Genomic DNA, 55833 nt, shown 5'->3' on the forward strand with positions numbered 1-55833 from the left:
GGGGGAGGCTGGCGCGACGTCCGGCCTCCCTCAACGACAACGGTTCGGCGCCAGACCTGGGGGCACCTCCCAGGCCCTTAAGGCACTGGGGGAGTACATCCCGGCGCGGCCCCGACCCGCCCACCGGCAGGTGGCGACCACCCACGGGCGGGAGTCGCGTACATGCCCGAGCCACCCACCGGCAGGTGGCGAACCGGAGCGGACCCGCAGACGCGTACACCCCGACCCACCCACCGGCAGGTGGCGAACCGCCACCGCCGGAGGCGCTAGCGCCGCCCCACCCCTCCGAACCCCGCCGCCAACGGCATCCGCAACCCCAGTGGCGGCGGAGCCGCCAGTGCGTCCGCGACCGGGCGTGCGAAGTCGCGTCCGAAGAGGGTGCCGAGCACGAAGTCCGAAGCGAGAGCGAGCACTTCGTCCCAGTACTGATGCAGCCCGTGCCCGTCGGAGTGCACCTCGAACCGGCAGATGTCGCGGTTGCTCTTCTTCACCCGCGCCGCCAGCCGGAACGACAACTCGGGATCCGTACGCTCGTCGTTGGTGCCGTGCACGATCATCACCCGCCGCCCCGCCAGCTGCTTCACCGGTTCGGGAGCCGCGGCGACGTCGTCCTCGGGCAGCCAGGGCGCGATCGCCAGCACGGAGTCGACGGCCGGGTGCCCGCCCGCGTGCAGGGCGGCGCGGCCGCCCATGTCCACGCCGACGAGGCAGACCGGTACGTCGCCGTAGCGCCGTACGACCTCGTCCGCCGCCCATGAGGTGTCGCGCGCGAGATGCGCCTCGCTGCCGTTCCAGCCGCGGTACCGGTAGTGCACCACGTGCGCCGCCAGCCCGTGTTGACGCCCGTCGCGCGCGAGACGCCGCCCCAAGGCGCGCGCCGACGACGCGGCGAGCGGGGACGGACGGCGCGTGGAGACCTCGTCACCCCCGGGCAGCAGCAACACCACACCGCCCACGGCGGACGGCTCCGGGCCGATCGCCCTTCCCAGCCGTGGCGTCTGAGCCGACGTCGCTTGCTGTGCCATGACAAAACAGTCTCAGAAGCACTGGTGTACTCCATCTGTCCGCAGGGTCACCGTTACGTATCGACGAACCTCGGCCACGAGAGTTCTACGCGCGTAGGCGTTAGAGTGCGGAAATGACGAGCCAGACCCGCGAAACGCCGACCCCGGACCAGATCCGCCGGGCGCCGAAGGCGCTGCTCCACGACCACCTCGACGGGGGCCTGCGCCCCGGCACCATCGTCGACCTCGCCCGCGCCCAGGGCTACGACAAACTCCCCGAGACCGACCCCGACAAGCTCGGCATCTGGTTCCGCGAGGCGGCCGACTCCGGCTCGCTGGAGCGCTATCTGGAGACCTTCGCCCACACCTGCGCCGTCATGCAGACCAAGGAGGCCCTCAAGCGCGTCGCCGCCGAGTGCGCCGAGGACCTGGCCGAGGACGGCGTCGTCTACGCCGAGGTCCGGTACGCCCCCGAGCAGCACCTGGAAAAGGGCCTCACCCTCGAAGAGGTCGTCGAGGCGGTCAACGAGGGCTTCCGCGAGGGCGAGCGCATCGCCCGCGAGAACGGCCACCGCATCCGCGTCGGCGCCCTCCTCACCGCGATGCGGCACGCCGCCCGCGCCCTGGAGATCGCCGAACTCGCCAACCGCTACCGGGACGAGGGCGTCGTCGGCTTCGACATCGCGGGCGCCGAGGCCGGCTACCCGCCCACCCGGCACCTCGACGCCTTCGAGTACCTCAAGCGCGAGAACAACCACTTCACGATCCACGCCGGCGAGGCCTTCGGCCTGCCCTCGATCTGGCAGGCCCTGCAGTGGTGCGGCGCCGACCGGCTCGGCCACGGCGTGCGCATCATCGACGACATCAAGGTCGCCGAGGACGGCTCGGTGCACCTCGGCCGGCTGGCCGCGTACGTCCGGGACAAGCGCATCCCGCTGGAGATGTGCCCCACCTCCAACCTCCAGACGGGCGCCGCGTCCTCGTACGCCGAGCACCCCATCGGCCTGCTGCGCCGTCTGCACTTCCGCGCGACCGTCAACACGGACAACCGCCTCATGAGCGGCACCAGCATGAGCCGCGAATTCGAGCTCTTGATCGAGGCATTCGGCTACACGCTCGACGACATGCAGTGGTTCACCGTCAATGCGATGAAATCAGCATTCATTCCTTTCGACGAACGACTGGCGATGATCAATGACGTGATCAAGCCCGGATATGCCGAGCTGAAGTCCGAATGGCTGTTCAAGCAGACGGTCTCGACCAGCACTTCTGTGAAAAAGAAGCCCTGATCCTCGAGGCGCCGGGGCGCTGGACGTGACGAATTCCCGGGAAAACCCGCTGTTTGCGGGCGGCACGACACGGTCGTTACGTTTCTGAAACCCAAATGCCCCCGTCACGAGGACGTGAAGATGATGCAGTCTGCCGCCAAGACCCTCGGCGTCGCCGCGCTCGGTGCCGCCTTCGCTGCCGCGGGCGCCGGTGCGGCCAACGCCGCCCCCGGGGTCGCCCCGGACCTGAGCGAGGCTGCGAAGACGCTGCCCGCCAAGGTCGCCACCGACTCCCTCGGCGAGGCACAGGACACGGTCGGGAACGCCGCCGGTCAGGTGGCGGCGTCCACGCTGCCCGCCCCGATCGAGGAGGCCCCTCCGGTGGCCGGCCTCCTCGGCGGCCTGCCGACGACGGGCCTTCCGACGCAGGCCCTGCCGCTGGGCTCCCTGGGCCTCTCCTGACCCGGACACGACGACGGGGTGCACCGACACACTCGGTGCACCCCGTCGCGCTGTCTCCTACCAGGCCGTCGCGCTGTCTCCTACCAGGCCTCGCGGACGCTCTTCTCGCTCGGGAACAGGATCCACAGCGCGATGTAGAGCAGGAACTGAGGACCGGGCAGCAGGCACGAGACTACGAAGATCACTCGCATCGTGGTCGCGGAGGTGCCGAAGCGCCGTGCCAGCGCTGCGCACACTCCGCCGATCATCCGTCCGTTGGTGGGGCGGGCAAGGCGGGTCATCGTGGGCTCCTTCGCGAACCGTGGAGGCGGTTGCCTCATCTGCCTTCCACGCTACGGACGCGAAGCGGGCAAAGCGTCGCTCTGCGGTGCGATCCCGACCCTGGTAATCGTCGGGGTCCTTCCCTGAGAGGCGTCCTCCCGGCGGGCGGCGCCATCGCGCGTGCGCTCGACCCGACGACGGAGCCGGACCCGCGCGGCGGGCACGACGGCGACATGGGCGAGCGCCACGCCCACGGTGTTCAGCAGCAGCGAGTCGACGTCCACGATCTGGCCCGGTACGCCGGTCTGCAGCAGCTCGATGCCCAGCGAGAGGAGCGCGCCGGCCGCGACCGTACGCGCCAAGGAGCCCAGCGGCGACACGGACAGTTTTCCGGCGGCCATGGGCAGCAGCACGCCCAGCGGGGCGAGCAGTAGTAGGCCCTCGCCGATGCGGCGGGCGGCCTGCGTCGGGCCCAGCGCGAGGTCGGCGCGGATGCCGGCGAACGGGTGCAGATTCGCTGCGCTCACCCAGGGGACCTGCAGGGGTCGCAGCGTGAGCCACCCGACGAGGAGAAGGTGTGCGACGAGGAGGATGCCTCCTGCCGCACGAACACGGAACGCGACGTCGCCGTCGCCCGATCCTTGACGCACGCCCCCAATGACGCCGGGGCTCGCGCCCTGGTTCCCCGCCGTGCCTCAGCTCACTCCATTCGGGTGCACGCGGGCCTCCGGCGGGGGGCGCGCCTTCTTCATGCGCCCCACTCGGGGCGCAGCCCATGCGCGACGCACCCGCCGTCGTGGGTTGTGCCGACCCTCCCCCGGTTCGGCGCCAGACCGAGGACGTACATCCCGGCGCGGCAGCGCACCCCACGGGCCGGTCAGGCCTCCGAAACCACCTCAGAAGGCGGCGCCGTGCTCGGGCGGGACCGGACCTCCGGGGTGCACTGATAGCGGCGTACCGGCTCGTCGGTCGGGCCGCCCAGTACCACCGCCCCGTCCTCGTCCGCCGCAGCGGAGTTCGCGTACGTGCAGATGATCTGCGCGAGCGCGTACGCCGACAGATCCTCCGGCCGTGTGCTGAGCCGCAACGTGTCTTCCGGGTCGCCTTCCCGCGGCCCGGACACCGTCATGCCGCGGCGCACATCCGTCGTGTACTTGGCCTGCTTCTCCGGCTCCGACGGGGTCTCCGCCAGTTGGTCGAGCAGTGCCTGCGCCACCTGCACGCGGTCCGTCGCCGCGCTCTTCCCGGAGAGCTGGACGGTCCGGTCGACCGTCACCAACTGCGATGCGCACACCAGGAAGACCTGCACGGGAATGCCACGTGCCGACTGCGTGCCGGTGTCCGTCCCGGTCAGCGCACAGGGCGCCCGCGACGGCGCCGCACCGAAGTCGGTCGGCACCTCGGTCGGCCGGATCCCGCACCCGGCGAGCACGGAGGCCAGCACCACGCCGAGCAGGGAAACGGCCACCGAACCCCGTAGACGCCGCACGTTCACCGCCCACCTCCGTCGGTTCCGGAGGCGTCGTCCGCCGCCCCACCCGACCCCTCGGGCGGGCACTCGGCGGGGCCCTCAGCCGATCCGTCGCCCCGTTCCCGTTCAGCGACTCCCGAGGCATCCCGGGGCACCCGGAACGTGAACACGGCTCCACCCTCCGGCGAGTTCGCGGCGGTGATGTCGCCCCCGTGGATATGGGCGTTCTCCAGCGCGATCGACAGACCGAGACCGCTGCCCTCGGACCGCGGCCGCGACGCGCTCGCCTTGTAGAAGCGATCGAAGACGTGCGGCAGCACATCCTCGGGGATGCCGGGCCCGTGGTCGCGTACCTCGATGGCCACCATCTGGCCGTCCGGGCCCTCGGTCCTGACGGCGACCCGCACCGGCGAGCCGCCGTGCTTGAGGGCGTTCCCGATCAGGTTCGCGAGGATCACGTCCAGCCGCCGCGGATCGAGCCGGGCCACGATGCCGCGCTCGGCGTCGAGCTCGACGGCGTCGAGCCAGGCACGCGCGTCGATGCAGGCGGTGATCTGGTCGGCGACGTCCACGTCGTCGAGCACCAGCCGGGCCGTGCCCGCGTCGAAGCGGGTCACCTCCATCAGGTTCTCCACGAGGTCGCCCAGCCGCCGCGTCTCGCTGACGACCAGCCGTACCGCGGGCTCGATCATCGGATCGACGCTGCCGGTCTCGGCATCGAGCTCCTCCTCGAGCACCTCGGTCACGGCGGTGATCGCGGTCAGCGGTGTACGGAGCTCGTGGGACATGTCCGCGACGAACCGCCGCGACGCCTCCTCGCGCGCACTCATGTCCGCGACACGCTTCTCCAGCGCTTCGGCGGTCCGGTTGAACGTACGGGACAGATCGGCCAGCTCGTCCGTACCGGACACGCGCAGCCGGGTGTCCAGCTTGCCCTCGCCGAGCCGGCGCGCGGCGACCCCGAGCCGGTGCACGGGCTTCAGCACGGTCGTCGCCGCGGCCTGCGCGAGCAGCGCGGAGCCGATCAGCGCAAGCCCGGTGGCGATCCCCAGCGACCAGGCCAGCGAGTTGAGGTCCTTGGCCTCCGGTTCCAGGGACTTGAGCATGTACCCGGTCGGCCCGCCCCCGATCATCGTGGCGCCGCCCACCAGGTACGGGGTGCCGTCGTCCACGATCCGCTGCCAGTACAGGTGGTACGGGTACTTGTTGCGCTCGGTGAGCTCCTGCCGCTCGTTCACGGCATCGCGCAGGGACTTCGGCACGTCCGTGAGCGTGAAGGTGTCCAGGTCGGAGTTGCCGACGATGGTGTTGCCGTCCTCGTCCTCGGCGATGAGCAGCACGCTGAAGTGCTGGCCGCTGTTGGCCATCTGGCCGGCGGCGTGCTGCAGTTCCTCCTGCGTCGGACGGGTGGGCAGGACACCCGCGCGGTTCTGCATCTCCTGCTGGAAGTCGTTCAGCGCGGCGTCCTGGGCACGGGTGAGCACCGCCTCGCGGTTGAGCCAGTACGCTATGCCGCTCGCCGACACGGCGGCGGTCAGCGCGACGAGCCCGAACACGAGGACCACCCGCAGCCGCAGGCTCGTGAAGCGCAGCGCCGAGAAGATCGCCTTGCGCGCCGCGGCCCAGCCGCGGAGCTTGTCGTGCGGTTTCGTCACCGTGCCCGACCACTCGCTTCCGCGCCCGCGCGCCTGGGGGTATCTCCCAGGCCCTTAAGGCACTGGGCGGGCCCGGGGGCCGACGCCCCCGCGTTCCCTGCCTGCCTGGTCACCTTTACATTCTCTGCCCGAACGCGGCCGTTGAGACCGCCTGTTGCTGTGTGCGTCACGAGGCTGGAGGGGCAGAAGTGACCGAAGTGGCCACGACCATCGCTCACGAGGGTGTGTCCAGCCGGTAGCCCACGCCCCGCACCGTGCGGATCAGCGTCGGCGAGGACGGCACGTCCTCGACCTTGGCGCGCAGCCGCTGCACACAGGCGTCGACGAGCCGGGAGTCGCCGAGATAGTCGTGCTCCCAGACCAGGCGCAGGAGTTGCTGGCGCGACAGGGCCTGGCCGGGCCTGCGGCTCAGCTCCAGCAGCAGACGCAGCTCGGTCGGCGTCAGCTGAAGATCCTCGCCGTTCTTGGTGACGGTCATCGCGGCACGGTCGATGACCACGTTCCCGAAGGTCGCGGAGTCGTTCGCCTCCCGCTCGCCGCGGCGCAGCACGGCACGGATCCGGGCGTCGAGCACCCGGCCCTGCACGGGCTTCACGACATAGTCGTCGGCACCGGACTCCAGCCCGACCACCACGTCGATGTCGTCGCTGCGCGCGGTCAGCAGGATGATCGGCAACTGGTCGGTGCGCCGGATGCGCCGGCACACCTCGAACCCGTCGATACCGGGCAGCATCACGTCCAGGACGATCAGGTCCGGCCGCTGCTCGCGCAGCAGCTTCAGACCGTCCTCGCCGGTGGCAGCGGTGGCCACACGGTGCCCCTGGCGCGTCAGCGACAGCTCCAGGGCCGTACGGATGGCGTCGTCGTCCTCGATCAGCAACAGGGAAGGCACGGCGTCATTCTGTCCCATCGCATGGGGCGGTTTCGACAGTTGGAGCGCTCCTGCCCACACGCGCGTACCTCGAACTCCTGTAAAGGATCTTTGACAACGCGCCGGCAGACCCGTGCACGGGACCCCTGTGACAGGCCTGTGACAGTCGGCGGACACCGCCATGAAGTGCTCCCGGCAGAGTTCTTGTCACACGCAAGGCACCGGGGACTCCACGACGGGGGGCGCGAGATGAACACGCTGCACAGCACCACGACAAGCGCAGTTGTCACGCGTCTTCACGAGGTCGGGCGGGGCGCCGGTCAGCACGAGAAGTCCGGTGCTGAAGGGGGTACCTCCCTGCTCGAGCGAAGCCGAGAGCTTGGGGGAGGGCGGGGGTGCGCTCGCGGCACCGGGCGTCAGCACACCGCGTACATGACGGTGGTTGACGCACATGTGGGGGGAAGCTCCAGCGGGGGAGCTCACGGGGGAGCCGCGTACGGGGAGGCCACGGGGGAGCGTCGGGCCAGGTCGGAGACTGTGGATGCCGAAGCGGCGTTTACCGCCTACGTCCAGGAGCGCCGCGCCTCCCTGTACGCGACCGCATACCACCTGACCGGTGACCGGTTCGAGGCCGAGGATCTGCTGCAGAGCGCCCTCTTCTCGACGTACAGGGCCTGGGACAGGATCAGCGACAAGGCCGCGGTCGGGGGCTATCTCCGCCGCACCATGACCAATCTGCACATCAGCGCGTGGCGCCGCCGCAAGCTGAACGAGTACCCGACCGAGGAGCTGCCGGAGACGGCCGGTGACACGGACGCGATGCGCGGCACCGAGCTGCGCGCCGTGCTGTGGCAGGCGCTGGCCCGGCTGCCCGAACTCCAGCGCACCATGCTGGTCCTGCGCTACTACGAGGGCCGTACGGACCCGGAGATCGCGGAGATCCTCGGCATAAGCGTCGGCACGGTGAAGTCGAGCATCTGGCGCTCCCTGCGCAGGCTGCGCGAGGACGACGTCCTGAGCTTCGGCCGTGACGAGGAGGAGTCCTTCGGCGAACTGGTCGCCTGAGGGCCGGGGCGCGGGGGAGCGTCCGCGGGGGACCGCGGGGGACCACGGGGGAGCAGCAACCGGGGGTTGCACGGGGTCACGGGGGACCACGGGGGAGGAAAGAGAAGGTCCGGGCGGTCGGGGGATCCGCGCGGGCCTTCTCCTCGTTTCATCCCTGGGTTCCCCCGTCATCCGGTACCGCGGAGTGCCCGGTCGCGACGGAGTGGACCTGCTTCGTCATGCGCTGCTTGCGTTCCTTCACCGCGGCGAGCATGTCCGCGTGCTTCTCGATGAGCTGTCGCTGAAGACGGGAATCGATGGCGTACCGCTTGTGGACGTAGCCGGTCTCGCTCTTGCAGATCACATCGGCTTCCGCCGTGCGGATCTCCTTCTGTGAAGGGGCCGGGAAGTTCGGCGCGGGCCCGTCCTTCTTCGTCTTCTGGGTACGCCACGTCGGGTCGTCCACGGCCGCGAGCGGATCCGGATAGTTCATCCCGGCCTTGCGCATGCAGGCGCTCCACCGCTGGTCCAGTTCGTTGGTCCCGGGGTCTTCCCTGGTGGCGGCGGACGCCTCGAAGAACAGCTTCTGGACCGCCGTCATGTCCTGGTTGAGACGGTCGGCCCCGGCCTTGCGTATGGCTTCTCCCTGGCAGCCGCCTTCGGGGACGCCGGACGGGGGTTGTGCGGGGGAGCCCTTCCCGGTACCGGCTGCCTGTTCGGAGCCGGTGTAGGCCGCCTGCGCGGCAGGGGTGATCGTCTCCTCGTTCGCTTTGGCCTTCTCCTGGTACGAGACGGCCTGCTGCTTGGTGACGCCGTCGGGCAGGGGCGGCTTGTAGCCGTAGATGCGGACCGACTTCAGGTCTGTCACGCCGTACTTCCGGCCGTTCTGCGGCAGGTTCCCCGGGGGCGGCTGGTACGCGGGCCAGCTCAGGCCGAACTTCTTCATGCAGGAGCGGGCCAGGATGTTGATGGCGTGATCCAGGGCCTGTCGTTCCGCGGTGGTCGGCATGTACGCGTCCAGCGGGTAGTCCTTGGGCGCGTCGGCGGACGAACCGAGGGCCGTGCTCGTGCCGTTGTCCGGCTCCTTCGTCGCCGCCTGCTGTCCGGTGCAGGCCGTGGCGAGGAGCGCTGTGCCGACCGCCAGGGCGGCTGCGCGGTATGCCCTGGTGACGGGGCCGGAGGCCGGTGCGGTGGCGGTCTCCTTGTGCCGTGGCAGTCCAGGGTTGGTCGACTGCGACATGTGTGCCCCCGCGATCATGAGGCGACACCGGGTCGCCGTCCCTCGTCATGTGCGCATCAGGGTGATCATCCGCGATGCGTACCGTCAAGCCTGACGAGCGGGAGGGTGTCCGAACATATGTCTTCCAGCCATGAATGATCATTATTTCGGACATTGAGCGGAACGCGGCCTCCACGCGGTGTCCGTACCTGTGCCAAGGTCACGTACCGCAAGATCTCGAGTGGTCCAGAACCCGCCGCGCAGACCGCCGGCATCTCCCCCCACCGCCCATCCGTCGTCGGTCAGCGCCCGCCTCTGATCGACGCTTCCCCCTGCGCAGCCGCCCGGCGTCGCCCGGTCTCTCATCCCCCCGCGGCAGGCCGGCCGAACGACCGGCCGAGGCCATGAGCCGCCCCACGACTCGCCGTCCCGCACGGGCGGCGGCACCCCGGCAGACCCGGAAAGAAAGGTCAGAAATGAACAGAGGACGCGGTGTCCTGGCAGCCTCGGTGATGGCCGTTGCGGCCGTCTTCGGGGCGGTTACCCCCGCACAGGCCGCCAGTTACGACGGCTCCTGCAACGTGGACGAGGCCTGTCTGTACCGCTACCAGGACTACACGGGCGGCATCTACGACACGCTGTACAGCAAGCAGGAGTACACGGGCACGTACTACGGCACTTCGGTCGCCATCAACAACACGGTGAGCTCGGTAAAGAACCGTGACTCCAACAACAACCTCTGGCTGTACCAGAACGCCTACTGGTCCGGGGACAGCTGGGGCCTGCCTGCCGGTGCCTCCACGAACTTCAGCTCCTCGTTCGACAACGTGCCGTCGTCACACTGCTGGTCCGGGGCGACCGCGGGCTGCCCTGCCGGGTGACGACAGGAGCGTGACAACAGCGCGGGGCTCCGTCCGTAGGCGAAGCCCCGCGCCCGCCTACGCGGCAGCCCCCGCGCCCGCCTACGCGGCAGCCCCCGCGCCCGCCTAAGCGGCAGTGCTCTGCGCCATCACGCCCCGCCCCGCAGCAGCCGCCGCCAGCCGCCCCAGTGCCTCGTCCTTGCCGCATGGGTGGGCGCCCAATGCCGTCTGGCGGGCCACGATGCTGCGCTCGGCACGCATGAGGCGCCAGCCGCGGCGGAGCAGGAACGGGACGGACTTGCGGCCCTCCTTCAGATCCCGCAGCAGCCGCCGCCGGAACGTCGTCGAAGGACGCCCGCGCAGACACAACGCGTCGGCCAGCAGGCCGAGTTCGCGGCATCGCCCCACGATGTCCGCGGCGAAGATGCCCTCGGCGATGAACAGCGGGGTGTGCCCGATGTCGAGCGTGTCCTCGCCCGTCCGCGCGCTCGTCGAGATGTCGTACCGCGGGACTCGCGTCCGACCGGAGCGGCACAGTTCCTCGATCGCGGTGACGGCCGCCTCCGTGTCCCAGGACCCGGGCGAGTCCCAGTCGATGTCCGAACTGCCCGGTACGAGAGGCAGAGTCGGGTCGTCGCCCTCCTTGTAGAAGTCGTCGAGGCAGAGCACGGGCAGCCCGGAGCGGGCGGCGAACGACGACTTTCCTGAGCCGGAGGGGCCGGTGAGCAGCACGACGCGGGTGGCGGGGGCATGGGAAGTCACGAGAGACCAGTGTGCGGCATCCCGCGGCCCGAGCCGGCCCCGCGGGTCGTCTTTGGTGCCCGCACCACGTCTCAACTACGCTTCGTGGCGAATTGATTACTCCAAGGAGGCGGGTGTATCCCATGGCACGACACGCAGTTCCTCGGCACGGGTCCGCAAAACGCGGCCTGATGCGCGCCGGGCTCGCGGTGACTGTCGCAGGTATCGGACTCGGTGCGGGAGGTGCGGCCGCGGCCAGTGCAGCGCCGATGCCGCAGGGCGGCCCGGTCACCCTCGGCAGAATCAACCCCCAGGCGGCGGCGCAGGGGACGAACGTGGCGCTGCACCAGGCGCTGGCCGCCGTCAAGGACGCCAAGCTCAACCCGCTCGCCGGCACGGGCGTGGACCCGCTCGACAACACCGTCGGTACGCAGATCGCGGACTTCAAGCCCGTGTCGACGAAGTCGGTGACGGGTCCGCTGACGCAGGGCGGTTCTCTGCGGACGCTCCCGGTGGCGGGCAACGCGGCGGCGCTGCTGCCGGGCTGACGGCGCCCCCACGGCGGACGGCAGCGAAGGGCCCCGCCTCCCCAGGGACGGAGGGGAGGCGGGGCCGGTCATCAGTACGACGAGCCGGACGGGCCCAGTGACCCCGTCGGGTGCCAGACCGTCTTCGTCTCCAGGAACGCCGTCAGGCGGTGCGTGCCCGGGTCGGCCGTCCAGTCCACGACGTTGTCCACAGGCTGTGGACGGAGAACGCGCTTCAGGTTGTCCGCCGCCGCGATCTCCAGTTCCTTGGCGAGGACCTCGTCGGCGCCCGTCAGGTCGATCGCGTTGACGTCCCGGTGCGCGGCGAGCGGGGTCGCGATCTCGGCCGTCCGGCCCGACAGGATGTTCACCACGCCGCCCGGAAGGTCGGACGTGGCCAGGACCTCCCCGAGCGAGAGCGCCGGGAGCGGGGACTTCTCGCCGGCGATCACCACGGCGGTGTTGCCGGTCGCGATCACCGGGGCGATCACCGACACGAGGCCCAGGAACGACGACTCCTGGGGCGCCACGACGGCCACCACACCCGTCGGCTCGGGCGTCGAGAGGTTGAAGAAGGGGCCCGCCACCGGGTTCCCGCCGCCCACGACCTGGCTGATCTTGTCCGTCCAGCCCGCGTACCAGACCCAGCGGTCGATCGCCGCGTCGACCTGGGCGGCCGCCTTCGACTTGGACAGCCCCTCGGCCTCGGCGACCTCGCGTACGAACTGGTCTCGGCGGCCCTCGAGCATCTCCGCGACCCGGTACAGGATCTGGCCGCGCAGATACGCCGTCTTGCCGGCCCAGCCGCCGAACGCCTTGCGGGCCGCGACGACCGCGTCCCGGGCGTCCTTGCGGGACGACAGGGGTGCGTTGGCGAGCCAGTTGCCCTTTGAGTCGGTCACCTCGTACACCCGGCCGCTCTCGGAACGCGGGAACTTCCCGCCGACGTACAGCTTGTAGGTCTTGAAGACGCTCAGACGCCGCGCGGCGGAGCCGCTAAGTGATACGTGGTCAGACATCGAGGTACGCCTCCAGGCCGTGGCGGCCGCCCTCGCGGCCGAAGCCCGACTCCTTGTAGCCGCCGAACGGCGAGGTCGGGTCGAACTTGTTGAACGTGTTGGCCCAGACGACGCCCGCGCGCAGCCGGTCCGCGACCGCGAGGATGCGGGAGCCCTTCTCGGTCCAGATGCCCGCGGAGAGCCCGTACTGGGTGTTGTTGGCCTTGGCCACGGCCTCTTCGGGCGTACGGAAGGTCAGTACCGAAAGGACCGGGCCGAAGATCTCGTCGCGGGCGATGGTGTGCGCCTGGGTGACGTTCGTGAAGAGCGTCGGCGCGAACCAGTAGCCGGAGGAGGGGAGTTCGCAGGCCGGGGACCAGCGCTCGGCGCCCTCCGCCTCGCCCTGCTCGGCGAGCGCGGTGATCCGGGCCAGCTGCTCGGCGGAGTTGATCGCGCCGATGTCGGTGTTCTTGTCGAGCGGGTCGCCGAGGCGGAGCGTCGACAGCCTGCGCTTCAAGGACTCCAGCAGCTCCTCCTGGATCGACTCCTGTACGAGGAGGCGGGAGCCCGCGCAGCAGACCTGGCCCTGGTTGAAGAAGATGCCGGTGACGATTCCCTCGACGGCCTGGTCGATCGGGGCGTCGTCAAAGACGATGTTCGCGCCCTTGCCGCCGAGTTCGAGGGTGAGCTTCTTGCGGGTGCCCGCGAGCGCCCGGGCGATCTCCTTGCCGACGGCCGTGGAACCCGTGAACGCGACCTTGTCGACGTCCGGGTGCGCGACGAGCGCGGCGCCCGTGTCGCCGTATCCCGGAAGGATGTTGACGACGCCCTTCGGCAGGCCCGCCTGGCGGCAGATGTCCGCGAAGAACAAAGCCGACAGGGGAGTGGTCTCCGCGGGCTTGAGCACGACCGTGTTGCCGGTCGCCAGCGCCGGGGCGATCTTCCACGCGAGCATCAGGAGCGGGAAGTTCCAGGGGATGACCTGGCCGGCGACGCCCAGCGGACGGGGGTTCGGCCCGTAGCCCGCGTAGTCGAGCTTGTCCGCCCAGCCCGCGTAGTAGAAGAAGTGCGCGGCGACCAGCGGGAGGTCCGCGTCGCGCGTCTCCTTGATCGGCTTGCCGTTGTCCAGGGTCTCCAGGACGGCCAGCTCGCGCGACCGCTCCTGGATGATCCGGGCGATGCGGAACAGGTACTTGGCGCGCTCCGAGCCCGGCAGCGCCGACCACTTCTCGAAGGCCTTGCGGGCCGCCTTCACGGCACGGTCGACGTCCGCCTCGCCCGCCTGCGCGACCTCGGAGAGGACCTCCTCGGTGGACGGCGAGACCGTCTTGAACACCTTGCCGTCGGCGGCCTCGGCGAACTCACCGTCGATGAACAGGCCGTAGGAGGCGGCGATGTCGACGACCGAGCGGGACTCGGGAGCGGGCGCGTACTCGAAGAGAGATGACTGCTTGTCCATGGTCATGGGGTCTCAGTCCACCGTCACGTAGTCGGGGCCGGAGTAGCGGCCGGTCGCCAGCTTCTGGCGCTGCATCAGCAGATCGTTCAGCAGCGAGGAGGCGCCGAAGCGGAACCAGTGGTTGTCCAGCCAGTCCTCGCCGGCGGTCTCGTTGACCAGCACCAGGAACTTGATCGCGTCCTTGGAGGTCCGGATGCCGCCCGCGGGCTTCACCCCGACCTGTACCCCGGTGGCGGCGCGGAAGTCGCGTACCGCCTCCAGCATCAGCAGCGTGTTGGCGGGCGTTGCGTTGACCGCGACCTTGCCGGTGGACGTCTTGATGAAGTCCGCGCCCGCGAGCATGCCGATCCAGCTCGCGCGCCGGATGTTGTCGTACGTCGCCAGCTCGCCGGTCTCGAAGATGACCTTCAGACGGGCGTCCGTTCCGCAGGCCTCCTTCACGGCGACGATCTCGTCGTACACCTTCAGATACCGGCCAGAGAGGAAGGCGCCGCGGTCGATGACCATGTCGATCTCGTCGGCACCGGCCGCGACCGCCTCGCGCACGTCGGCCAGTTTCACCCCGAGCGGGGCGCGGCCCGCGGGGAACGCGGTGGCGACCGAGGCGACCTTGACGCCGGAACCGGCCACCGCCTCCTTCGCCGTCGCCACCATGTCCGGATAGACGCAGACGGCCGCGACCTGCGGAGTCGTACGGTCGGTCGGGTCCGGGTGGACCGCCTTGGCGCCGAGCGCCCGGACCTTGCCCGGGGTGTCCGCGCCTTCCAGGGTCGTCAGATCGATCATCGAGATGGCCAGGTCGATGGCGTACGCCTTCGCCGTGGTCTTGATCGAACGAGTGCCAAGCGATGCGGCGCGCGCCTCGAGGCCGACCGCGTCCACGCCGGGCAGCCCGTGCAGGAAGCGGCGCAGCGCGCTGTCGGACGCGGTCACGTCGGCGAGTGCGTGGGCCGGACCGACGGCCGGACCGGTGGTTCCGGGGGGTCCGCCCGCGCTGTCGGCAGGGGAGGCTGGTGCAGTGATGGGCATGGTCACGAGGGGAGCATATCTACGCGCGTAGCAGCTGTATACCCCCATGCGGCTGTCCGCGTCAGGGCCACCGCAGGACAGCGGTCCACACCTCGTCGTGCAGAATCGGCAGCATGACGACCCCCGAGCCTCCGTCTCCCGCGGCTACGCCCCAGTCCCAGGATCGCGTCTACCGGTCCCCCGCCGGGATCGCGGGCGGTGTGATGCTGCTCGCTCTGGGCGCGTGGCTGGGCATCGACGCGCTGGTCAACGGTGGGGCCCGGGTGCGTTGGCTGGCACTCGCGGGGTTGCTGCTCGCGGTGCCGCTGGTCGTCGCGTTCACGGTGCGGCCGGCGGTGTACGCGAACGACGACCGCCTCCGCGTCCGCAACCCTTTCCGTACGATCACGCTGCCCTGGGCGGCGGTCTCGGGTCTGCGCGCGGGCTACTCCAACGAGGTCTTCGACCAGTCCGGCACCAAGTACCAGCTGTGGGCCATCCCGGTCTCGCTGCGCGCCCGCAAGAAGGCGGCGCGGCGCCAGACGCAGGCTGCCGCGGCGGACCCGCAGGGGCGCACGTCTCCGCTGCCGTCCGGTCCCGTGCGCGCTTCCGGAGACCAGGCGATGGACGACCTGCGCCAGCTCGCCGAGGAGCGGGCCTCGGCCGAGGGGGCGCAGGGCGGGCCTGTGGTGCGGTGGGCCTACGAGATCGTGGGGCCCGCGGTGCTGGGAGCGATTCTGTTGGTGGTGTTGCTGGCGGTGGGGTGATGCCCGCCGTGCCTTTCAGCCGCCACCCCTACGGCGCGCTCGGCCACACCAGGGTCATGTACGCGCCCCAGTACGCCGAGCCCAGAACCGCGCAGACCAGTGCCGCAGCCGCCCGGCGCCGGCTGGCGCGGGCGACGGCGAGCGCCAGCGGCAGCAGCAGCGGGAAGCCCGGCAGCAGGAAGCGGGCGCGCGGGAAGTAGACGCCGCCACTGCCGAGCACGATCACCAGCAGCACACCGGTGAAGATCAGCAGCGGGAGCGGCTGCCGGTCCCGCACCGACAGAGTGAACAGCACGACGGATGCGATCAGCGTCAGCGACACCATGACCAGGAACAGCTCGGGCGTCGAGTCGTACACGAAGATCCGGCGCATCCTGCCCAGGGTCTCGATGCCGCCGTCCCACTCGTTGTGCCACAGCCTCTGTACAGCGAAGTAGCCGTCCCAGCGGCCGAGGCGCACGCCCACCCACCCGACGTAGGCCAGCCAGCCGAGTGGTGCCAGGACCGCACCGGCGAGAACGCGCGCGGAGAAGCGCGGGCGGAGCGCGAAGAGGGCCGACAGCGAGACGGCGGCCGCGAGCGCGATACCGGTCGGCCGCGTCAGCCCCGACAGCGCCGCGAGCGAACCCGCCCACACCCAGCGGCCGGTGAGCACCGCGTACAGCGACCAGGCGACGAAGGCCGTGAACAGGGACTCCGTATAGCCCATCCACTGCACGAGCCCGACCGGCAGCGCCGCCCACGCCACCGTCAGCAGCACCCCGACGCGGCTCCCGTGCAGCCGGTTGCCGACCTCGAAGATCCCCCATGCGGCGACGAAGGAGGACAGCACGGCGATGATGAGGCCGACGCTCGCGCGCGGTCCGGGCGTCAGCGCGGCGACGCCCTTCACCAGCAGGGGATACAGCGGGAAGAAGGCGAGGTTGTTCGCGTCGTACTCGGTGCCCAGCTCGCGCTCGTACCCGTGGTCGGCGATCCCCAGGTACCAGACGGAGTCCCAGTCCGAGGCGAGCATCGGCCAGACGTCCTGGCCCAAGCCGCGCGCCCAGACGGTCAGCAGGACGATTCCCGTGGCGCGGACCCCGGCGTACGCGAGCAGCGCGGGGGCCGCGCGCCGCAGGGAGCGGCGCAGACGGGCGCGGAGCCCGGCGGCGGACGGCGGTGCCGGCCGCCGATGCCGGGAGCCCGGAAGCATCCCGCCGGGAGACTTGGCGATCGCTTCGGAGGGCACCGGGGAAGCGGTCGAGGACACTGCGGCAGCTCCAGGGCTCGTTCGTGCGCTACTGGTCAACCGTTGCTCGGTTGACCGGCAGCGCGAAGGAACGCTGCGTCAACTGCCGTGGCTAATCACACTTCGGGGCGACTTCGGTTTGGGATTCGAACCTCGAGGTCTGAACCTGGGGTGTGATCCTGAGGTCTGATCCTGGGGGTCTGATCCTGAGGTCTGATCCTGAGGTCTGATTCAGATGCCCGCGGCCGCCGACAGATCCCTCCTGACGGCGCCGAGCAGCTCCGCGGCCGTCGCCCGCGCCGCGCCCAGGTCGTCCCGGGAACCCACCGGCACGACGACCTCCAGATAGCACTTGAGCTTCGGCTCTGTGCCGCTGGGCCGGACGATGACCCGGGCGCCCTCGAGCGTGTACCGCAGCCCGTCCGTCGGCGGCAGCATCTCCGTGCCCTGTGTCAGATCCTCGGTGCGCGTCACCGCCAGCCCGCCGAGCCGCGTCGGCGGCTGCTCCCGCAGGCGGCGCATGGCCTCCGCGATCATCGACAGGTCCTCGACCCGCACGGACAGCTGGTCGGTCGCGTGCAGCCCGTGCTCGACGGCGAGATCGTCCAGCAGGTCAAGGAGCGTGCGCCCCTGCTCCTTCACCTCGGACGCCAGCTCGGCGACCAGCAGGGCGGCCGTGATGCCGTCCTTGTCGCGCACGCCCTCCGGGTCGACGCAATAGCCGAGCGCCTCCTCGTAGCCGTACCGCAGGCCGTCGACGCGGGCGATCCACTTGAAGCCGGTCAGCGTCTCCTCGTACGGCAGACCGGCCGCCTCGGCGATCCGGCCGAGCAGGGACGAGGACACGATCGACTCGGCGAAGGTACCGCGTGCGCCGCGCCGTACGAGATGTGCGCCGAGCAGCGCGCCCACCTCGTCGCCGCGCAGCATGCGCCACCCGTCGCCGTCGCGCTCGGGCACCGCGACGGCGCAGCGGTCGGCGTCCGGATCGTTGGCGATGACCACGTCGGGCCGGGCCTCGCGCGCCTTCGCGAAGGCGAGGTCCATGGCTCCCGGCTCCTCCGGATTGGGGAAGGCGACCGTCGGGAAGTCCGGATCGGGCTCGGCCTGCTCCTCCACGAGCACGGGCTCGGGGAACCCGGCGCGCGTGAAGGCGGCGACCAGGGTTTCCTTGCCGACGCCGTGCATCGCCGTGTAGACGACGCGCGCGGTCCTCGGCGAACCGGGGGCGGGCACGGCGTCCGTACGGGTGAGATACGCCTCGAGCACGTCGTCCCCGAGCACGTCCCAGCCGCCCTCCGGCCGCGGTACGTCGTCGAGGCCGCCCACCGCTGCGATCGCGGCGGCGATCTCTCCGTCGGCCGGGGGCACGATCTGCGAACCGTCGCCGAGATAGACCTTGTAGCCGTTGTCGCGCGGCGGATTGTGGCTGGCCGTGACCTCCACGCCCGCGACGGCGCCGAGGTGCCGGATCGCGAACGCGAGCACCGGCGTGGGCAGCGGCCTGGGCAGCACGGCGGCGCGCAGCCCGGCGCCCGTCATCACGGCCGCCGTGTCGCGGGCGAAGTCGGCGGACTTGTGGCGGGCGTCGTAGCCGATGACCACGAGGCCGTCGCCCTGACCCTTCGCCCTGAGGTACGCGGCGAGGCCCGCCGCCGCACGGATGACCACGGAGCGGTTCATACGCATCGGTCCCGCGCCCAGCTCGCCGCGGAGGCCCGCGGTGCCGAACTGAAGGGTGCCGCTGAAGCGGGCGGCGAGCTCGTCGAGGGCCTTGCCGTCGATGAGCTCGGCGAGCTCCTCACGGGTTTCCGGGTCCGGGTCCTCGGCGAGCCAGGACTGGGCCCGGGCGATGAGTTCGTCGTGCACGTTCTCTGTTGCCTCTCCGTGTCGAAACGGGGAACCGTTGTGCGGGGCGCCGCGGGCGGCGTACGAGGTGCTGGACCACCACAGTCTGAGGGGGCACCCGCCGTAGTGGGCTGTGCCCACCGCAGTCCGAGGCGCACCGCCGTCGTGGGCTGTGCCCACCCTCCCCCATTGCCTCAAGGGCATGGGCGGTGCCCCCACCGCCTGGGGGCACCTCCCAGCGGTAGCTGGGGGAGGAACGCCTGCCCACAGGACGGCGGCGGCCGTCAGATACGCCCCAGCACCTGCGCCAGCAACGCCCCCATACGAGTCGCCGAGTCGCGCCCCGCCTGGAGTACCTCCTCATGGTTGAGCGGTTCACCTGTCATGCCCGCCGCCAGGTTGGTGACCAGCGAGATGCCGAGCACCTCGGCGCCCGCCTCGCGTGCCGCGATCGCCTCGAGCACGGTGGACATGCCCACAAGGTCCGCGCCGATCGTGCGCGCCATCCGGATCTCGGCCGGCGTCTCGTAGTGGGGCCCGGGGAACTGGGCGTACACGCCCTCCTCGAGCGTCGGGTCGATCTCCTTGCAGAGCGCCCGCAGCCGCGGCGAGTACAGATCCGTCAGGTCCACGAAGTTCGCGCCGACGATCGGCGACGCGGCCGTCAGATTGATGTGGTCGCTGATCAGCACCGGCTGCCCGGGCCGCATGCCCTCGCGCAGTCCACCACAGCCGTTCGTCAGCACGATCGTCTTGCAGCCCGCGGCGACGGCCGTACGCACACCGTGAGCGACGGAGGCGACCCCGCGGCCCTCGTAGAAGTGGGTACGGCCGAGGAAGACGAGTGCCCGCTTCTCGCCGATCCGGTACGAACGGATCGTGCCGCCGTGCCCCTCGACGGCCGGCGGCGGAAAGCCGGGCAGATCGGTGACGGGCAGCTCGTGCTCGGGATCCCCGAGCGCGTCGACGGCCGGCGCCCAGCCGGAGCCCATCACAAGGGCGACGTCGTGGTTGTCGGCGCCCGTCAGCGCGCGGAGGCGCGCGGCGGCGGCGTCGGCGGCGGCGTGCGGGTCGCCCTGGATGTCCGGAGTAACAGAAGCGTTCACGCGATGAGCGTAGCCCGTTGAGCCCTACGCGCGTAGATGCGCGTGCCAAGGAACTGCGATCGTTGCCGTGTCGTTTCCAACGGGCAGGTGACGGGGGATGTCGGCGACGTGCGCTCCACCGGGCCGAGCTCCACCGGAGCCGGCCGATATCGACGCGTCAACCGACCCGACGGGCTCAGCAGGGCCTCTTACGAAGCCCCATGACGTAGTCGTGGGGCGCCCCGGCCGACTCCGCCGCGTCCGCGATCTCCCCGAGATAGCGCGCGGACGGCAGCCCGCCCTCGTATCCGTTGAGGACGTACACCCAGGCGGGTTCCTCGCCGTCCAGCGTGTGCACCCGCACCCGCATACGCCGGTATATGTCGAGCCCCACGCCCTCCCACCGGTCCATGGAGTCCTCGTCCATCGGCGCGATGTCGTACAGCGCGACGAAGACCTGCGAACGCGGTGCCTCGACGATGGTCGCGAGTGCGCCCTCCCAGCCCAGGTGCTCCCCGCCGAAGGTCAGTCGCCAGCCGTTGAGCCAGCCGGTGGCCCGCAGCGGCGAATGCGGGGCGCGGCGGGTCATGAGCCGCGCGTCGAGGTTGCCGGCGTAGGCGGCGTAGAGCGACATGGTCTGAGAGTACGGCAGCGGGCACATTGCGCCCCGTGATGGACGTCATGCCCCATAAACCCCCACGTGGCACACAAAGACGGCCCCCGGGGCGAGGTCGCCCACACGGTGCGGGACAATGGAGTACGTGACTCGGATCGTGATCATCGGTGGCGGACCCGGCGGATACGAGGCGGCCCTGGTGGCCGCCCAGCTCGGCGCGGAGGTGACCGTCGTCGACTGCGACGGCCTGGGCGGTGCGTCGGTGCTGACCGACTGCGTACCGTCCAAGACGTTGATCGCCACGGCCGAGGTCATGACGACCTTCGACTCCTCGTACGAGGAGCTGGGCATCATCGTCGCCGACGACACGCCCCACATCGACACCCCCGCGCGCGTGGTGGGCGTCGACCTCGGCAAGGTCAACCGGCGTGTGAAGCGGCTCGCCCTCGCCCAGTCGCACGACATCACGGCGTCCGTCACGCGTGCGGGCGCGCGCGTGCTGCGCGGCCGCGGCCGCCTGGACGGCGGGCAGTCGATCGACGGCTCCCGCAAGGTGATCGTGCGCGCCGCCGACGGCACGGAGGAGACGCTCATCGCCGACGCCGTGCTGATAGCCACGGGCGGCCACCCGCGCGAGCTGCCCGACGCCCAGCCCGACGGCGAGCGGATCCTGAACTGGACGCAGGTCTACGACCTGGAGGAGCTCCCGGAGGAGCTCATCGTGGTCGGCTCGGGTGTCACGGGCGCCGAGTTCGCCGGTGCCTACCAGGCCCTCGGCTCCCGCGTCACGCTCGTCTCCAGCCGCGACCGCGTGCTGCCGGGCGAGGACCCGGATGCGGCGGCCGTCCTGGAGGACGTGTTCCGGCGCCGTGGCATGAACGTCATGTCGCGCTCGCGCGCCCAGTCCGCCAAGCGCGTGGGCGACCGCGTCGAGGTGACGCTCTCCGACGGACGCGTCATCACCGGTAGTCACTGCCTGATGGCGGTCGGCGCGATCCCCAACACCTCCGGCATGGGCCTCGAGGAGGCCGGGATCAAGCTCAAGGAGTCGGGCCACATCTGGACCGACAGGGTCTCGCGCACCAGCGCCCCCGGCGTGTACGCGGCGGGTGACGTGACGGGCATCTTCGCGCTCGCCTCGGTCGCCGCCATGCAGGGCCGTATCGCGATGTACCACTTCCTGGGCGACGCCGTCGCGCCGCTCAACCTCAAGACGGTCTCGGCGAACGTCTTCACCGACCCCGAGATCGCGACCGTCGGCTACTCGCAGGCCGACGTCGACGCCGGGAAGATCGACGCCCGCGTCGTCAAGCTGCCGCTACTGCGCAACCCGCGCGCGAAGATGCAGGGCATCCGCGACGGCTTCGTCAAGATCTTCTGCCGCCCGGGTACGGGCATCGTGGTCGGCGGTGTGGTCGTATCGCCGCGGGCCTCGGAACTGATCCACCCCATCTCGATCGCCGTCGACAACAATCTGACGGTCGAGCAGATCGCGAACGCCTTCACGGTGTACCCGTCCCTGTCCGGCTCGATCGCCGAGGTAGCACGGCAGCTGCACACCCGGAAGGCCACGGGCGAGGCCTGACGGCGAGACGCGGGCCACTCCCCGTACGGCGGCCGCGCCCCCAACTGCGTGTCGGGCGCGGCCGACTGCTGCTTCATCGGCATCGATTGCCGTCGATCGAGTGCGCCCGACTGACGCCGATCGACCGTGTCTGACCGCCGTCGACTGAGCCTGCCTGATACGGGCACCTAGCGGCAACCGGCCGTATACCACCTTCCATCCCGTCGTGCGAACAACTTCTGTTATTCGGCGCAAACTGCTGAAAGCAGACGGTCGTTGGGGTTACTGTCAGTTTCGTGTTCGCTGCAGAACGTCGCCAATTGATCCTCGAAATGGTGCGGGCCAACGGGGCGGTTTCCCTCCGTGAGCTCGCCCGCGTCGTCCAGACCTCCGAAGTGACCGTACGGCGGGACGTGCGCGCACTGGAGGCAGAAGGACTCCTCGACCGCCGACATGGCGGTGCGGTATTGCCGGGCGGGTTCACGCGAGAGTCCGGCTTTCCGCAGAAATCACATCTCGCGACCGCCGAGAAGACGGCCATCGCCGACCTCGCCGCGAGCTTCGTCGAAGAGGGCGAGGCCATCGTCGTCGGCGCGGGCACGACCACGCAGGAGCTGGCCCGCCGGCTCGCGCGCGTGCCCGGCCTGACCGTCGTCACCAACTCACTCCTGGTGGCGCAGGCCCTGGCGCACGCCAACCGCGTCGAGGTGGTGATGACCGGGGGCACCCTGCGCGGCTCCAACTACGCCCTCGTGGGGTCCGGTGCCGAGCAGTCCCTCCACGGGCTGCGTGTCTCGCGCGCCTTCCTCTCGGGCAGCGGGCTCACCGCCGAACGGGGCCTGTCGACCTCCAACATGCTGTCGGCCAGCGTCGACCGTGCCCTTGTGCAGGCCGCGGCGGAGGTCGTCGTGCTCGCCGACCACACCAAGCTCGGCACCGACACGATGTTCCAGACGGTGCCCACGGATGTGATCACCCGTCTGGTCACGGACGAGCCGCCCGCGCACGACGACCGCGCGGCCACGGAGCTGCAGGCCCTGGCCGACCAGGGAGTGCAGATCGCGGTGGCAGGCTCGTCACAGGGGGCCGACGCCGTTCCGGCGGCTCGGCAACCCCGCCCGCTGCCCGGTCCGCGCCGCGGCCAGCACCAGCTCCCGGGCGCCGGCCCGGGTGCGGCCTTCCGCGGCGCGAGCGCCCTCGGCGGCGAGCAGGCGGCGGCCGGGGCCGGGGATCGGGCCCGGGTGGCGGATCTCCGGCGGCGGTAGCCGGATCGGCAGGTGGGGCGGCAGTCCCACGTCGGTGTCCCCTGTGTCCGTATGCGGTGCGGATACGGGTGAGACGCATACGCCAATGACTACCGAGTGACTAACGCTCGGCGGAGACCTGGGCGGGCTTCAGGCCTCGTAGGGTCAGATTCAGCAAGCGGTCCGCGAGTTGGGGATCGTCGGGGGTCTCCTCCGCCGCCAGGGCAATCGCGTTCGTCAGTTGGAGCAGGTCGGCGATCGACACGTCGCGGCGTACGTCGCCTGCCTCCTGGGCGCGTGCGAGCAAGGCGCTGCCGGCCTCGCGCAGGGGTCGGCTGCAGCGGGCGAGGGCCGAAGTCTCGTCGCGGGAGGCCGACATCAGCGCCCGCGACACTCCGCGGTACTCGCTGGCGTGAGTGATGACCGCACGGAGCCATGTCACGAGCGCGGAGCACGGCTGCGGATCGTCGAGCAGTGCGCGCGAGTGCGCCAGCAGGTCGGTGAGCGCGTCCTCGAAGACCGCGCTCACCAGAGTGTGCCGGTTGGGGAAGTGCCGGTACAGCGTGCCGATGCCGAGCTCCGCGCGGCGCGCGATGTCCTCCAGCGGTGCGTCGGTGCCGTGTTCGGCGAACACCGTCCTGGCCTCGGTCAGCAGGCGCTCGTAGTTGCGGCGCGCGTCCGCCCGGAGAGGGCGCGGGGGAGCCGTCGTCCCCGGCCCCTGAGGCCTCGCGCCCGCCATGGCATCCACCCGCCCTCTCTCGCTGCGTCGACCCGCCCCAACCAGCATGCCACCGGGCACTGTGCCCCAGGAAAACCGCCCCTGTTCGCTGCCGGGAAAAGGGCCGGGCCCGCCGAACGGTTCGCGTTCGGCGGGCCCGGAGGCGTACGGATGCCGGCGTACGGATTCCGGCGTATTCCGGCGTACTGATGCGGGACGTCAGTCCTTGATCTCGCAGATGACGGCGCCGGAGGTGATGGACGCGCCGACCTCGGCGGCCAGGCCCTTGATGGTGCCGGTGCGGTGGGCGTTGAGAGGCTGCTCCATCTTCATGGCCTCGAGGACGACGACCAGGTCGCCTTCCTTGACCTCCTGGCCCTCCTCGACCGCCACCTTCACGATCGTGCCCTGCATCGGCGACGCGAGCGTGTCACCGGAGGCGACCGGGCCGGACTTCTTCGCCGCGCGCCGCTTCGGCTTCGCGCCGGCCGCGAGGCCCGTACGGGCCAGGGACATGCCGAGCGAGGCGGGCAGGGAGACCTCGAGCCGCTTGCCGCCGACCTCGACGACGACGGTCTCGCGGCCCGACTCGTCCTCGGCGTCCGCGTCGGCGGGGGCCGCGAAGGGCTTGATCTCGTTGACGAACTCGGTCTCGATCCAGCGGGTGTGGATCGTGAACGGGTCGGTGGAGCCGGTCAGTTCGGGCGCGAACGCCGGGTCGGTGACCACCGCGCGGTGGAACGGGATGGCGGTGGCCATGCCCTCGACCTGGAACTCGGCCAGCGCGCGGGCGGCGCGCTGCAGCGCCTGCTGCCGGGTGGCGCCGGTGACGATCAGCTTGGCGAGGAGCGAGTCCCACGCCGGGCCGATGACCGAGCCGGACTCCACGCCCGCGTCCAGGCGGACACCGGGGCCGGTGGGCGGCGTGAAGGTGGTGACGGTGCCGGGCGCGGGCAGGAAGTTGCGGCCCGGGTCCTCGCCGTTGATGCGGAACTCGAACGAGTGACCGCGCACCGCCGGGTCGTCGTAGCCGAGCTTCTCGCCGTCGGCGATACGGAACTGCTCGCGGACCAGGTCGATTCCGGTGACCTCCTCGGTGACCGGGTGCTCGACCTGGAGGCGGGTGTTGACCTCCAGGAAGGAGATCGTGCCGTCGTTGCCGACGAGGAACTCGACGGTGCCGGCGCCGACGTAGCCGGCCTCCTTGAGGATGGCCTTGGAGGCGGAGTACAGCTGCCGGTTCTGGTCCTCGCTCAGGAACGGCGCGGGGGCCTCCTCGACGAGCTTCTGGTGGCGGCGCTGCAGGGAGCAGTCACGCGTGGAGACCACGACCACGTTGCCGTGCTGGTCGGCCAGGCACTGGGTCTCGACGTGGCGCGGCTTGTCCAGGTAGCGCTCGACGAAGCACTCGCCGCGGCCGAAGGCGGCCACCGCCTCGCGGACGGCCGAGTCGTACAGCTCGGGGACTTCCTCGAGGGTGCGGGCGACCTTCAGGCCGCGCCCGCCGCCGCCGAAGGCGGCCTTGATCGCGATGGGCAGGCCGTGCTCCTCGGCGAAGGCGACGACCTCGTCCGCCCCGGAGACCGGGTCGGGGGTGCCGGCGACCAGCGGGGCGCCGGCGCGCTGGGCGATGTGCCGGGCGGCGACCTTGTCACCCAGGTCGCGGATGGCCCCCGGCGGCGGGCCGATCCAGATCAGGCCCGCGTCCAGGACCGCCTGGGCGAACTCGGCGTTCTCGGAGAGGAAGCCGTAGCCCGGGTGGATCGCGTCCGCGCCGGAGTCCTTTGCTGCCTGCAGCACCTTGGCGATGTCCAGATAACTGGACGCCGGGGTGTCACCGCCCAGAGCGAACGCTTCATCGGCCGCACGGACATGTACCGCATCCCGGTCCGGATCCGCGTATACGGCCACACTCGCGATCCCCGCATCCCGGCACGCCCGGGCAACGCGGACAGCGATTTCGCCACGGTTGGCGATGAGCACCTTGCGCACGATGGCTCCCTCCTTGAAACAAGCCGAGTTTAGGGACTGCCGACACGGCCTTTCGACCCGTCCCCAATGGTGAGCTTGCCCACACGGAGCGTGATCCGAGGCGCGCCCAACCCGCGAAACCCCATGTCGCACCGCGGTACGCAGGACTCCTGCACGGCACCCTAGCCCTCCTGTGTGGTCAAGGTCTCTGTGAGAGCGTGCCGCGGCGCATCGCGATTCTTTGTGGAGTCCCTACGAATGGCCCAATGAATCTTTGCTCCTTGATGGGCTCTTGTCCCGGGCTTTACCCGTTAGTAGCGTTGGCGACCCATTGGCGTACTAGCGGTAACAGCGTCTGGAAGAGGGGTGGGGCGCCGTGGCGCGCAGAACGGTGGCTTGGGTTGCCTCGATCGTGCTCTTCGTGGAGGCGGGCGGTGTCGCGCTGCTGAACTGGTTCCTCGGCCACGTCGTCGACCGCCAGGACATGTCGCTGGCCGGACTCGACCCGCATGCGATGTCGGTGTCCGCCTGGATCGCGGGCGGCGTCTTCGGTCTCTATCTGGCCCTCTGCGGCCTGGCGGCGCTGCTCCCCGCCCTGCGGGGCCGCGCCCCCGCCGGATTCGGTCGTGTCCTGCTGATCAGCGCCGCGGTCGTGCACGCGGTGCTGGGCGCCTTCGTCGTGGGTCTCGTCGGGTGGGGCGCCTTCGCCTTCATGATGCTGGTGCTCGGCCTGATCGTGCTGACCCTTATGGCATACGACGGTCAGGCCGGGGACGGCGCCCGTCCCGCGGCACCGGCGGGTCCGCGGTCGTCGCAGGATGCGGCGCCGGGCGGTGGTGGCGTGTCGCCGGAGAGCGGCGCGCCCGGGGGCGGCGCGTTGCGGAACGGCCCGTCCGGGAGTGCTGCGCCGCAGCCTGCGTGAGCGGCCTGAAGGACTGGGCTAAGCGGCCCCGGGGACCGCTCAGTCGGCCCACAGATCCGTGATGGCGACGCCCAGTTCGGCCAGCAGGCGGCGCAGCAGCGGCAGGGAGAGGCCGATGACGTTGCCGTGGTCGCCGTCGATGCCCTCGATGAACGGCGCAGAGCGGCCGTCGAGAGTGAAGGCGCCGGCGACGTACAGCGGTTCGCCGGAGGCGACGTATGCGGCGATCTCGTCGTCGCTGGGGTCGCCGAAGCGGACCACCGTGGAGGCGGTCGCCGAGGCGTAGCGGCCGGTCTTCGTGTCGTACACGCAGTGGCCGGTCTGGAGCGTGCCCGCGCGGCCGCGCATCGACTTCCAGCGGGCCGTGGCCTCCTCCGCGTCGGCGGGCTTGCCGAGGGCCTCGCCGTCGAGCTCGAGCACCGAGTCGCAGCCGATGACCAGGGCGCCGCTCATGATCACGTCCGGTCGTGCCGCGACGACGGACGCCTTCGCCTCCGCGAGCGCGAGCGCCAGCTCGGCCGGGGTAGGTGCGGACACGGCGTCCTCGTCGACCCCGCTGACGATGACCTCGGGGCTGAGCCCCGCCTGCCGCAGCAGTCCGAGCCGGGCGGGGGACGCGGAGGCGAGCACGAGACGGCGACGCTGATCACTCATGCGGCAAGGGTAGCGAGCGGCTGCGGGGTCGTTGCCGGGTCCCAGGCATACGAGGCGCTCCGGCGACACGCGGCTGTCAGAGGCCGATCACGACCATGGACAGCACCATCGCCACCGCCAGCAGGAAACCCGCGCGCCGCAGCATCTGCTGCATGTCGCGGAGTTCCTCCGGCGGCTCGTTCTCGGGATCGGACCACAGCATGAAGCCGATCCTCCGCCGACGGTGGTCCTGGGCGCCTGAGTACGCGTACTCAACTTGGCGGAGGCCGGCAGCGGGAGCCGCGCCGCAACGGTTGCGGCGCGGCACGGCTCTACGCGGGCCAGTACGTGCGGCCCCACGACTTCGGGCCCGGCGCGGGCAGGCGGCTGTGCGCAACCCGGGCCGGATCGGCCCAGGCGTCCGGTGCGGGGGGCGCGCCGGCCGGCCCGCCGCCCGCGGCCGCGGCGCGCGCCCGGACCACCGCCAGTGCGGCGGCCAGCTCCTCCGGGGTCGGATTGCCCCGTACGACCTTGATCATGACCGCTCCACAGGTTCTCAGGGCTTACAGGTTCTCAGGGCTTACAGGGGGATGTTGCCGTGCTTCTTCGGAGGCAGGTTTTCCCGCTTCGTACGAAGCTGACGCAGGCCGCGCACGATGTGCCGCCGGGTGTCGGACGGCATGATCACCGCGTCGATGTAGCCGCGCTCGGCCGCGACGTACGGGTTGAGCAGCGTGTCCTCGTACTCCTGGATGAGCTGCCGGCGCACCGCCTCCTGCTCGGCCTCCGGCGCTGCCGCGATGGTGCGGCGGTGGAGGATGTTCACCGCGCCCTGCGCGCCCATGACGGCGATCTGCGCGGTCGGCCAGGCGAGGTTGAGGTCGGCGCCCAGGTGCTTGGATCCCATGACGTCGTAGGCGCCGCCGAATGCCTTGCGCGTGATCACCGTGATCAGCGGGACGGTCGCCTCCGCGTAGGCGTAGATCAGCTTGGCGCCGCGGCGGATGATGCCCTCGTGCTCCTGGCCGACGCCCGGCAGGAAGCCCGGCACGTCGACGAAGGTCAGCACAGGGACGTTGAAGGCGTCGCAGGTGCGGACGAAGCGGGCGGCCTTCTCGGAGGCGTCGATGTCCAGGCAGCCGGCGAACTGCATCGGCTGGTTGGCCACGATGCCCACCGGGTGGCCCTCGACCCGGCCGAAGCCGGTGAGGATGTTCGGCGCGAACAGGGCCTGGGTCTCGAAGAACTCGCCGTCGTCGAGCACGTGCTCGATGACCTCGTGCATGTCGTACGGCTGGTTGGCACTGTCCGGGACTATCGAGTCGAGCTCGCGGTCCTCGTCCGTCAGCGTCAGGTCCGCGTCCTCGGGGAAGGCCGGGGGCTCGGACAGGTTGTTGCTCGGCAGGTACGACAGCAGCTGCTTGATGTACTCGATGGCGTCCTTCTCGTCGCCCGCCATGTGGTGGGCCACGCCGGACGTCGTGTTGTGCGTGCGCGCGCCGCCCAGCTCCTCGAAGCCGACGTCCTCACCGGTGACGGTCTTGATGACGTCGGGTCCAGTGATGAACATGTGCGAGGTCTGGTCGACCATCACCGTGAAGTCGGTGATCGCGGGGGAGTAGACCGCGCCGCCCGCGCACGGGCCGACGATCAGGCTGATCTGCGGGATCACGCCGGAGGCGTGGGTGTTGCGGCGGAAGATCTCGCCGTACATGCCGAGGGCCATGACGCCCTCCTGGATGCGGGCGCCGCCGGAGTCGTTGATGCCGACGACGGGACAGCCCGTCTTCAGCGCGAAGTCCATCACCTTCATGATCTTCTGTCCGAAGACCTCGCCGAGGGCACCGCCGAAGACGGTGAAGTCCTGCGAGAAGACGGCGACCGGGCGTCCGTCGACCGTGCCGTAGCCGGTCACGACACCATCCCCGTACGGACGGTTCTGCTCGAGACCGAAGTCGGTGGAGCGGTGGCGGGCGAACTCGTCCAGCTCCACGAACGAGCCCTCGTCGAGGAGCAGCTCGATCCGCTCACGCGCCGTCAGCTTGCCCTTCGCGTGCTGCTTCTCGACCGCGCGCTCGGAGCCGGCATGCGTCGCCTCCTGGATACGGCGCTGCAGGTCCGCGAGCTTCCCCGCGGTCGTGTGGATGTCAGTCTCCTGTGGCTCCTGCGCCACCTGCGACTCTGCCGACTCGGACATCGGGATGTGGCTCCCTGCCTGCTCAGAGGGGACGTGTGAGGGCTGGCTACTGCCTCGTAGCGTATCGGCGCGGCTACCGTTCAGCAGTGCGGTGTTTCCCACACCTAGTGTGGCTTGCATGACGCCGTCAGATGCTCCAGACAACCGCCGGTCCGATGGCTCGGAGAGCCGCCGGTCCGACTCCGCGGACAGCCGCGGGTCCGATCCTGCCGACAGCCGCTGGTCCGACCTCGACCGGCCGCCCCTCAACGCCGCCGCCCTGCGCCGCGCTCTGCTGCGGCCCGGCGGGTTGTGGACCTCCCTCGAGGTGGTGGCCTCGACCGGATCCACCAACACGGACCTGGCGGGGCGCGCCGACGCCCTGGAGGAGGGCGCGATCCTCGTCGCCGAGGAGCAGAGCGCGGGGCGCGGCCGGCTCGACCGCCAGTGGACGGCGCCCCCGCGCTCGGGGCTCTTCTTCTCCGTACTCCTCAAGCCCGCGGGGGTCCCCGTGGAGCGGTGGGGCTGGCTGCCACTGCTCGCAGGAGTGGCCACTGCGGCCGCTGTGGCCCGCGCCGCCGGTGTCGACACGGCACTCAAGTGGCCCAACGACCTGCTCGTGACCGTGGGCGGCGAGGAACGCAAGGCCGGTGGGATCCTCGCGGAGCGGGCCGGCAGGGACGGGATCGTCATCGGCCTCGGCATCAATGTGACGCTGCGCGCCGGGGAACTCCCTGTCCCGGCCGCCGGCTCGCTGGCGCTCGCGGGAGCCGCATCCACCGACCGCGACACGCTGCTGCGCGCGGTGCTGCGGTCGCTCGAGGGGTGGTACACCGACTGGCGCGCGGCGGGCGGCGACCCGGCCGCGTGCCGGCTGCAGGAGACGTACGCGGCCGGGTGCGCGACGCTCGGCCGGAGGGTACGCGCCGAGCTGCCGGGCGACCGGACGATCAGCGGTGAGGCGGTCGCGATCGACGGCGACGGCCGCCTCGTCCTGGCGACGGCGGACGGGGTGCAGGAGCCGGTGGGGGCGGGCGACATCGTGCATCTGCGGCCGGCGCAGCCGTAGGGATCGGCGCCTCTGCGACCGGCGCCGCCGGTTCTCCGGGCCGCATTCGCCGACGAAACCGCGCCGCAGCGCCGCGTGCGCGTTTCGGGCCGCGCTGACGCAGCCGTACCGCGCGGTCGAGCGGCGCCGCGCTGTGGGGTCGGGAAGGAGCGGGGACCCGGAAGTGCGGGAACACTCTTGAGTGAGCTGCGGCACACCTGCCGTACTGTGTCTTCAGTGTCTTCCCGGGGACCGTGACATCGGCGGCTCGACCGCGCGGCCCCGGGCCCCGGCCGGAAAGGCAGGTCGGACGATGCGCCCGGTACGCCCCCGTGAGGTAGATCTCAGTAAAGTTGGGGCCGGTCGTATTGACCGCGGCAGATCGGAAGGGCAGCAGGCGTGAGCGTCGACGACACGGGCTCGGGCGCGGGCGCACACCCCGCCCCCGACGGCGAGCCCGGCCGTATCGCCGGGGGCGCCGCCGCGGACCGGGCCGCGGACCCTTCGGCAGGGCCGGACGGGGAGCGCTGGCCCCTGGACCCGGGGATCGCACGGGGCGCGGGCTCCAGGAGCGTTCCGGATACGGACCGGGGCGGTGAGGGGACCGAGCGTGCTCCCGGCGCAGACCGGGAGGACGGTTCCGATCGCGAACCCGGCCGACCCGGCCCCGCGTCCACGCCGCCGGATGTCTCTGTCGGGCTCCCGGAGCACGGATCCGACCGCGTCCCGGAACGCGGAGCAGACCGGATCGACGGGCGGAGCGGGGCAGCCGGCCGAGTTGAGCGCGGTGAAGACCCGCTCGCCCTCCGGCTCGAGGGGCTCATCCTCGGGGCCGAGCGCCGTTACACGCCCTTCCAGGCGGCGCGCAGCGCAGGCGTGTCCGTGGAGCTGGCCACCCGCTTCTGGCGCGCGATGGGCTTCGCCGACATAGGCCAGGCCAAGGCGCTGACGGAGGCGGACGTACTGGCGCTGCGGCGGCTCGCAGGTCTCGTCGAGGCGGGCCTGCTGAGCGAGGCCATGGCGATCCAGGTGGCCCGCTCGACCGGCCAGACCACCGCCCGGCTGGCCGACTGGCAGATCGACTCGTTCCTCGCGGGCCTGACGGAGCCGCCGGAGCCGGGGATGACGCGCACCGAGGTCACGTATCCCCTGATGGAGCTGCTCCTGCCCGAGCTGGAGGAGTTCATCGTCTACGTCTGGCGGCGGCAGCTCGCGGCCGCCACCGGGCGGGTGGTGCAGGTCGCGGACGACGAGGAGATGGTCGACCGCCGGCTCGCCGTCGGCTTCGCCGACCTGGTCGGCTTCACGCGGCTGACGCGACGCCTTGAGGAAGAGGAGCTCGGGGAGCTGGTCGAGGCCTTCGAGACGACGGCCGCCGACCTGGTGGCCGCCCGCGGCGGACGGCTGATCAAGACGCTGGGTGACGAGGTCCTCTACTCCTCCGACGACGCCGGGACGGCAGCCGAGATCGGGCTCCGCCTCATCGAGACGATGGCCAACGACGAGACGATGCCGGAACTGCGCGTCGGTATCGCCTTCGGCACGGTGACGACGCGGATGGGCGACGTGTTCGGTACGACGGTGAACCTGGCGAGCCGGCTCACCTCGATAGCGCCCCGGGACGCCGTACTCGTCGACGGCGCCTTCGCCGAGGAGCTCACCCGGACCGGGGAGGCCCCCGCGTCCGAGGCGGAGGCGGCGGAGGCCGCGGCCGCCGCGGAGAAGGAGGGCGAGGAGCCTCCCACGTACCGCTTCGCGCTCCAGCCGATGTGGCAGCGGCCCGTGCGCGGCCTGGGCGTGGTGGAGCCCTGGCTGCTGACGCGACGGGACTGAGGCGCGTCCGGGACTACTCCCCGGGCCACACCGGTGCCCGCTTCTCGTTGAACGCCGCCACCCCCTCCGCCCGGTCCCCCGAAAAGGCGACCGCGCGCCAGGCGGCGTCCTCGATCTCGAGGCCGGCGCGCAGGTCGAGTCCATGTCCCAGGCGCAGCGCCCGTTTGGCCGCACGCAGCCCGACGGGTGAGTTCGCCGCGATACGTGCGCCGAGTGCCAGCGCCTCCGCCCGGTCCTGGCCCTCCTCCACCAGCAGGTCGACGAGGCCCAACTCCCGCGCCTCAGCGGCCTCGACCCGCCGCGCCGAGAAGATCAGCTCCGCGGCCCGGGCCGCCCCCACACGCCGCGGCAGCAGCTGCGTCCCGCCACCACCCGGAATGACCCCCACGGATACCTCGGGCAGCCCCACGACCGCCGTACGGTCGGCCACGATCAGGTCGCAGGCGAGGGCGAGCTCGAACCCGCCGCCCAGCGCGAAGCCGTGCAGCGCGGCGACGGTCGGCATGGGCAAGTCCAGTACGCCGGTGTAGGCACCCCGGGCGACGGGGCGCTGGCGCACCAACTCGGCGTCGGAGAGCGAGTTCCGCTCCTTGAGGTCCGCGCCGACGCAGAACGCCCGCTCGTGCGTCGACGTCACGACGACCACGCGCGCGTCGCGGTCCGCGGCGAGGGCGTCGCAGGCGGCGCCGATGGACCGCGCCATCTCCGTCGACACGGCGTTCATGGCCTTGGGCCGGTCGAGGACGAGCTCGGCGACGTACTCGTGCCGCCGCACCACGACGAACTCCCCGTACCGCTGCTCACCCATGATCCGTCCACACCCCTCAGGACCGCGAAGGTTAACGACCGTTAGCGTCGGCCGCGTACGCATCATGCCAGTCCGGCGCCGCCGGGGCCAGGTCGCACGGCGATGCCTCCGGGAGGAGCCGAGAGGGGCTTGGACCCCCCTGTTCGGCGCACCATTCGCCGCATCGTCGCCGTATCAATGTCTCAAAGCGTGGCAAAACTCCCTAGCCTGGAGTGATGGGCGAGGACGTGCGGTTGCGTGCCGTGGTGGCGCTGGCGCAGGCGATGGCGGCGGCACAGACGCCGCGGGAGTCCTGGAAGGCCGCCGCGGAGGGCGCCTGCCGCGCACTGTCGGGGAGCTTCGCCGCGCTGTCCGTGTGGGAGCGGGAACGCGGCCGGCTCCGTGTACTGGTGAACGCGGGTGAGCGGGCGCCGGGCGAGGCGGAGTTCCCCGAGTGCGAGGCGTACCCCGTACACGAGTTCCCCGAGATCACGGAGTTCCTGCACGAGCGGTGGGTCGGCGGCGGCGAACCCAACGCCTGGGTGGAGACCGCGGAGGGCCCGGCCGCGCGCTCCGCCGGGGACGCCGGCTACTGCCATCAGAGGGTGGCCGCGCTCCGCCGCCGCGGCCGCGGCTGCTGCGTCGTCGCGCCGATCGTGCTGCACGGCAGGGCCTGGGGCGAGTTGTATGTCGCCCGTCCGGTCGGGGGACCGGTCTTCGACCGGGACGACGCGGACTTCGCGACCGTCCTGGCGGCGGTCGTCGCGGCCGGTATCGACCAGACCGAGCGCCTCGAGGAGGCGCGGCGCCTGGCCTTCACGGACGCGCTCACCGGCCTCGCCAACCGGCGCGCCGTCGACGTACGCCTGGACGAGGCCCTGGAGCGCCACCGGACCGAAGACACCGTGGTCAGCCTCGTCGTCTGCGATCTGAACGGGCTGAAGCGGGTCAACGACACCCACGGCCACGCGGTCGGCGACCGGCTGCTCGAGCGGTTCGGCTCGGTGCTGTCGCTGTGCGGCGCGATGCTGCCGGGCGCGCTCGCCGCGCGGCTCGGCGGGGACGAGTTCTGCCTGCTCGCGGTGGGTCCGCCGGTGGACGAGGTGGTACGCGTGGCCGATGAACTGTGCAAACGCGCCGGTGAGTTGGAGCTCGGCGAGGGGGTCGCGTGCGGGGTGGCATCGACCGGGGAGCCCATCGGTCCTGTGCGCTCGGGGCGCCGGCTGTTCCGGCTCGCGGACGCCGCGCAGTACCGGGCGAAGGCCGCGCGGGCGGTGAGCCCGGTGGTGGCGGGGCGTGAAGGGGCCGACGATCCGGTGGTACGCCTGGTCGACGCGCCGCCGCCGCCGACGCTTCCGGCGGGGGAGCGGCGGAGGTTCCGGGGGCGGGAGGGGGCGTAGTCGCGGGGTGGCTCTGCGGCGTAAGGGTGGCCCTGCGGGCGTCACGCGTGCTCCTGCGGCCGTAAGGCGTGCTCCTGCGGGCGTGAAGACGTGCTCCTGCGGGCGTGAGAGGTAAGGGGCGAAGCCGCGCCCCACTCGTGACATCTTGAGATTCACTGCGTACGCTCCTGAATATGGATATGCACACTGTGGTGGTGGGGACCGCCGGGCTCACCGCGGCCGACGTCGTCGCCGTGGCCCGGGGGAACGCCAGGGTCGAGTTGTCGGAGGAGGCGCTGGGCGCCCTGGCAGCGGCGCGAGAGATCGTGGACGCGCTGGCCGCGAAGCCGGAGCCGGTGTACGGGGTGTCGACCGGGTTCGGCGCCCTCGCCACCCGGCACATCGGCCACGACCTGCGGACCCAGCTGCAGCGCAACATCGTCCGCTCGCACGCCGCCGGGATGGGCCCGCGCGTGGAGCGCGAGGTCGTCCGGGCGCTGATGTTGCTGCGCCTGAAGACGGTGTGCTCCGGCCACACGGGCGTACGGCCGGAGGTTGCGCAGACCATGGCGGACGTCCTGAACGCCGGGATCACTCCGGTCGTCCACGAGTACGGCTCCCTCGGCTGCTCCGGGGACCTGGCCCCCCTCTCGCACTGTGCGCTGACGCTGATGGGCGAGGGCGAGGCGGAGGGCCCGACGGGGACGGTCAGGCCCGCCGGCGAGCTCCTCGCCGAGCACGGCATCACCCCCGTCGAGCTGCACGAGAAAGAAGGCCTGGCCCTCCTCAACGGCACCGACGGCATGCTCGGCATGCTGATCATGGCGCTCGCCGACCTCGAAGCGCTCTACAAGTCCGCGGACGTCACGGCCGCCCTGTCGCTCGAGGCGCTCCTGGGCACGGACAAGGTCCTCGCCCCCGAACTGCACGCGATCCGCCCGCACCCGGGACAGGCCGCGTCGGCCGCCAACATGCTCGCGGTCCTGAAGGGTTCGGGCCTGACGGGCCACCACCAGGACGACGCGCCGCGCGTCCAGGACGCGTACTCCGTGCGCTGCGCCCCCCAGGTCGCGGGCGCCGGACGCGACACGATCGCGCACGCGCGCGTGGTGGCCGAACGCGAGCTGGCGTCCGCCGTCGACAACCCGGTGGTCCTGCCCGACGGCCGCGTCGAGTCGAACGGCAACTTCCACGGTGCCCCGGTCGCGTACGTCCTCGACTTCCTCGCCATCGCGGCCGCGGACCTCGGCTCGATCGCCGAGCGCCGCACCGACCGCCTGCTGGACAAGAACCGCTCGCACGGACTGCCGCCGTTCCTCGCGGACGACCCGGGCGTCGACTCGGGCCTCATGATCGCCCAGTACACGCAGGCGGCTCTGGTCAGCGAGTTGAAGCGGCTGGCGGTCCCTGCGTCCGCCGACTCCATCCCGTCCTCCGCGATGCAGGAGGACCACGTCTCGATGGGCTGGTCGGCCGCCCGCAAGCTCCGTACGGCCGTCGACAACCTCACCCGCATCGTCGCGGTCGAGTTCTACGCCGCCGCGCGCGCGATCGAACTCCGCGAGGGCGAGGGCCTCACCCCGGCCCCGGCGTCCCGCGCCGCGATCAACGCGGCCCGCGCGGCGGGCGTCGGGGGCCCTGGCCCGGACCGCTTCCTCGCCCCCGACCTGGCGGCCGCGGACGCGTTCGTGCGCGGTGGCCACCTGGTCGCGGCGGTGGAGCCGGTGACGGGCCCCCTGGCGTGAGCACCGCCTTGTGACGCATGGAGAGGGGCCGCCGTTCACGACGGCGGCCCCTCTCCATGAGGTCGACAGGAGCTCAACGCGCAGGAAAGAGGCGCTAGTAGGCCTCCAGCCGCCCCCGCCGTACCGAGTACGCCACGAACCCGGCCCCGAGGCCCAGGAACAGCGTGCCGCCGATGACGTACGGCGTCGTGTTGACGCTGCCCGTGTCGGCCAGGCGTGCGCCGTCGTCGGCCTCTTCGGGGGCCGTCGTGTCGACCGAGGTGCCGGATGAGCCGATGGACCCGGCTCTCTCTCCCGTGATCGTCGACGTCGATGTCTCGCGCTGCTCCACGGCCGCCGTCTTGTCGGCCGTCGCCTTCGCGGACGGGACGAACCACAGGGCACCCAGAAGGGTTCCTGCGGCGGTGGCGGTGAGCAGCGATCGGCGTGCGGCGGACACGGTATCGATCCCCCTTGTGGCGCTGGCGATTTGGCCGTGTGCGGCGATGTTAGTGAAAGGGGCGGGTCACAGGAAAGTCACGGGGGAGTTGAGCGGTGCCGGGGTCGTACGATCCGGGCTATGAGCACCCCTGAGACATCCCGCTATGTGCGGCTCCGAGTGGAACTGGTCCTCGAGATCGAGGACTCCGGTGCGGTCACCGGCGCCGCACTCCAGCGCATCGCCGAGGACGACGACATGCCGGCGGACGAGCGGGCCCACGCCGAGTTCGCCGTCCAGGAGGACGCCGCAGAGGCCCTCGCGTATCTCGTGGACCCGTTCGACCTGGTCAGTGAGGTGCCCGGAGTGGATCTCGCACAGGCCTCGTGGAGCAGCGAGCACGTCGACTACGACCCGGAATCACCGGACTGGGACCTCGGTGAGGAGGACGACGAGGACGACAAGGACGACGAGGGTGAGTACTACGAGGACGACGAGGACGCCCCTAGCGTGCGCTGATCGTTCCGGTGAGTGACCGGTGAGCGGACACGTGAGTGACCGGTGAGCGGACACCTGAGTGACCGGTGAGTGAACAGTGGAAGACCGGAGGGCGGCCGGCAGAAGAGCAGCAGAAACGCGGGAAAGGTGGCGCAGCCCACACCCCGGACGGCAACCGCCGTCCGGGGTTTCTTCGTCTCCCAGGGCGCTGCTACAACAGCAGTGACAATCGCAACAACCGCAGCAATCCACCCGACCGGATCGTCACGACTGCACTGTCGGCAGCCCAGGCATCGTCAGTCCCGGAAGGTCCCACAGCGGAGTGGCGTATCCCACACCTTCGCCGGTCGCGGAACGGCACGAACCGGACAGTACGTTGTGAAGGTCTGCGGATAATTTCCTGAGTTCGGGGATTCGGCAACGATGGAGAAGCGTGTGATGACGGATGGTAGGCGGCGCAGGGGTCTCACGACCGTGGCCGCCGTGCTCGGCGGTGTGCTGACGCTCTCGGCGTGCAGCGGCAGTGACAGCAGCGCCGCTGACGACAGCAGCACGCCCGGCGGCAGCAGCAGCTCGCAGGCCAAGGTCGACGAGGCAGCCGCGAAGAAGACCTCCGAGGCCCAGATCAAGATCACGCCCAAGGACGGTTCCGACAACGCCTCCATCAACAACGGCACCGCGGTCACGGTGAGCAAGGGCACGCTCACCAACGTGACCATGACGAGCGCCAACGGCACTGCCGTCGCGGGCCAGATATCCGCGGACAAGAAGAGCTGGAAGCCCACCACCCAGCTGGCGCGGGCCACGACGTACAAGATCGCGGCCGCCGCCAAGGACGCAGACGGGCGCGCCGCGCACGAGAACGCGTCGTTCACCACCGTCTCGGCCGCCAACAGCTTCATCGGCTACTTCACGCCCGACGCGGGCTCCACCGTCGGCGTCGGCATGCCGGTGTCGATCAACTTCGACAAGGCGATCGCCAACAAGGCCGCCGTCCAGAAGGGCATCACGGTCAGCTCCAGCAGCGGCCAGGAGGTCGTCGGCCACTGGTTCAGCCCCAACCGCCTGGACTTCCGCCCCGAGAGCTACTGGCAGGCCGGCTCCACCGTGACCCTCAAGCTGAACCTCGACGGCGTCGAGGGTGCCGGCGGTGTCTACGGCGTCCAGCAGAAGACGGTCACCTTCAAGATCGGCCGCAACCAGGTCTCCGTCGTCGACGCCGAGTCCAAGACCATGAAGGTCACCCGGGACGGCAAGACGATCAAGACCATCCCGATCTCGGCCGGTTCGCCCGAGAACAAGACGTACGAAGGCCAGATGGTGATCTCCGAGAAGTTCAAGGAGACCCGGATGAACGGCGCGACCGTCGGCTTCAAGGACGACGACGGCAAGGGCGAGTACGACATCAAGGACGTGCCGCACGCCATGCGTCTGTCGACGTCCGGCACGTTCATCCACGGCAACTACTGGGGCGCCAAGTCCATCTTCGGCAGCGTCAACACCAGCCACGGCTGCGTCGGCCTGCAGGACGCCAAGGGCGCGAACGACCCGAACATGCCGGGTGCCTGGTTCTACAACAACTCGATCGTCGGTGACGTCGTGGTCGTCCAGAACACCGGCGACGACACCATCGCCCCGGACAACGGCCTCAACGGCTGGAACATGAGCTGGGCCCAGTGGAAGGCCGGCTCCGCGGTCTGATCCCAAGCCGTTCCGGCCCCTCTGCTCCACGCACGCCGATGGCCCGCACCCCCGCCGGGGGCGCGGGCCATCGGCGTTCCCAGAAGTCTCAGCGCCCTCATATCCGTTCTCATGCTTCTCTTATCGCGGCCTTATCCGGTCATCACGGTGTGTCCATAGCTTTCGCGGCATGTTCTTCACCTACCTGAGGCGCGAACTGCGCCGCCGCAGAAAGGCGGCGCTCGTCGTCGCCTCCGGGCTCGCGCTGGGCATCGCACTTGTCATCGTGGTCAGCTCCGTGTCGTCCGGTATGAAGCAGGCGCAGGGCAAGGTCCTCGAGTCGCTGTACGGCCTCGGGACCGACATGACCGTCACGAAGGCCGCCACACCGCCGGAGGAGGGCGACGGGGACGAGCGCCCGCGCTTCCGGTTCGACGCCCAGGACGGCGACTCCGACGAGGAGCAGAGCACCGACCGCGTCATGGTCCAGGGCTTCCAGACCCTGGCGTCGAGCACCGTCACCGAGGTCGGCAAGCAGGACGGGGTCTCCGAAGCGGTCGGCGGACTGAGCCTCAACGTCGTGAAGGTCGACGGCCAGTTCACGCGCGGCGAGTTCCAACAGGACCAGAACAGCGGCGGCAGCGAGCAGCAGGGCGGCCCGGGCGGGGGCACCGGCCAGCCGCAGGGCCGAGTCCAGGGCGGTGGCGCCGACTTCGAGGTCAACAGCTACACCGTCTACGGCACCGATGTCACCAACCTCGATCTCGGCCCGCTGACCTCCTCCAAGATCACCAAGGGTCGTACGTTCAAGAGCACCGAGACCGACGCCAAGGTCGCGGTCGCCGACAGCTCGTACGCCAAGGAGAAGGAACTCGCCCTCGGCGACACCGTCACGATCTCCGGAACCAAGTTCGAGATCGTCGGCATCGCGACGCCGGACAGCGGTGACGCGGCGGCCAACCTCTACATCCCGCTCAAGCAGGCGCAGACCCTGGCCGACTCCAAGGACAAGGTCACCACGGTCTACGTCAAGGCGACCGACTCGCAGCAGATCGACGCCGTCAAGAGCGCCATCCAGAAGAACATCTCCGGTACGACTGTGACCACCTCGGCCGACCTCGCCGACACCGTCTCCGGTTCGCTGTCCACCGCCTCCAACCTCGCCTCGAACGTGGGCAAGTGGCTGTCCATCGCGGTGCTCGTGGCCGCGTTCCTGGTCGCAGGACTGCTCACCATGTCGGCGGTCTCCCGCCGCGTACGCGAGTTCGGCACGCTCAAGGCGCTGGGCTGGAAGTCCGGGCGCGTCACCCGCCAGGTCGTCGGCGAGGCCGTCGTCAACGGGCTCCTCGGCGGTGTCCTCGGTATCGCACTGGGCCTCGCGGGCGCGTACGCCGTCACCGCGGTCAGCCCCACCCTCCAGGCCCAGCTCGGCTCCACCGGCGGCGGTGGCGCCATGGGCGGCGGCCCCAGCGGCATGGGCGGCGGCATGGGCGGTCCCGGCCGGCAGACCGCGTCCAAGGCGCTCGAGGTCGCGCTCACCGCGCCCATCAGCCTCAGCACAGTCGGCCTCGCCGTCGGCCTCGCCGTCGCAGGCGGGCTCATCGCGGGTGCCTTCGGAGGCTGGCGCGCCTCCCGGCTGCGGCCCGCGGACGCATTGCGCCGCGTCGAGTAAGCCGTCGAGCAGGCCGAGCCGACGGCCCGAACAGGCCCGTACAGGCCCGACGGCCGACCACCCCGGGCGGCCCGCGCCCGAGGTGGCCGCATCCGCGTCCCAGCGCGTACCCCCTCACTTCTCGCAGGAGTTGCACCCACCATGTATGAGCTCAGAGGCGTCACCAAGCAGTACCGCCGGGGCAAGGAAACGGTCCATGCGCTCGCCGGCGTCGACCTGACGATCCCGGACGGCGACCGGCTCGTCATCCAGGGCCCGACCGGAGGCGGCAAGTCCACGCTCCTCCAGATGCTCGGCGGACTCGACCGGCCCACCTCGGGCAGCGTCGAGCTCGACGGCACCGACCTGGCCAAGCTGTCCGAGGCCAAGCTGACGAAGGTGCGGTCCGAGTCCATCGGCTTCGTCTTCCAGAGCTTCAACCTCATCCCGACGCTGAACGCCCAGGAGAACGTCGAGACGGCGCTCGTACCCCTCGGGGTCAAGGCCGCCGAGCGGCGCGAGCGGGCCGCCGAGGCGCTGAAGTCGGTGGGCCTCGGCGAACGCCTGACCCATCTGCCGTCCGAGATGTCCGGCGGCCAGCAGCAGCGCGTGGCCATCGCCCGGGCCCTGGTCAAGCAGCCCAAGGTGCTGCTCGCCGACGAACCCACCGGAAACCTCGACGAGTCCATGCGCGACGAGATCATGGACGTACTGGAGACCATGTGGAAGGAGCACGGGCTGACCTTCATCATGGTCACCCACGACTCCGCCATCGCGAAGAAGGCGCCGCGCGTGGCGACGATCCGCAAGGGAACGATCACGGTGACCGAAAGGGCATGAGGTCTCGACGGAGGTGTCGCCTCAACGGCGCCTCGATGGACCGAAGTCTGACGAAAATGGCTTGATCGCGGCCAACCAACCCTTGGCCAACCTTTCACATACGCATCACTGTTGAGCAGTAGTTCGCCCCCCGGCATACTCCGTATCCCGGGGGACGTGCGTGCATACGTGCGGGACTACCCCCGGCCGGATGAACCAGGTTCATCCGGCACTTTCATCTCCAGGGGGAGACTTGCGCAGACAAGTGAAAAGAGCGTGCGCAACCACCGTCGCCGCGGCAGCCGCCGTGGCGCTGGCGGCGGGCATGACCAACCCGGCGTCCGCGAACGGTGAGAACAGCAGCACGTCCCGTGCCGCGGGGGCGGAACTCGGGCCCAAGCACCGCATCACGCTGATCACCGGTGACCGCGTCCTCCTCGACGCGAAGGGCCGCGTCGCCGGGCTCGAACGGGCCAAGGGCCGCGAGCACATACCCGTACAGAAGAGGACGGCGAACGGGCACACGTACGTGGTGCCGTTCGACGCGCAGCGCCTGATCGCCGCCGGCAAGCTCGACCAGCGGCTGTTCGACGTCACCGAGCTGAACAAGGCCGCCAACCGCAAGGCCCAGAAGAAGGGCCTCAAGCTGATCGTCGGCTACAAGGGGGCCTCGGCGGCCGCCGCCAAGGCCGAGGTGCGCGACGCGGGCGACACCCAGGTCCGCAGGACCCTCAAGACGCTGAACGCCGACGCGGTCACCACGCCCAAGGACGACGCCTCGGAGCTGTGGGACGCGGTCACCCGCGAGCAGAGCAACGGCTCCGTCACCACCACCGCCGGTGTCGGCACCATCTGGCTGGACGGTGTCCGCAAGGCCAGCCTCGACAAGAGCGTCCCGCAGATCGGCGCGCCCAAGGCGTGGGCGGCCGGTTATGACGGCAAGGGCGTGAAGATCGCCGTACTGGACACCGGCATCGACGCGACCCACCCGGACCTCAAGGACCAGGTGATCGCCGAGAAGAACTTCTCCACCTCGGCCGACGCCCTGGACCGCTTCGGGCACGGCACGCACGTCGCGTCCATCGCGGCCGGTACGGGCGCCAAGGGCGGCGGGACGTACAAGGGCGTCGCCCCGGGTGCCAAGCTGCTCAACGGCAAGGTGCTCGGCGACGACTCCGGCATCCTCGCGGGCATGGAGTGGGCCGCCGAGCAGGGCGCGCAGGTCGTCAACCTCAGCCTGGGCGGCCCCGACACCCCCGCGATCGACCCGCTCGAGGCCGAGATCAACAAGCTGTCGGCCGAGAAGGGCATCCTGTTCGCCGTCGCGGCGGGCAACTCCGGCCCCAACTCGCTCGGTTCGCCGGGCAGCGCGGACGCCGCGCTCACCGTCGGCGCGGTCGACGACGGCGACGAACTGGCCGACTTCTCCAGCACCGGCCCGCGCGTGGGCGACGGCGCGATCAAGCCGGATGTCACCGCGCCGGGTGTCGACATCACCGCGGCCGCGGCGCCGGGCAGCGTCATCGACCAGGAGGTCGGCCAGAAGCCCGACGGCTACCTGACCATCTCCGGTACGTCGATGGCGACCCCGCACGTCGCCGGTGCCGCCGCGATCCTCAAGCAGCAGCACCCGGACTGGACGTACGCCGAGCTGAAGGGCGCGCTGGCCGCCTCCACGAAGGGCGGCAAGTACACGCCGTTCCAGCAGGGTTCGGGCCGTGTCCAGGTCGACAAGGCCATTACGCAGAGCGTCATCGCCGACCCGGTGTCGGTGAGTTTCGGCGCCCAGCAGTGGCCGCACACCGACGACACGCCGGTCACCAAGCAGGTCACCTACCGCAACCTCGGCACCAAGGACGTCACCCTCGACCTGACGGCGACGGCCACCAACCCCAAGGGCGCGGCGGCTCCGGCCGGTTTCTTCACGCTCGGCGCGAAGCAGGTCACGGTTCCCGCGGGCGGCAAGGCCTCGGTCGACCTGACGGTCAACAGCAAGCTGGGCGGCACCACCGACGGCACGTACTCCGCGTACGTCGTGGCGACCGGCGGCGGCCAGTCCGTACGCACGGCCGCGGCCGTGGAGCGCGAAGTCGAGTCGTACGACGTGACGCTCAGCCACATCGGCCGTGACGGGAAGCCCTCCGAGTGGTACTCCACCGACCTGACCGGCGTCTCCGGCAACGTCACGGAGACCTGGTTCTCGCCGTACGAGGCGGACGGCACGGTCACGGTCCGCGTCCCCAAGGGCGGCTACGTCCTGAACTCGGGGATCCTCGTCGACCCGGACGAGTACAAGGGCGCCGACTGGCTGGCCCAGCCGAAGCTGAGCGTCACCAAGGACACCACCATCACCCTCGACGCCCGGACCGCCAAGCCGGTGGACATCACCGTGCCGGACGCGGCCGCCGAGTCGGTATTCGCGTCGCCCGACTACACGGTCGAAACGGACGAGGGCAGCAACACGTTCGGCTGGTGGCTCGACTCGTACGCCAACTTCGGCACCCGGGGCCTCGGTCCGCAGATCACGGACGGCTCGCTGTACCAGCAGTGGGACGGGCACTGGACCAAGGGCGCCACCGCCGAGTACGACACCAAGGCCGGCGCCCGCGTGAAGCAGCTCGCCACGGGCTACACCAAGCACTACAAGAAGAGCGAACTGGCCACGGTGAAGGTCGGACTCGGCGCATCAGCGAAGGGCAAGGAGGGCGCGGTCACCGCGTGGGGCTACCTGCCCGACAGCTCCAGCGGCTCGGCGATCTCCTTCCCGCAGCAGCTGCCCAGCACACGGACGCTGTACCTGTCCACGGCGAACAAGGTCAAGTGGACCTTCGACGTCGAGCAGTACGGCGGCACGGACGAGGACGGCTGGCCGATCACGGAGGCGGGCTACACGCTCGGCACCCCGCAGACCTTCAAGGGGGGTACGACCTACACGAAGACCTTCAACACCGGCGTCTTCGGGCCGCGGCTGAGCGCGAGCTACGGGGTCTTCCGGGACGGCAACACCATCGCGGGCTACCTGCCGATGTACGCCGACGGCAAGAACCACGCGGGCTACTCGCAGTACCTCTCGGTGAAGACGACGCTGTACCGCAACGGCACCAAGATCGCCGAGACGGAGGACCCGCTGGACGGCTCCGGCGAGTTCAAGGTGCCGTCCGCGGACGCCGCGTACAAGCTGACCACGTCCATCAAGCGCAGCGTCAAGGTCGGCACGGCCTCGACCCGCGTCGACACCAGCTGGAGCTTCCGCTCCAAGAAGACCACCGACATGAAGCAGCTGCCGCTCTCCACGGCACGCTTCGGCCCGGCGCTCGGCCTGGACAGCACGGCTCCCGCCGGCAAGACCCAGTCCGTCCCGGTCACCGTTCAGGGCGCAGCCAAGGGCAGCAACCTGAAGTCGCTGTCGGTGTACGTGTCGTACGACTACGGCAAGACCTGGAAGAAGCTGTCCGTGAAGAACGGCAAGGTCTCCGTGAAGAACCCGGCGAAGGGCAAGGGCATCTCCTTCCACGCCAAGATCACGGACAAGAAGGGCAACAAGTCGACGGTGTCGATCTACAACGCGTACTACGGGAAGTAGTCCGTACGACGCTGAGCAGACCCTGAGTGAAAGGCCCGCCGGAGGTGTAGCCCCCGGCGGGCCTTTCCCGCGAGGAGCGTCAGGCTGCTGCCTGCGCGACCGTGACCACAACGGCAGCGGTGGGGAGTGCGTCGAGGTCGCCCACAACCTCCCTGGCCTCGTCCCCGTACGCGACTCCAAGGCGCCCGAAGGCCCCGCCCTCATCCTCACCGCTCAGGCGTGGGCCCCTTCGTCGCGGCGCTCAAGGGCGACGAACTGATCGCCTGAACAAGCGGCCGCTGCGCGGCAGTCGCTCAGAGGAATGTCACCTGCATGATGTAGAGGCGTTCGTGGCGGGGGACGATGAGGTAGTTGAAGAATCCGCCGGGGACGTGGGCGAACCCGCCCTTCGGCCCCTCTCCCTGGTAGCCGGTGCCGTCGAGATAGAAGGCGGCTGCGCGGACCAGCTCGTCCCGACCTCGGCCACGAATGCCGGTGGGGCTCCGCCGATCACGTACTGTTCGTCGGGGTCGTACTCCCACAGCCACGTCACGCCGACACCGCCCGCGCGGCTTCGTCCTCGACGGCGGCCAGTTCGTTCATAGCGCGCCGGAACGCGGGATCGTCCTTACCGGTGGTGCTGTGCACGGCGGCGAGGGCGGCGCGGTGACGGGTGGACAGGTCGGGTCGGCGCTCGATCTCCACCTGTGCGTGCCAGTGCGTGAGCCACGCCTGCAGGTGGCCGATCTTGCCGTCCTGGATTGCGGCGGCCAGCGCCTGTTCCTTGTGCTGCTCCATGTCGTCGAGCCGGTGAGGAGCGACCCGGGCAAGGGCGGTGCGGACCGCTTCAGGGGTTCGTTCGGGCAGGGGGATCAGCTCCTGCCCCCCCGTGGTCGGGCTGTGTGGTCACGTGCGTTCCTCCGGATTGGTCTCCGGGTGTCCACGGTACCGGCGGAGGCGCGTACGGATGGCACATCGACGTTGTGATCGAGTGGCTACATGGTGTGAGTCGTCGATTCGCTGATCGGGTTCGCTGAGCGCTGAGCGAACGGCTTGCCGGAAGTGCAGCTTCCGGCAGGCCCTGCGTGTTTCTGTGGGTGCATGACCGCAGAGACCGTCGAGTACATCCGTTACCGCATCCCGGAAGACCGGTCGGCGGAGTTCCTGTCCGCCTACACCCGCGCCGCGGCCCAGCTGGCGGCGGCCCCGCAGTGCGTCGACTACGAACTCGCGCACTGCGAGGAGGACTTCGAGCACTACATCCTGCGGATCACCTGGACCTCGACGAAGGACCACCTGGAGGCCTTCCGGGGATCGGAACTCTTCACGGACTTCTTCGCCGAGATCCGGCCGTACGTCGCGAACATCGAGGAAATGCGCCACTACACACCCACCGCGGTGCGCGGCACGGGCGCCTCCGTCCCGACCCTGTACGCCTGGGCGGGCGGAGCGCAGGCCTTCTCACGGCTCACCGAGGTCTTCTACGAGAAGGTGCTCGCCGACGACCTGCTCGCGCCCCTCTTCGAGGGCCTCGCCCCAGAGCACGCCGAGCATGTCGCGCTCTGGCTCGGCGAGGTCTTCGGCGGCCCGCCGGCCTACTCGGAACAGCAGGGCGGCCACGGCCACATGGTCGCCAAGCACTTGGGCAAGGGCATCACCGAACCGCAGCGCCGCCGCTGGGTGAACCTCGTCCAGGACGCGGCGGACGAGGCGGGGCTGCCCACGGACGCGGAGTTCCGCTCGGCGTTCCTGGCCTACATCGAGTGGGGCACCCGGCTCGCGGTGTACTTCTCAGGACCGGACGCGGTACCGCCGGGGGAGCAGCCGGTACCGAGGTGGACGTGGGGGGCGGCACCGCCGTACCGGCCGTGACCGGCCGGTGTCCGGCTCAGGCCGGGGCATCACCTCGTACAGATTCCCGGCGTCGTCGATGAAGAACAGGCCGCGTGGGCACAGCGGGTGGTCGACGCGAACGCCGAGGCCGTCGGCGCGCCTGGCTTCACCGATCCGCCTGCGTCAGCGGAAGCTGTGCTCGGACGACCACCGAGACTGCCACGGCCCGCTGCTGGTCCGCTGGGATCAGTTTCTTCATGAGCTGGATCACCTCGGTGCTGAAGAGGGGGTACAGCGCGCAGTCGTCAACACTCATGGGGTGGCGGTACGGCACGTGGACGTCCCGGAATCCAGCCCGCTCCAGCTTGTGTACGAAGTCGTCTTCGGACAGCGCCCCGGCCACGCAGCCGGCCCAGGCGGCGGGCTGGCTGAGGATCTGCGGCGGGAGGTCGTCCTGGCCGACCGTGAGGTCGGAGACGCAGAGCCTGCCACCAGGGCGCAGGACGCGTGCGCATTCGGCCATCACGCGGGCTTTGCGGGGGGAGAGGTTGATGACGCCGTTGGAGATGATCAGATCCACCGTGTCGTCCTGGAGCGGGATCGCTTCCATCTCGCCCTCCAGGGCCTCGACGTTCGTCAGCGCGGCATCGGCCGCGGCGTCGGCGGTGCGCTGGAGCATCTCGGCCAGGAAGTCGAGGGCGATGACGCGGCCGGTCGGGCCGGTGCGGCGGGCGGCGAGGATGGTGTCGATGCCGCCGCCGCAGCCGATGTCGAGGACGGTCTCACCGGGGTGGATGACGGCGAAGCGCAGGTGGTCGGCCACACCGAGGGCACGGTCGATGGCGCTCTGGGGAACCTGGGCCAGTTCCTCGGGGGTGTAGAGCTTGCGGGCCACGGCGGCCGTGGACGCCGGGACGTTGCGGTAGGCGTCGCGGACCAGCTGCTTGACCTCGGCGCTGTGCATCAGATCGCGGCTCATCAGCCCAGCTCCTCCAGGGTCTGGTTCAGGCGGCGCAGGACGTCTGTGGGAATGTCTCCACGGCCCGAGCCGAGCAGGAGCCTGCGGAGCTCCACGGCGAATTCGAGCTCACCGCAGCAGCGCCGGCACAGGGACAGGTGCTCTTCCACCGCCTCGCGGTCCGCCTCATCGACCATGGCGTCGAGGTACTCCCACAGCCTCCTCACCGCCTCGGAACAGGTGATCAACGCACATCCTCCTTCAGCAGTCCGTTCTCTTCCGCGTAGTCCCACATCTGCTTCTCGAAGAGCTTGCGTCCCCGGTGCAGGCGGGCGAGCACGGTCCCCAACGGCACCTGGAGAATCGCCGCCGTCTCCTTGGTCAGGAAGCCGTGCATGTAGACCAGGACGAGCGGAACCCGGTAGATCTCCGGGAGCCGCAGCAGCACGGCGTGCACGTCCTCGCGCCCGAATCCCTGGAGGAAGTCCAGGTGGAGGCTGTCCGAGTAGGGGAAGGGATCTTCGTAGGCGATCTTTCGGTAGAGGGAGAAGTCCTCCGCCTCCCCCCAGTCCACCGGGACCGGCTGCCTGGACCTGGCCCGACCGCGGTCGCGACAGCAGTTGACGAGGATGCTCCGCAGCCACGCGGCGCCCGCCGCCGGATCACGGACCTGGTCGAGCCGTTCGAACGCCTTCACCATGCAGTCCTGCACCGCGTCCTCGGCATCAGCACCGACCAGGGACCGGGCGATCGCGTACAGCCGGGGAAGCTCTGCCCGTACCAGTCGGCGGAAGTCTTCCCTCTGGTCGGCCCTGGTGACCTGCACGCCTGCCACACCACATAGACGATTCCTGAAGGTGATTTTATTGCATTTTGCCTCGTTGCAATAACTTCGGGTGCCTGCGCCGTCTTCATAGCCGAGAACACCGATCTCGGCCGGTCGACCAAGGAGGCATCCCATGGCCACCGATAGGGGCACCTCCCAGGCCCTTAAGGCACTGGGGGATCATCGAAGGAGCAGGGTCGGCACCGCCGGGCGGCCGGGCATGCTCCGCCTCGGATCCGCACTCATGGCGCTCGCCGGTCTGGCATTCGTCGGATACGCGGTGATCTTCTTCGTCCGCAACTTCACCGACGCGTTCCTGGAACTCGGCATCGGCCCGGGCGAGGTGGATGTCGGCCGATCCGACATCCAGGCGTTCAGCCCCGAGTTGTACGAGTACATCGCGCACCTGCACATCGCGGTGTCCGGTTTCATCGCGGCAGCCGGAGTGGCCACCGCGGCGCTTGCCTGGTTCGGAGTCCGTCGCGGCCTTCTGTGGGCCTACGTCACCGCGATCACCGTCCCCGTGCTCGGTCTGGCCGTCGCACTGCCCGCCCACTACCCGTACGACCTCGACACCCTCGGCCATCTCGGTCTCATCTACCTTGCCACTGCCGTTTTCGTCGTCGGGGCGCTGATCGCCCTGCCGCCTCTGCTGACGGCACGGAGGGAGCGGGACTGACGGCTTGCTCCCCCGCGACGGCAGCACCACCGGCCTGGGCGACACCTGCGCCCAGGCCGGCGCTGTGCGTCCTGCGGTCAGGCGGCTGCCGGCCGCCGTTGGGCTGGACCGGACAGTAGGGGCGCAGGGGCGTCGACGGGCGATGCTGTTGGTGCATCTCGCCGCGGCGGCCGGGCAATTCGGCGGCGGCCCGGCAATCGGGCTGTGAGTCCGCGCACGGCATGAAGTACGGCTTTCTGCCGGGACTCTCCGCCAGAAGCATCGGCGTCCGGATTCGCCGGCCGCGTCACGGGCAGCGCCCCGGGGCCGATCCTCAGGGCCCCGGTGTCCCCGCGCCCGCCCGCGTCGCGTCCGCCCCCCAACTCGCCAGCAGGCGGAGGGCCTCTGCGGAGGGAGACCCCGGCTCCGCGTGGTACACGACCACCGACTGCTCATGGTCGTCGGGAAGCTTCAACGTCTCGTAGGAAAGGGTCAGTTCCCCGACGAGCGGATGCCGCATCCGCTTCACCCCGTGGTTCTTCTCCTTCACGTCGTGCGCCGCCCACAGCCGCCGGAACTCCTCGCTCTTCACCGACAGCTCACCGACCAGCGCCGACACCAGCGGGTCGTCGGGATGGCAGCCCGCGTCCATGCGCAGATAGCCGACCATGTCGGCGGCCTTGGAGTCCCAGTCCACGAACAGGTCGCGGTAGGCGGGTGACAGGAACACCATCCGCGCCCAGTTCCGCTCCTGCGGCGGCAGCTCCGCCCAGTCGCCGAACAGCGCCGCGGCCATCCGGTTCCAGGCGAGGATCTCGGACCGCCGCCCCACCACGTACGCGGGCACGGAGTCCAGCGTGTCGATGAGCTGCCGCAGCGCGGTCCGCACCTGCTGCTGGCGCCCGGCCGCTGCCGCCTTCTTCCTGTGCTGCTTCGGCTTGGCGAGATGCGTCAGATGGGCGTGCTCGGCGTCGGTCAGGTGCAGGGCGCGCGCGATCGCGTCCAGGACCTCCGCCGACACGTTGCGGCCGTTGCCCTGCTCGAGCCGCGTGTAGTACGCGACGGACACCCCGGCGAGCTGGGCGAGCTCCTCACGGCGCAGCCCCGGCACCCGCCGGTGACGCCCGTAGTCCGGCAGCCCGACGTCCTCCGGCTTCAGCCGGGCCCGGCGGGTGCGCAGAAACTCGCTGAGCTCGGCGCGCCGGTCGAGAGGCTGCTCGACGGCCCGGCCGACTGTGCTCTCCTCGCCAGGCTGTATGTCCATGCCTTCCAGTATTCACGGTCGTACGCACAGGAACCTGACCCCGCCAGTAGTAGGACCACTGGTCGTAGGCAGAGCCGTGGTCTGGGTGACCTCGCGGCATTCGTGCAGGATTGCCGTTGTGCCCGGCCGAGAAGGCAGCCGGGCACGCCACACCCTCCGAGGAGACCCGGCATGACCACCGTTTCCGCATACGCCGCGCCTGCCGCCAAGGCCCCGCTGGAGCGCACCACCATCCAGCGACGCCCGGTCGGCGAGTTCGACGTCCTGATCGACATCAAGTTCGCCGGCATCTGCCACTCGGACATCCACCAGGCCCGCGAGGGCTGGGGCGAGGCGATCTTCCCGATGGTGCCCGGCCACGAGATCGCCGGCATCGTGACCGAGGTCGGCACGGGCGTCACCAAGTACGCCGTCGGCGACCGCGTGGGTGTCGGCTGCCTGGTCGACTCCTGCCGTGAGTGCGAGAACTGCAAGGCAGGTCTCGAACAGCACTGCACCGGCGGTGGCGTCGGCACCTACAACGCCATCGGCAGGGACGGCGAGCCCACCTACGGCGGCTACTCGGAGAAGGTCGTCGTCGACGAGAACTTCGTCGTCCGCATCCCCGACGGCCTGTCCCTGGACGTCGCCGCGCCCCTCCTCTGCGCCGGCATCACCACGTACTCGCCGCTCAAGCACTGGGGCGCGGGCCCGGGCAAGAAGGTCGCCGTCATCGGGCTGGGCGGCCTCGGCCACATGGGCGTCAAGATCGCGCACGCGCTGGGCGCCGAGGTGACCGTCCTCTCCCAGTCCCTCCGCAAGAAGGACGACGGGCTGAAGCTGGGCGCCGACCACTACCACGCCACCAGCGACCCGAAGACCTTCGAGGAACTGGCGGGCACCTTCGACCTGATCCTCTCCACGGTGTCGGCCCCGCTCGACTTCGGCGCCTACCTGAGCCTGGTGAAGACCGGCGGCGCCCTGGTGAACGTCGGCGCCCCCGAGGAGCCGATCTCGCTCAACCTCTTCTCGCTGATCGGCGGCAACAAGACGCTCGCCGGCTCCATGATCGGCGGAATCGCCGAGACCCAGGAGATGCTCGACTTCTGCGCGGAGCATGGCCTGGGTGCCGAGATCGAGCTGATCAGCGCCGACCAGATCAACGAGGCGTACGAGCGGGTGCTGGCCAGCGACGTGCGGTACCGCTTCGTGATCGACACGACGACGATCTGAGCCGTGGGCACGATGTGAGCCATAAAGGGGCGCCTTCTGGGCGTCCCTTTCGGCTGTGGGCGCTCCCGTTCCTGGGCCGGGGACCCAGTTCCGTTCCTGGGCCGGGGACCCAGTTCCTTTCCTGGGCCGGGGACCGAGGGCTCGCGCCGGACAGGAACTCGGCCGATCGACTGATGCCACAACCGGTCGGGCTGCCTAGCGTGGGAGGTGCCGAGAGGCAAGTCAGGCAAAGCCAACGGATGACACCCGGGGAGGCCTGCACGATGTCCGTCGAGCTGAACCACACCATCGTCGCCGCGCACGACAAGAAGGCGTCGGCGCAGTTCCTCGCCGACCTCCTGGGACTGGACCCGAGCGCGCCGTTCGGCCCGTTCATCCCGGTCACCACGCACAACGGCGTCACGCTGGACTACATGGAGACCGAGGGCGAGATCGTCCCACAGCACTACGCGTTCCTGGTCTCCGAGGACGACTTCGACGCCATCTTCGCCCGCATCCGCGCCGCGGGACTCACGTACTGGGCGGACCCGTACCACCGCCGCGTCAACGAGATCAACAGGAACGACGGCGGCCGTGGTACGTACTTCGACGATCCCAACGGGCACAAGATGGAGATACTGACGCGCCCGTACGGCAGCGGAGGCGCCGACTGACGCCGCTACGGAGAAGGTCCAGGTGGAATTCTCCGTGAGTCGCCGGAAACGGACGGGAAAACGGAGTCCGAAACGGCTGACGCGTCATCCAATCCCGCAAATGATCCAGTTCGCAATGGCCCAGCCCCGCAACTGGTCCAATCCTGAACTGATCAATTCCGCAACCGAGGCGTTCCTGCAATCAGCGAGGCAGTCCCGCGGTCCCGGAATCCTGTAATTCTGGCCGGAATCCCGGCATGTCCGTCCCCCTCACGCCGTGATCTCGATTCTCGTGATCGCTCCAGTGATCCACGTATTCATGTGCGAACCGAAAATCAGTGGCCTTGATGGCCTGCCCGGGAGTCGGGTCGGATGCCGCCGGACGGGTGGTGGGAGAGCCAGTCCGTATGAACCTCGCGCGAGCCAGTCGGCCCAGTTCGGGAGGCTGGAGGGCCGACCGCCAAGTGGAAGCCCGAATGGTGCCTTCGAGCAGGTCGAAGCGGCGACGGCAGCTTTCGAGCTGATGGAACTGGTTTCGAGGCGACGGAAGTAAAGACAGCCCTTTCTGGCCCGTGGAATCGGCGTGAGCCCTTTCGGGCCCGTCGAAGTTGTTTCGAGTGAGCGTAACTCGGTTTCTAGATCGAAAAGTCCCGGTTCCACTGCCACTGGTGATGTGTTCGGCGGATGCGACGGTGATCCGGACGGGTGGCCTTTCCCTGGTGTCTCGGCCGGTCTGCCCGATTGCGGCGCAGCCCGACTCGATCTACCGTTCAAATGCCCCGAGAATCCGACGAATTACCCCGGGCTTGGGCGCTTGCCCCTGGTCGTATGCCTGTGGCCTTACGCCCGTGCTCTTATGCCCGTGGTCTTTTTCTGCGTTGGATTTTCAATCACATTCATCCCGCGGAGGATTCATGTCCGTAATGACCGGTACTCAGCCCCTGCAGCAGCAGCAGTTCGGCCAGCAAATGGGCGGCCAGCAGCAGATCGCGCAGGCGGTTCAGCAGGCAGTCCAGCAGGCCTGTCAGCAGGCTGCGCAGCAGGTCGCGCAGCGAGTACAGCAGACGTTCCAGCAGATCCAGCAGATCCAGCAGCAGCTCCAGCAGCAGCCGGGCCTCGCCCAGCAGGCGCACCCGTACCTGGCGGTCGCGTTGCACCGCTCGCTGCACAGCGGCATCCGGCAGGCCGTTGAGCAGTCCGTGCAGCAGGCGCTGCCGACGGCGATCGTGTCGCTGCTCCAGCAGTCGCAGCAGCCCCAGCAGGGCATGGGCCAGCAGTGGGGCGGCGGGATCGGCCAGCAGGGCATGGGTCAGCAGTGGGGCGGCGGGTTCGGCCAGCAGCCGTACCAGCAGTACCAGCAGCCCGGCTTCGGCTTCGGCCAGATGGCGCAGCAGCCGTTCGGCATCGGCTGACGCCTGGGCGGCAGTGTGCGGTGTGTCCGGAGCTTTCCGGGCACACCGCATCACCGTGGGAGCACGGGCCATGTGGGAGCACGAGTCGTCACCGTGGGAGCACGGGCCGCCCACTCGCGGATCGGGAGCACAGAGAACGCCGGATCAGGAGCACAGGGAACGACAGAGGCGTGGTGAAGGTGGACGTGATGGTCAAGAACAGGCCCGAAAACGGCAGTGACAAGGAGTTCGGGGGTGAGGGGGCGGCCGGGTCCGGGCGCGCCGGCAAGGAGGAGGAGCCCGGCAAGAAGGGCGCCAGGTCACCGGTCTCCGTACGACCGCGACGCGAGCGGTACCTGGTGACGCCGCTGCCCCAGTACATGCTCCCGCCCGCGGTGGCCGAGCTCAGCATGGACGCGGTCTGCGAGCGGCTGGAGCGGATGCCCGAGGTCAAGGTGGTCCGCAGACTCCAGCCCTCGGCGAAACTCGAGGGGGCCGGGCTCCGCCCCAACTGTCCCGAGATCGCGGTGGTCGAAGCAGCCGCGGACCAGGTGCCGGCGATGCGGTCGGTACACATCCACGTAGAGCCCGATCTGCTCCTGGGAGGCACCGGTCCGGCCCCCACGGCGACCGCGGGCGTCCTCCCGCTCAGCGACCCGGGGATGGTCGTACCGCTGGAACACGCGGTGGAGATCTCGCTGCGCGTCTGCGGCCCGGACGGCGAACCGCTGGCCGGGGCAGGGGTGTTCCTGATCGGATCGTCGTGGCCGGTCCAGGGCATCACCGGCGACGACGGAACGGCCACCATCGTGCTGGCCACGGAGACCCCGCAGTCCATCCAGGCCCTGTACGTCCGGCCCGCCGGCGGCTACGTCGACCGCTGGATCAACCGCCCGGACCTGTCGGTCACCGAGGAGAACCTGGTCACCCTCACACCGCTGGCGAAGGTGTACCCAGGTCTCGACGAACGGCAGCAGTACGGCTGGGGCCAGCAGGCCATGCGGCTGGACCGGCTGCCGCCGACGTTCCGCGCCTTCGGCATCAAGGTCGCGATCATCGGCTCCGGCATCGCCACGGACCACATCGACCTCAAGGACCGGGTGCGCTCCGGGGCGGACCTCGTGGGCGGTACGGAACGGGGCTGGGCCCACGACATGGTCGGCACCGGCACCCATGCGGCGGGCATCATCGCCGCGGCGGACACGGGCACGGGCGTCATCGGCATCGCCGTCGACGCCCAGATCGAGGCCTGCCAGGTGCTGCCGGGCGGCTGCTTCAGCGACCTGATCGCGGCGCTCGACCACTGCATCGAGAACGAGGTCGACATCGCCCACATCGCCGTGGCCACCCCGTACCCGTCGGCACTGGTCTCGCGCAAACTCGCCGACGCCCATGCCGCGGGGATCGCGTGCGTCGCCCCGGCGGGCGACACGGCAGGACCGGTCGCCTTCCCGGGCTCGCTGCCCACCGTCTTCACCGTCGGCGCGCTGGGCGCCTTCGGCTCCTACCCGCCCGACACCTCACAGGCCACCCACGCCGGCCCGCCCCTGACCCCCGAAGGCCTGTTCGCGGCGCGCTTCAGCTGCTTCGGCCCCGAGGTCGACGTGGCCGCCCCCGGCGTGGCGGTCCTGTCGTGCTCGCCGCACGGCGGATACGCGGCACTGGACGGCACCAGCACCGCTTCCGCCCACGTCGCAGGGCTCGCCGCCCTCGTACTCGCCCACCACGAGGACTTCCGCGGCGACCTGCCGCCGCGCGGACCCGTCCGGGTCCAGCACCTCTTCGACATCATCGCGTCGAGCTGCCGCCCCCTGGCCGCCCCCGGCACCCTGGAGGGCGCCCGCACCGGCCGCGGCCTCCCGGACGCCCTGGTCGCCCTCGGCCTGACCCCGGGAGTGCAACTCGCCCCGACCATGTCGGCCTATGCGCCCTCCATGGCCGGTTACGGGCCTGCCTCCATGGCGGGGTACGGGCCTTCGCCGTACTGAGGCCGACCGAGGCCGACCGAGGCCGACC

Annotated in this window: 55 protein-coding genes; 25 read left to right on the plus strand and 30 right to left on the minus strand. The window is 70.4% G+C overall.

What is annotated here, in order from left to right:
• Positions 1–266: 266 nt before the first annotated feature.
• Positions 267–1025, minus strand: coding sequence for an alpha/beta hydrolase (locus H1D24_RS25120; protein ID WP_181659940.1), 759 nt, complete (start codon positions 1023–1025; stop codon positions 267–269).
• Between the two features lie 113 nt (positions 1026–1138).
• Between H1D24_RS25120 and H1D24_RS25125 the strand changes: the two genes are divergently transcribed.
• Positions 1139–2293 carry an adenosine deaminase gene (locus H1D24_RS25125; RefSeq protein WP_181659941.1) on the plus strand — a complete coding sequence of 385 codons (1155 nt, stop codon included), beginning with the start codon at positions 1139–1141 and terminating at the stop codon, positions 2291–2293.
• A 120-nt stretch (positions 2294–2413) separates the two neighbouring features.
• The gene (locus H1D24_RS25130) at positions 2414–2734 is read left to right on the plus strand and encodes an ATP-binding protein (RefSeq protein WP_181659942.1); all 321 of its coding nucleotides are present in this window, start codon (positions 2414–2416) and stop codon (positions 2732–2734) included.
• Between the two features lie 80 nt (positions 2735–2814).
• On the opposite strand, the gene H1D24_RS25135 is transcribed toward H1D24_RS25130, so the two are convergent.
• The 5 genes from H1D24_RS25135 to afsQ1 form a co-directional block, all read right to left on the minus strand.
• The gene (locus tag H1D24_RS25135; protein ID WP_181659943.1) at positions 2815–3015 is read right to left on the minus strand and encodes a PspC domain-containing protein; all 201 of its coding nucleotides are present in this window, start codon (positions 3013–3015) and stop codon (positions 2815–2817) included.
• Positions 3016–3066: 51 nt separating this feature from the next.
• The gene (locus H1D24_RS25140) at positions 3067–3645 is read right to left on the minus strand and encodes a VanZ family protein (protein WP_181659944.1); all 579 of its coding nucleotides are present in this window, start codon (positions 3643–3645) and stop codon (positions 3067–3069) included.
• Between the two features lie 227 nt (positions 3646–3872).
• Positions 3873–4490 carry a hypothetical protein gene (locus H1D24_RS25145; RefSeq protein WP_181659945.1) on the minus strand — a complete coding sequence of 206 codons (618 nt, stop codon included), beginning with the start codon at positions 4488–4490 and terminating at the stop codon, positions 3873–3875.
• Positions 4487–6121: an ATP-binding protein gene (locus H1D24_RS25150; RefSeq protein WP_181659946.1), complete on the minus strand. Its 1635-nt coding sequence runs from the start codon at positions 6119–6121 to the stop codon at positions 4487–4489. Before H1D24_RS25150 ends, H1D24_RS25145 begins: the two co-directional genes overlap by 4 nt.
• Before the next feature lie 214 nt (positions 6122–6335).
• Positions 6336–7013, minus strand: coding sequence for a two-component system response regulator AfsQ1 (afsQ1, locus tag H1D24_RS25155; RefSeq protein WP_181659947.1), 678 nt, complete (start codon positions 7011–7013; stop codon positions 6336–6338).
• A 228-nt stretch (positions 7014–7241) separates the two neighbouring features.
• Between afsQ1 and H1D24_RS25160 the strand changes: the two genes are divergently transcribed.
• Entirely contained in the window at positions 7242–8057 is an 816-nt protein-coding gene (locus H1D24_RS25160) for a SigE family RNA polymerase sigma factor (RefSeq protein ID WP_181659948.1), read from the plus strand.
• Between the two features lie 148 nt (positions 8058–8205).
• Here the strand turns inward: H1D24_RS25160 and H1D24_RS25165 are convergent, their stop codons facing one another.
• Entirely contained in the window at positions 8206–9276 is a 1071-nt protein-coding gene (locus tag H1D24_RS25165) for a hypothetical protein (protein WP_181659949.1), read from the minus strand.
• 455 nt (positions 9277–9731) lie between these two features.
• Here H1D24_RS25165 and H1D24_RS25170 point away from each other — a divergent pair, with 455 nt between their 5' ends.
• Positions 9732–10136 carry a peptidase inhibitor family I36 protein gene (locus H1D24_RS25170; RefSeq protein ID WP_181659950.1) on the plus strand — a complete coding sequence of 135 codons (405 nt, stop codon included), beginning with the start codon at positions 9732–9734 and terminating at the stop codon, positions 10134–10136.
• A 105-nt stretch (positions 10137–10241) separates the two neighbouring features.
• On the opposite strand, the gene H1D24_RS25175 is transcribed toward H1D24_RS25170, so the two are convergent.
• On the minus strand, positions 10242–10877 hold the full coding sequence (locus H1D24_RS25175) for a uridine kinase family protein (protein ID WP_309484436.1): 636 nt from the start codon (positions 10875–10877) through the stop codon (positions 10242–10244).
• Between the two features lie 122 nt (positions 10878–10999).
• On the opposite strand from H1D24_RS25175, the gene H1D24_RS25180 reads away from it, so the two are divergent.
• Entirely contained in the window at positions 11000–11404 is a 405-nt protein-coding gene (locus H1D24_RS25180) for a hypothetical protein (RefSeq protein WP_181659952.1), read from the plus strand.
• A gap of 71 nt (positions 11405–11475) precedes the next feature.
• On the opposite strand, the gene H1D24_RS25185 is transcribed toward H1D24_RS25180, so the two are convergent.
• The 3 genes from H1D24_RS25185 to deoC are packed head-to-tail and all read right to left on the minus strand — an operon-like array spanning position 11476 to position 14869.
• Positions 11476–12402 carry an aldehyde dehydrogenase family protein gene (locus H1D24_RS25185; protein ID WP_181659953.1) on the minus strand — a complete coding sequence of 309 codons (927 nt, stop codon included), beginning with the start codon at positions 12400–12402 and terminating at the stop codon, positions 11476–11478.
• Positions 12395–13840, minus strand: a complete 1446-nt coding sequence (locus tag H1D24_RS25190) for an aldehyde dehydrogenase family protein (RefSeq protein ID WP_181659954.1) — start codon at positions 13838–13840, stop codon at positions 12395–12397. Before H1D24_RS25190 ends, H1D24_RS25185 begins: the two co-directional genes overlap by 8 nt.
• 12 nt (positions 13841–13852) lie before the next feature.
• Complete coding sequence (deoC, locus tag H1D24_RS25195; protein ID WP_181660050.1) at positions 13853–14869, minus strand: deoxyribose-phosphate aldolase; 1017 nt, start codon at positions 14867–14869, stop codon at positions 13853–13855.
• 113 nt (positions 14870–14982) lie between these two features.
• On the opposite strand from deoC, the gene H1D24_RS25200 reads away from it, so the two are divergent.
• Positions 14983–15615, plus strand: coding sequence for a PH domain-containing protein (locus H1D24_RS25200; RefSeq protein ID WP_181659955.1), 633 nt, complete (start codon positions 14983–14985; stop codon positions 15613–15615).
• Positions 15616–15643: 28 nt separating this feature from the next.
• On the opposite strand, the gene H1D24_RS25205 is transcribed toward H1D24_RS25200, so the two are convergent.
• The 4 genes from H1D24_RS25205 to H1D24_RS25220 all read right to left on the minus strand — a co-directional run bounded on the left by H1D24_RS25205 (position 15644) and on the right by H1D24_RS25220 (position 20413).
• A complete protein-coding gene (locus H1D24_RS25205) occupies positions 15644–16810 on the minus strand; it encodes a putative hexosyltransferase (RefSeq protein ID WP_181660051.1) in 1167 nt (388 codons plus the stop codon).
• A 267-nt stretch (positions 16811–17077) separates the two neighbouring features.
• A complete protein-coding gene (locus tag H1D24_RS25210) occupies positions 17078–18715 on the minus strand; it encodes a phospho-sugar mutase (protein WP_181659956.1) in 1638 nt (545 codons plus the stop codon).
• Positions 18716–18978: 263 nt separating this feature from the next.
• Positions 18979–19800 (minus strand): purine-nucleoside phosphorylase, encoded by an 822-nt coding sequence (locus tag H1D24_RS25215; protein ID WP_181659957.1) that lies wholly within the window; start codon positions 19798–19800, stop codon positions 18979–18981.
• Between the two features lie 175 nt (positions 19801–19975).
• Positions 19976–20413, minus strand: coding sequence for a gamma-glutamylcyclotransferase family protein (locus H1D24_RS25220; protein WP_181659958.1), 438 nt, complete (start codon positions 20411–20413; stop codon positions 19976–19978).
• 118 nt (positions 20414–20531) lie between these two features.
• Here H1D24_RS25220 and H1D24_RS25225 point away from each other — a divergent pair, with 118 nt between their 5' ends.
• Positions 20532–21980, plus strand: a complete 1449-nt coding sequence (locus tag H1D24_RS25225; protein ID WP_181659959.1) for an NAD(P)H-quinone dehydrogenase — start codon at positions 20532–20534, stop codon at positions 21978–21980.
• Positions 21981–22255: 275 nt separating this feature from the next.
• Complete coding sequence (locus H1D24_RS25230) at positions 22256–23224, plus strand: DeoR/GlpR family DNA-binding transcription regulator (RefSeq protein ID WP_309484437.1); 969 nt, start codon at positions 22256–22258, stop codon at positions 23222–23224.
• Positions 23225–23324: 100 nt separating this feature from the next.
• Here the strand turns inward: H1D24_RS25230 and H1D24_RS25235 are convergent, their stop codons facing one another.
• Together H1D24_RS25235 and H1D24_RS25240 are read right to left on the minus strand one after the other, a co-directional pair.
• Positions 23325–23942: a TetR/AcrR family transcriptional regulator gene (locus tag H1D24_RS25235; RefSeq protein WP_181659960.1), complete on the minus strand. Its 618-nt coding sequence runs from the start codon at positions 23940–23942 to the stop codon at positions 23325–23327.
• A gap of 198 nt (positions 23943–24140) precedes the next feature.
• Positions 24141–25913, minus strand: coding sequence for an acetyl/propionyl/methylcrotonyl-CoA carboxylase subunit alpha (locus H1D24_RS25240; RefSeq protein WP_181659961.1), 1773 nt, complete (start codon positions 25911–25913; stop codon positions 24141–24143).
• A gap of 355 nt (positions 25914–26268) precedes the next feature.
• Here H1D24_RS25240 and H1D24_RS25245 point away from each other — a divergent pair, with 355 nt between their 5' ends.
• Positions 26269–26814: a hypothetical protein gene (locus H1D24_RS25245; RefSeq protein WP_309484438.1), complete on the plus strand. Its 546-nt coding sequence runs from the start codon at positions 26269–26271 to the stop codon at positions 26812–26814.
• Positions 26815–26853: 39 nt separating this feature from the next.
• Here the strand turns inward: H1D24_RS25245 and H1D24_RS25250 are convergent, their stop codons facing one another.
• The 4 genes from H1D24_RS25250 to H1D24_RS25260 all read right to left on the minus strand — a co-directional run bounded on the left by H1D24_RS25250 (position 26854) and on the right by H1D24_RS25260 (position 29644).
• Positions 26854–27468 carry a nucleoside triphosphate pyrophosphatase gene (locus H1D24_RS25250; protein ID WP_181659962.1) on the minus strand — a complete coding sequence of 205 codons (615 nt, stop codon included), beginning with the start codon at positions 27466–27468 and terminating at the stop codon, positions 26854–26856.
• 76 nt (positions 27469–27544) lie between these two features.
• Complete coding sequence (mmpB, locus tag H1D24_RS42595) at positions 27545–27670, minus strand: morphogenic membrane protein MmpB (protein WP_258564295.1); 126 nt, start codon at positions 27668–27670, stop codon at positions 27545–27547.
• 109 nt (positions 27671–27779) lie between these two features.
• Positions 27780–27986 (minus strand): acyl-CoA carboxylase epsilon subunit, encoded by a 207-nt coding sequence (locus tag H1D24_RS25255; RefSeq protein WP_181659963.1) that lies wholly within the window; start codon positions 27984–27986, stop codon positions 27780–27782.
• A 41-nt stretch (positions 27987–28027) separates the two neighbouring features.
• The gene (locus tag H1D24_RS25260; protein WP_181659964.1) at positions 28028–29644 is read right to left on the minus strand and encodes an acyl-CoA carboxylase subunit beta; all 1617 of its coding nucleotides are present in this window, start codon (positions 29642–29644) and stop codon (positions 28028–28030) included.
• Positions 29645–29762: 118 nt separating this feature from the next.
• Between H1D24_RS25260 and H1D24_RS25265 the strand changes: the two genes are divergently transcribed.
• A complete protein-coding gene (locus H1D24_RS25265) occupies positions 29763–30692 on the plus strand; it encodes a biotin--[acetyl-CoA-carboxylase] ligase (RefSeq protein WP_181659965.1) in 930 nt (309 codons plus the stop codon).
• A gap of 378 nt (positions 30693–31070) precedes the next feature.
• On the plus strand, positions 31071–32504 hold the full coding sequence (locus H1D24_RS25270; protein ID WP_374064353.1) for an adenylate/guanylate cyclase domain-containing protein: 1434 nt from the start codon (positions 31071–31073) through the stop codon (positions 32502–32504).
• A 13-nt stretch (positions 32505–32517) separates the two neighbouring features.
• Here H1D24_RS25270 and H1D24_RS25275 read toward each other — a convergent pair whose 3' ends face one another.
• Positions 32518–33312 (minus strand): enoyl-CoA hydratase/isomerase family protein, encoded by a 795-nt coding sequence (locus tag H1D24_RS25275; protein WP_181659966.1) that lies wholly within the window; start codon positions 33310–33312, stop codon positions 32518–32520.
• Between the two features lie 215 nt (positions 33313–33527).
• On the opposite strand from H1D24_RS25275, the gene H1D24_RS25280 reads away from it, so the two are divergent.
• Positions 33528–34691: a GGDEF domain-containing protein gene (locus H1D24_RS25280; RefSeq protein WP_181659967.1), complete on the plus strand. Its 1164-nt coding sequence runs from the start codon at positions 33528–33530 to the stop codon at positions 34689–34691.
• 179 nt (positions 34692–34870) lie between these two features.
• On the plus strand, positions 34871–36415 hold the full coding sequence (hutH, locus tag H1D24_RS25285; protein ID WP_181660055.1) for a histidine ammonia-lyase: 1545 nt from the start codon (positions 34871–34873) through the stop codon (positions 36413–36415).
• 94 nt (positions 36416–36509) lie between these two features.
• Here hutH and H1D24_RS25290 read toward each other — a convergent pair whose 3' ends face one another.
• Positions 36510–36833 (minus strand): LPXTG cell wall anchor domain-containing protein, encoded by a 324-nt coding sequence (locus H1D24_RS25290; RefSeq protein ID WP_181660056.1) that lies wholly within the window; start codon positions 36831–36833, stop codon positions 36510–36512.
• A gap of 141 nt (positions 36834–36974) precedes the next feature.
• Between H1D24_RS25290 and H1D24_RS25295 the strand changes: the two genes are divergently transcribed.
• The 6 genes from H1D24_RS25295 to H1D24_RS25320 all read left to right on the plus strand — a co-directional run bounded on the left by H1D24_RS25295 (position 36975) and on the right by H1D24_RS25320 (position 45323).
• Positions 36975–37352 (plus strand): hypothetical protein, encoded by a 378-nt coding sequence (locus H1D24_RS25295; RefSeq protein WP_181659968.1) that lies wholly within the window; start codon positions 36975–36977, stop codon positions 37350–37352.
• 417 nt (positions 37353–37769) lie between these two features.
• The gene (locus H1D24_RS25300) at positions 37770–39032 is read left to right on the plus strand and encodes a L,D-transpeptidase (protein ID WP_181659969.1); all 1263 of its coding nucleotides are present in this window, start codon (positions 37770–37772) and stop codon (positions 39030–39032) included.
• A gap of 169 nt (positions 39033–39201) precedes the next feature.
• Positions 39202–40683, plus strand: coding sequence for an ABC transporter permease (locus tag H1D24_RS25305; protein WP_181659970.1), 1482 nt, complete (start codon positions 39202–39204; stop codon positions 40681–40683).
• Between the two features lie 141 nt (positions 40684–40824).
• The gene (locus H1D24_RS25310; RefSeq protein ID WP_181659971.1) at positions 40825–41502 is read left to right on the plus strand and encodes an ABC transporter ATP-binding protein; all 678 of its coding nucleotides are present in this window, start codon (positions 40825–40827) and stop codon (positions 41500–41502) included.
• 244 nt (positions 41503–41746) lie between these two features.
• Positions 41747–45064, plus strand: coding sequence for a S8 family peptidase (locus H1D24_RS25315; protein ID WP_181659972.1), 3318 nt, complete (start codon positions 41747–41749; stop codon positions 45062–45064).
• Between the two features lie 91 nt (positions 45065–45155).
• Positions 45156–45323 (plus strand): DUF397 domain-containing protein, encoded by a 168-nt coding sequence (locus tag H1D24_RS25320; RefSeq protein ID WP_181660057.1) that lies wholly within the window; start codon positions 45156–45158, stop codon positions 45321–45323.
• A 34-nt stretch (positions 45324–45357) separates the two neighbouring features.
• Here H1D24_RS25320 and H1D24_RS25325 read toward each other — a convergent pair whose 3' ends face one another.
• A complete protein-coding gene (locus tag H1D24_RS25325; protein ID WP_309484440.1) occupies positions 45358–45591 on the minus strand; it encodes a hypothetical protein in 234 nt (77 codons plus the stop codon).
• A gap of 1 nt (position 45592) precedes the next feature.
• Complete coding sequence (locus tag H1D24_RS25330) at positions 45593–45841, minus strand: hypothetical protein (protein ID WP_258564296.1); 249 nt, start codon at positions 45839–45841, stop codon at positions 45593–45595.
• A 303-nt stretch (positions 45842–46144) separates the two neighbouring features.
• Between H1D24_RS25330 and H1D24_RS25335 the strand changes: the two genes are divergently transcribed.
• Complete coding sequence (locus H1D24_RS25335) at positions 46145–46915, plus strand: group II truncated hemoglobin (protein WP_181659973.1); 771 nt, start codon at positions 46145–46147, stop codon at positions 46913–46915.
• 127 nt (positions 46916–47042) lie between these two features.
• Here H1D24_RS25335 and H1D24_RS25340 read toward each other — a convergent pair whose 3' ends face one another.
• The 3 genes from H1D24_RS25340 to H1D24_RS25350 are packed head-to-tail and all read right to left on the minus strand — an operon-like array spanning position 47043 to position 48660.
• Positions 47043–47855 (minus strand): methyltransferase domain-containing protein, encoded by an 813-nt coding sequence (locus H1D24_RS25340; protein ID WP_181659974.1) that lies wholly within the window; start codon positions 47853–47855, stop codon positions 47043–47045.
• Complete coding sequence (locus H1D24_RS25345; RefSeq protein WP_181659975.1) at positions 47855–48082, minus strand: zf-HC2 domain-containing protein; 228 nt, start codon at positions 48080–48082, stop codon at positions 47855–47857. Before H1D24_RS25345 ends, H1D24_RS25340 begins: the two co-directional genes overlap by 1 nt.
• The gene (locus H1D24_RS25350) at positions 48079–48660 is read right to left on the minus strand and encodes an RNA polymerase sigma factor (RefSeq protein WP_309484441.1); all 582 of its coding nucleotides are present in this window, start codon (positions 48658–48660) and stop codon (positions 48079–48081) included. Before H1D24_RS25350 ends, H1D24_RS25345 begins: the two co-directional genes overlap by 4 nt.
• Positions 48661–48793: 133 nt before the next feature.
• Between H1D24_RS25350 and H1D24_RS25355 the strand changes: the two genes are divergently transcribed.
• Positions 48794–49339, plus strand: a complete 546-nt coding sequence (locus H1D24_RS25355; RefSeq protein ID WP_246458774.1) for a hypothetical protein — start codon at positions 48794–48796, stop codon at positions 49337–49339.
• A gap of 313 nt (positions 49340–49652) precedes the next feature.
• Here the strand turns inward: H1D24_RS25355 and H1D24_RS25360 are convergent, their stop codons facing one another.
• Positions 49653–50582, minus strand: a complete 930-nt coding sequence (locus tag H1D24_RS25360) for a helix-turn-helix domain-containing protein (protein ID WP_181659976.1) — start codon at positions 50580–50582, stop codon at positions 49653–49655.
• A gap of 171 nt (positions 50583–50753) precedes the next feature.
• On the opposite strand from H1D24_RS25360, the gene H1D24_RS25365 reads away from it, so the two are divergent.
• Both H1D24_RS25365 and H1D24_RS25370 read left to right on the plus strand, forming a co-directional pair.
• Positions 50754–51794, plus strand: a complete 1041-nt coding sequence (locus H1D24_RS25365) for an NAD(P)-dependent alcohol dehydrogenase (protein WP_181659977.1) — start codon at positions 50754–50756, stop codon at positions 51792–51794.
• Positions 51795–52057: 263 nt separating this feature from the next.
• Positions 52058–52447 (plus strand): VOC family protein, encoded by a 390-nt coding sequence (locus tag H1D24_RS25370; RefSeq protein WP_181659978.1) that lies wholly within the window; start codon positions 52058–52060, stop codon positions 52445–52447.
• 875 nt (positions 52448–53322) lie between these two features.
• On the opposite strand, the gene H1D24_RS25375 is transcribed toward H1D24_RS25370, so the two are convergent.
• On the minus strand, positions 53323–53583 hold the full coding sequence (locus H1D24_RS25375) for a hypothetical protein (protein WP_181659979.1): 261 nt from the start codon (positions 53581–53583) through the stop codon (positions 53323–53325).
• Here H1D24_RS25375 and H1D24_RS25380 point away from each other — a divergent pair.
• Together H1D24_RS25380 and H1D24_RS25385 are read left to right on the plus strand one after the other, a co-directional pair.
• Positions 53578–53838: a hypothetical protein gene (locus tag H1D24_RS25380; RefSeq protein ID WP_181659980.1), complete on the plus strand. Its 261-nt coding sequence runs from the start codon at positions 53578–53580 to the stop codon at positions 53836–53838. The two genes, H1D24_RS25375 and H1D24_RS25380, sit on opposite strands and share 6 nt — an antisense overlap.
• Before the next feature lie 188 nt (positions 53839–54026).
• Positions 54027–55805: a S8 family serine peptidase gene (locus H1D24_RS25385; RefSeq protein ID WP_220137202.1), complete on the plus strand. Its 1779-nt coding sequence runs from the start codon at positions 54027–54029 to the stop codon at positions 55803–55805.
• Positions 55806–55833 lie beyond the last annotated feature (28 nt).

Source organism: Streptomyces himalayensis subsp. himalayensis (assembly GCF_013778455.1).
In the GTDB taxonomy this organism is placed as follows: domain Bacteria; phylum Actinomycetota; class Actinomycetes; order Streptomycetales; family Streptomycetaceae; genus Streptomyces; species Streptomyces himalayensis.

Coding starts and splice junctions, on each gene's coding strand:
- H1D24_RS25330 (WP_258564296.1), bottom strand. CDS start 45,841: ATGGAGCAGCACAAGGAACAGGCGCTGGCCGCCGCAATCCAGGACGGC.
- H1D24_RS25275 (WP_181659966.1), bottom strand. CDS start 33,312: ATGGGTGAGCAGCGGTACGGGGAGTTCGTCGTGGTGCGGCGGCACGAG.
- H1D24_RS25260 (WP_181659964.1), bottom strand. CDS start 29,644: ATGTCCGAGTCGGCAGAGTCGCAGGTGGCGCAGGAGCCACAGGAGACT.
- H1D24_RS25235 (WP_181659960.1), bottom strand. CDS start 23,942: ATGGCGGGCGCGAGGCCTCAGGGGCCGGGGACGACGGCTCCCCCGCGC.
- H1D24_RS25185 (WP_181659953.1), bottom strand. CDS start 12,402: ATGTCTGACCACGTATCACTTAGCGGCTCCGCCGCGCGGCGTCTGAGC.
- mmpB (WP_258564295.1), bottom strand. CDS start 27,670: ATGCTGTGGTCCGATCCCGAGAACGAGCCGCCGGAGGAACTCCGCGAC.
- H1D24_RS25120 (WP_181659940.1), bottom strand. CDS start 1,025: ATGGCACAGCAAGCGACGTCGGCTCAGACGCCACGGCTGGGAAGGGCG.
- H1D24_RS25305 (WP_181659970.1), top strand. CDS start 39,202: ATGTTCTTCACCTACCTGAGGCGCGAACTGCGCCGCCGCAGAAAGGCG.
- H1D24_RS25355 (WP_246458774.1), top strand. CDS start 48,794: ATGGCCACCGATAGGGGCACCTCCCAGGCCCTTAAGGCACTGGGGGAT.
- H1D24_RS25165 (WP_181659949.1), bottom strand. CDS start 9,276: ATGTCGCAGTCGACCAACCCTGGACTGCCACGGCACAAGGAGACCGCC.
- H1D24_RS25250 (WP_181659962.1), bottom strand. CDS start 27,468: ATGAGTGATCAGCGTCGCCGTCTCGTGCTCGCCTCCGCGTCCCCCGCC.
- H1D24_RS25225 (WP_181659959.1), top strand. CDS start 20,532: ATGGAGTACGTGACTCGGATCGTGATCATCGGTGGCGGACCCGGCGGA.
- H1D24_RS25385 (WP_220137202.1), top strand. CDS start 54,027: ATGGTCAAGAACAGGCCCGAAAACGGCAGTGACAAGGAGTTCGGGGGT.
- H1D24_RS25365 (WP_181659977.1), top strand. CDS start 50,754: ATGACCACCGTTTCCGCATACGCCGCGCCTGCCGCCAAGGCCCCGCTG.
- H1D24_RS25370 (WP_181659978.1), top strand. CDS start 52,058: ATGTCCGTCGAGCTGAACCACACCATCGTCGCCGCGCACGACAAGAAG.
- H1D24_RS25180 (WP_181659952.1), top strand. CDS start 11,000: ATGGCACGACACGCAGTTCCTCGGCACGGGTCCGCAAAACGCGGCCTG.
- H1D24_RS25360 (WP_181659976.1), bottom strand. CDS start 50,582: ATGGACATACAGCCTGGCGAGGAGAGCACAGTCGGCCGGGCCGTCGAG.
- H1D24_RS25205 (WP_181660051.1), bottom strand. CDS start 16,810: ATGCTTCCGGGCTCCCGGCATCGGCGGCCGGCACCGCCGTCCGCCGCC.
- H1D24_RS25200 (WP_181659955.1), top strand. CDS start 14,983: ATGACGACCCCCGAGCCTCCGTCTCCCGCGGCTACGCCCCAGTCCCAG.
- H1D24_RS25340 (WP_181659974.1), bottom strand. CDS start 47,855: ATGAGCCGCGATCTGATGCACAGCGCCGAGGTCAAGCAGCTGGTCCGC.
- H1D24_RS25280 (WP_181659967.1), top strand. CDS start 33,528: ATGGGCGAGGACGTGCGGTTGCGTGCCGTGGTGGCGCTGGCGCAGGCG.
- H1D24_RS25190 (WP_181659954.1), bottom strand. CDS start 13,840: ATGGACAAGCAGTCATCTCTCTTCGAGTACGCGCCCGCTCCCGAGTCC.
- H1D24_RS25255 (WP_181659963.1), bottom strand. CDS start 27,986: ATGATCAAGGTCGTACGGGGCAATCCGACCCCGGAGGAGCTGGCCGCC.
- H1D24_RS25160 (WP_181659948.1), top strand. CDS start 7,242: ATGAACACGCTGCACAGCACCACGACAAGCGCAGTTGTCACGCGTCTT.
- H1D24_RS25220 (WP_181659958.1), bottom strand. CDS start 20,413: ATGTCGCTCTACGCCGCCTACGCCGGCAACCTCGACGCGCGGCTCATG.
- H1D24_RS25170 (WP_181659950.1), top strand. CDS start 9,732: ATGAACAGAGGACGCGGTGTCCTGGCAGCCTCGGTGATGGCCGTTGCG.
- H1D24_RS25295 (WP_181659968.1), top strand. CDS start 36,975: ATGAGCACCCCTGAGACATCCCGCTATGTGCGGCTCCGAGTGGAACTG.
- H1D24_RS25335 (WP_181659973.1), top strand. CDS start 46,145: ATGACCGCAGAGACCGTCGAGTACATCCGTTACCGCATCCCGGAAGAC.
- H1D24_RS25135 (WP_181659943.1), bottom strand. CDS start 3,015: ATGACCCGCCTTGCCCGCCCCACCAACGGACGGATGATCGGCGGAGTG.
- hutH (WP_181660055.1), top strand. CDS start 34,871: ATGCACACTGTGGTGGTGGGGACCGCCGGGCTCACCGCGGCCGACGTC.
- H1D24_RS25130 (WP_181659942.1), top strand. CDS start 2,414: ATGATGCAGTCTGCCGCCAAGACCCTCGGCGTCGCCGCGCTCGGTGCC.
- H1D24_RS25125 (WP_181659941.1), top strand. CDS start 1,139: ATGACGAGCCAGACCCGCGAAACGCCGACCCCGGACCAGATCCGCCGG.
- H1D24_RS25300 (WP_181659969.1), top strand. CDS start 37,770: ATGACGGATGGTAGGCGGCGCAGGGGTCTCACGACCGTGGCCGCCGTG.
- H1D24_RS25265 (WP_181659965.1), top strand. CDS start 29,763: ATGACGCCGTCAGATGCTCCAGACAACCGCCGGTCCGATGGCTCGGAG.
- deoC (WP_181660050.1), bottom strand. CDS start 14,869: ATGCCCATCACTGCACCAGCCTCCCCTGCCGACAGCGCGGGCGGACCC.
- H1D24_RS25310 (WP_181659971.1), top strand. CDS start 40,825: ATGTATGAGCTCAGAGGCGTCACCAAGCAGTACCGCCGGGGCAAGGAA.